Genomic DNA, 57671 nt, shown 5'->3' on the forward strand with positions numbered 1-57671 from the left:
AATCCGTGTTCTCGCACATTCCGCGTTAGTGACAAAGGACTCATCAGCTCCCACTTCGCACTACGTGCGTCGCGGACGGGTATGCATGGGAAACCACGGGCTTCGGTTGAGGTTTGTGGGGGCCATCGGCTTCGCCTCGGCGACGCACCTCTGCCGTCGTGCGGCTCCTCACTTCCAATGAAATGTCGATATGCTGCAATGCCCATTGCCATTGCCATTGCCATTGCCATTGCCATTGCCATTGCCATTGCCATTGCCGTAGCCGTAGCGTGGCCGTGGCAGTAGCAGTAGCGTCTGTGCGTGTGCCTTTGGATATGTAATGGCAACAGTGGTGCCGAGCGAAACGGGGGAGTTGAAGCGTAGAGGGAGGTTTTGTGAAGTACTCTTCGGCGCGCGGAGCGTCGCCGGAAGTATGACGCCCTTGTCACTGGCGTATGCAGGTGCACGAACACAGATTCCAGATGCACCACTACCTGTTGCAGACCACGGTGCCCACTTAGCATTAGCGGTTTGAGCTGCTTTCTCTTGCCTACTTCTCTTTGCAGCCGGCAAAGAGAAGTAGGTGCCGCCCCGCACAGGGGCAACGCTAATAGACTACTAACAATTCAAGGAAAGGCCAACGCCATAAGAACACTGACAAGACCGCCGAGCAGGCCAAAACCCTCGCCAAAAAACCGCCAAGCACGCAGCAAACCCCAAATTCCCGCCCATAGGGCGCAACTACTTTGACGTCGTCAACGCCCCCCATCAGCGGCCTTCAAACCAAAACAGAAACCACCTGCCGCGAACAGCGCCCAACCCCATCGCCGAAGGCAAAAACCACCCCCCGCCCCCTGGTGCACAGGGAGAAATAAACCGCTAATCTCGACCCCGCAAGCCTCCCCAAAGGCCGCGCGCAGCGCAAGAAACAACCCGCGCCGCGAATGAAATGGCCCTAAAAAAGCCAGCCGTGCAACGGCAAAAAAGCACCTCGGAGTACCTTTTGGAAAAGTCAGCATCCCCTGAAGACTGGATCACCCGCAGCCTGCGTGCCGTCTGGCACCCCTGCACCCAGATGAAGCACCACGAGCGACTGCCCCTAATCCCGGTCGCACGCGGTCAAGGCGCGTGGCTCTACGACCGCGCAAACAACCGTTATCTGGACGCGATCAGCTCCTGGTGGGTCAACCTGTTCGGCCATGCCAACCCGCGCATCAACGCGGCATTGAAAGATCAACTCGATACGCTCGAACACGCAATGCTCGCCGGCTGCACGCACGAGCCAGCCATCGAACTCGCGGAGCGCCTCGGCGCGCTCACCGGCAACACGCTCGGTCACGCGTTCTTCGCGTCCGATGGTGCATCGGCCGTTGAAATCGCGCTGAAGATGAGCTTCCACTCGTGGCGCAATCGCGGCTTCGTGGACAAACAGGAATTCGTCTGCATCGCCAACAGCTATCACGGCGAAACCATCGGCGCGCTCGGCGTCACCGACGTCGCGCTCTTCAAAGACGCCTACGATCCGCTCATCCGCAACGCGCATGTCGTCGCGTCGCCCGATGCGCGCCTCGCACAAGCAGGCGAAACCGCCGCCGACGTCGCGCGCCGCGCGCTCGATCAGGTTCGCTCGTTGTTCGAAGCACGCGCCACGAAAATCTCGGCGCTGATCGTCGAGCCGCTCGTGCAATGCGCAGCCGGCATGGCGATGCACGACGCGTCGTATATCGCCGGCCTGCGCGCGCTGTGCGATCAGTACAGCGTGCATCTGATCGCCGATGAAATCGCTGTCGGTTGCGGTCGCTCCGGTACGTTCTTCGCGTGCGAACAGGCCGGCATCTGGCCGGACTTCCTGTGTCTGTCGAAAGGGATCAGCGGCGGGTATCTGCCGCTCTCGATCGTGTTGTCGCGCGATGAGATCTTCGACGCCTTCTATCACGACGACATCGCCCGCGGCTTTCTGCACTCGCATTCGTACACGGGCAATCCGCTCGCATGCCGCGCGGCGCTCGCCACGCTCGATCTGTTCGCGAGCGACAACGTGCTCGCCGTCAACGCGCAGAAATCCGCCAGGCTAAAGGCCGCGCTCGCGCCGCTCGCCGAACATAAGCAAGTGCGCAATCTGCGACAGTGCGGCACGATCTTCGCGTTCGATGCAGTGATCGACGACGCTCAGCAAGCCAAAACATTCTCGCGCCGCTTCTTCGAAAACGCGTTGCAGCGCGAACTGCTGCTGCGCCCTATTTCGACCACGGTGTATCTGATGCCCCCCTACATCCTCGACGACGAAGAAATCGCGCTGCTCGCCTCGCGCACACGCGAAACCTTCGAAGCCACGCTCGCGGAGACCCGCTAATGCATCTGCTCGACACACTCACCGAAGGCCTCAAGGAAATCGACGCGCGTGGTCTGCGCCGCCGTCGTCGTACCGCTGACACGCCGTGCGCCGCGCACATGACGGTCGACGGCCGCGCGATCATCGGCTTCGCCAGCAACGACTATCTCGGCCTCGCCGCACATCCGAAACTGATCGCCGCCATCGCTGAAGGCGCTGAGCGCTATGGCGCCGGCAGCGGCGGTTCCCATTTGCTCGGCGGCCACTCGCGCGCGCACGCGCAACTCGAAGACGATCTGGCCGAATTCGTCGGCGGCTTCGTCGACAATGCGCGCGCGCTCTACTTCAGCACCGGCTACATGGCGAATCTCGCGACGCTCACCGCGCTCGCTGGCCGCGGCACGACGCTCTTCTCCGACGCGTTGAATCACGCGTCGCTGATCGACGGCGCGCGTTTGTCCCGCGCTGATGTGCAGATCTATCCGCACTGCGATATGGCAGCCTTGAGCGCGATGCTCGATGCCTCGGACGCCGAAGTCAAAGTGATCGTCTCCGATACGGTATTCAGCATGGACGGCGACATCGCGCCCCTGCCGCGTCTGCTTGAACTTGCAGAACAGCATGGCGCATGGCTGATCGTCGACGACGCGCACGGTTTCGGCGTGCTCGGTCCGCAAGGCCGTGGCGCGATTGCAGAAGCCGCGCTGCGCTCGCCGAATCTGATTTCGATCGGCACGCTCGGCAAGGCCGCGGGCGTGTCGGGTGCATTCGTCGTCGCTCACGGGACGGTGATCGAATGGCTCGTGCAGCGCGCACGTCCGTACATCTTCACGACTGCGTCGGTGCCTGCTGCGGCGCATGCGGTGTCGGCGAGCCTGCGCATCATCGCTGGCGAAGAAGGCGATGCGCGCCGTGCGCATCTCCGGAAACTGATCGAACGCACGCGCGCAATGTTGAAGGCCACGCCGTGGCTGCCGGTCGATTCGCACACTGCCGTGCAGCCGCTGATCATTGGCGCGAACGATGCCACGCTCGACATCGCGGCTACGCTCGATCGTGCCGGTCTCTGGGTGCCGGCAATCCGTCCGCCGACCGTGCCCGTGGGTACGTCGCGGCTGCGCATTTCGCTTTCCGCCGCGCACTCGCAAGCGGATCTGGACCGGCTCGAAGCAGGCTTGCAACAACTCGGGGCGAAGGCGGCATGAGTAGCTCGAGTCAAAGCGCGCTGTCGCTATTCGTCACCGGCACCGATACGGAAATCGGCAAGACCTTCGTCTCCGCAGCACTCCTGCGCGGTTTCGTCCGAGAAGGCCTGCAGGCCGCCGCGATGAAGCCGATCGCCGCGGGCGCGTTCGAAGTGAACGGCGTGCTGCATAACGAAGATGCGGATCAACTCGACGCCGCGTCGAGCGTCCTGCTGCCGCCGGAGATTCGCACGCCGTATCTGTTGAAAGAACCGGCCGCGCCACACATCGCAGCTGCACTGGAAAACGTCACGTTCGATATCGATCACATCGTCGAATGCCATGCGCAGGCTTTGAAACAAGCCGAGATCGTCGTGGTGGAAGGCGTCGGCGGTTTTCGCGTGCCGCTGACCGCGACGCAAGATACCGCCGACCTCGCCGTCGCGCTGAAGCTGCCGGTCGTGCTGGTGGTCGGCATGCGCCTCGGCTGCATCAGCCATGCGTTGCTCACCGCCGAAGCGATCGCCACGCGCGGCCTCATGCTCGCTGGCTGGGTGGCGAATCGTGTCGATCCGGACATGACGTTCCCCGACGAAAACATCGCTTCGATTCGCGAGCATCTTGCGCGTGAATACGACGCCCCCTTACTCGGCATCGTGCCGCATTTGAGCCCGGCTTCGCCCGAGCTCGCAGCGGATCAACTCGACATCAACCGACTCCTGCAGACGCTGCGCCACGCGCAGCGCTGAAAACCCATTACATCCATCCATGAGGATTGACGACATGACGCAACTGAACATCGCTCCGACGCCAGCCGACACGGCCGCCGCCAACAATAACGCAGCAGCAGGCGCCAAGCCGGTGGCCAAGTGGCGCGTCGCCGACATCGTCGCGCTGTACGAACTGCCGTTCAACGACCTGATGTTCCGCGCGCAACAAACCCATCGCGAACACTTCGACGCCAACACCGTGCAACTGTCGACGCTGCTGTCGATCAAGACCGGCGGTTGCGAAGAAGATTGCGCGTACTGCCCGCAGTCGGTGCATCACGACACGGGGCTGCAAGCCGACAAGCTGATGCCGGTCGATGAAGTATTGGCTGCCGCCAAGGTCGCAAAGGAAAACGGCGCGACGCGCTTCTGCATGGGCGCGGCGTGGCGCAATCCGAAGGACCGACACCTCGAGCCGATCAAGGACATGATCCGCGGCGTGAAGGCGATGGGCCTCGAAACCTGCGTGACGCTCGGCATGCTGGAGACGCATCAGGCGCAAGGTCTGCGCGAAGCGGGTCTCGACTACTACAACCACAACCTCGATACGTCGCCGGAGTTCTATGGCCAGATCATTTCGACGCGCACGTATCAGGACCGTCTCGATACGCTGGAACGCGTGCGCGATGCGGGCATCAACGTATGCTGCGGCGGGATTGTCGGTTTGGGTGAATCGCGCCGTGAGCGCGCCGGCCTGATCGCGCAACTGGCGAACATGGAGCCGTATCCGGAATCGGTGCCGATCAACAACCTGGTGCAGGTGGAAGGCACGCCGCTGACCGGCACCGAAGCGATCGATCCGTTCGAGTTCGTCCGTACGATTGCAGTTGCACGTATCACGATGCCGCGCGCGATGGTGCGTCTGTCGGCAGGCCGCGAGCAGATGGACGAAGCGTTGCAGGCGCTGTGTTTCCTCGCCGGCGCGAACTCGATTTTCTACGGCGACCAGTTGCTGACTACCAGCAACCCGCAAGCCGAAGCGGACCGCAAGCTGCTCGAACGCCTCGGTATTCGCGCAGAAGCAGCGCAGCAGATGCCGTTGGATCAGAGCGGCTGCGAGCATGGCTGCGATAAGCACGCTGCGCCGAACTAAAGAACTACGTGTACGAAGCGCGTGTGGTAAATCGCGCGCACACGAAAAAGGCCACCTCGTTTCCGAGGTGGCCTTTCTACTTCCAGGCAGAGATTTACTTCTTGTCCACGATGATCTGATCGAACGTCCCGCCATCGGAGAAATGCGTTTGCTGTGCTTTCTGCCAGCTACCGAACATTTCTTCGACGGTGAAGGTCTTGATCGGCTTGAACTCGCCCGCGTGCTTCGCGAGCACGTTCTTGTCACGCGGACGCAGATGATGCTGGGCAATGATTTCCTGCGCAGCCGGCGACCAAAGATAGTCGAGATACGCCTGCGCTTCCTTGCGCGTGCCGCGCTTGTCGACCACCTTGTCGACGACCGACACCGGCGGCGCAGCCAGCAGGCTCACAGACGGATACACCGCTTCGAAATTGCCCGCGCCCACACCCGTGTCGATCAACGACACTTCGTTTTCGAACGTCACCAGCACGTCGCCGATACCGCGCTGCGTGAAGGTCGTCGTCGCACCGCGGCCGCCCGTGTCGAGAATCGGCACGTTCTTGAAGATCGCCTTTTCGAAATCGATCGCCTGCGCATCGGTGCCGCCGTGTTGCTTGCGATAACCCCATGCGGCCAGATACGCGTAGCGGCCGTTACCCGAAGTCTTCGGGTTCGCAATCACCACTTGCACGCCGGGTTTGGCGAGGTCGTCCCAGTCCTTGATGTGCTTCGGATTGCCCTTGCGTACGAGGAACACCATAGTCGTCGTGTACGGAGCGCTATCGTCCGGCAGACGCGCGCGCCAGTTGGCGGGTACCAGTTGACCCTTTTCGGCGAGCAGGTCGATGTCGTTCGGCTGGTTCATCGTCACCACGTCAGCCTGCAGTCCTTGCAGCACCGACAGCGCCTGCGCGCTCGACGCGCCATGCGACTGGCGAATCGACACGCTCTCGCCGCTCTTCTCTTTGTATGCCGTGATGAAGCCGGCGTTGATGTCCTTGTACAACTCGCGCGTCACGTCGTACGACACGTTGAGCAGCGACGTGTCTGCGTGCGCCGTCGAGATGCCGCCGAGCGCGAGCGTCATTGCCGTCATGCCGGCTGCCAGCCAGCGCGATGCCCCCGTCTTGCCTGCCATCTTGTCCCCGCCTATCGATGATGAAAACCTGTGGCCGCACAAACGTGCAGCGTGAAGCGGGATTCTAACGGATCGCTTACTGGTTCACTCGCGCTCAACTGCGCATTCAAGTCCTCCTTCGCTTCCTCGCTCAATGACGCGTTCAGTTGCGCGCCCGGGGACTCGATCGCTTGCCGGGCAGCGGTTGCCCAAACGCCAGGCGAAGCACTCGAACCCACTCAAACAAACGCGTGCTGCGCGACCTCGAAGGTCTCCTCGCGAAAACGCAGCGGTGCCGCGCAATGCACCAGCGTATCGACGAAATACTTGGCGCGCGGCCACGGGCCGAATCCCGCCGCCGTGTTGATGTGTCCTGCGTCGCCGAGATTGACGAATGCGCTACCGAAACGCTGCGCGAGATCGCGCGAACCGGCGAGCGGCATCCACGGGTCGGTTTCACTGCCGATCAGAATCGACGGCACGCCGAGACGCCGCGCGTCGAACGGTCCGGCGAAGGCGAATTTCTCCGGGCTGGCAGGCGCGACGAACAGCACGCCGACCACATCGTTCGCATACGACGCCTGCTGCAACGCGTGCGCAGTCGCAAGGCAACCAAAGCTGTGGGCGGCCAGCACGAACGGCCCGCGTTCACGGGCGAGCAGATCGTGCAGCGACTTCGCCCAGACAGCGACGTCCGGGGCGTCCCAGTCGGCCTGTTCGACGCGCAGCGAGCGCGCGAATTGCCGTTCGAGCCATGTTTGCCAGTGCGCGCCCTCGCTGCCGTGCAGGCCGGGAACGGTGACGAGCCGCGGCGGCCATGTCGATTTGGTGCATGAAAGCATGTCTGTCCCTCGCTGCCGGAATCCGGGAAATGATTGTCCCGCCGGGCGTCGCAAGGGCGAACCAAGTTTTTGTGCTTTGTTTATGGGGCAAATGCGCGGCCATGTCGCAGAGTAAAACCGCACGCCCGTGCGCAAACGCGCGCGATTCGCGGCGAAAAAGTAGAATGAAGCCTATCCGTAAAAGGAGGAGGCCCATGCCGCAAGCGTCGTCTGAAGCACCGCGGGCGTTGCAGCCGTTCTACCGGGCCTCTCCCGTCATCCGACTCGACAACGCACGCGCCTTCCGGACCGTATGAAAATCCTCTTCTACATGCCGCATTCCGACGCCGCCGCGTGGCTGCACGACTTCGCCCATGCGCTGCCGGAAGCCGATTTGCGCGAATGGCAACCGGGCGACACCGAACCAGCCGATTTCGCGGTCGTGTGGCGCCCGCCGCGTGAGATGCTGGCCGGCCGCGACAATCTGCGCGCGATCTTCAATCTCGGCGCGGGTGTCGACGCGATCCTCGGGCTCGAACACGAGCAGCCCGGCACGTTGCCGCGCGGCGCCCAGTTGATCAGGCTCGAAGATACCGGCATGGCGCTGCAAATGGCCGAGTATGTGACGCATGCGGTGCTGCGTTACCTGCGCCGTTTCGACGAATACCAGACGCTGCAAAGCGAGCGCCGCTGGGAAGTGCTCGATCCGCATCCGCGTGAGACCTTCACCGTTGGCGTGCTCGGCCTCGGCGTCCTCGGTACGCATGTCGCGCAAGCAGTCGCAGCGTTCGGCATGCCGGTGCGCGGGTATAGCCGCAGTGCGCGGCAAATCGACGGCATCACGACCTTCGCCGGTGAATCACAGTTCGATGCGTTTCTCGACGGCGTGAAAGTGCTGGTCAATCTGCTGCCGCATACGCCGGATACGGGCGACGTGCTGAACACGCGCACCTTCTCGAAGCTCGCGAAGGGCGCCTATCTGATCAACGTCGCACGCGGCGGGCATCTGGTCGAACAGGATCTGCTCGAAGCGCTGGCAAGCGGCCAGGTCGCCGCCGCGACGCTGGACGTGTTCCGCGAAGAACCGCTGCCGCCCGATCATCTGTTCTGGCAGGAGCCGCGCATCACGATTACGCCGCATATTTCCGCGCTCACCTTGCGCGAAGAGAGCGTCGCGCAAGTCGCACGGAAAATGACGGCGCTGATGCGCGGCGAAACGGTGAGCGGCGTGGTCGATATTGAACGTGGATACTAAGCGTGGATACTGAGCAAAAATATCGAGCACGGATTTTGAACACCACCGAATTCATCTGAAGGAGCGCCGCCACGCGCGGGCTCATTGCATGGGACCGGAGTAATGCGCTAAAGCGCAAACTCCGGGGTCGACCGCTTTGCATGGGACCGGAGTAATGCGCTAAAGCGCAAACTCCGGTCGACCGCTTTGCATGGGACCGGAGTAATGCGCTAAAGCGCAAACTCCGGTCGACACAGGAGACTCATCATGGCCTTGCCCCAACGCGTCAAAATCGTCGAAGTCGGCCCGCGTGACGGACTGCAGAACGAGAAAGAATTCGTCCCCACCGGCATCAAGATCGAGTTGATCAACCGCTTGTCGGCGGCCGGCTTTCGCAACGTCGAAGCCGCGTCGTTCGTGTCGCCGAAATGGGTGCCGCAGATGGCTGACGGCGCCGACGTGATGGCCGGTATCGAGCGCCGCGTCGGCACGATCTACTCGGTGCTGACGCCGAATCTGCGCGGCTTCGAAGGTGCACTCGCTGCGCGGGCGGATGAAATCGTGATCTTCGGTGCGGCTAGCGAAGCGTTCTCGCAGAAGAACATCAATTGCAGCATCGCAGAAAGCATCGATCGGTTCGCGCCGGTCGCGCAGGCGGCGAAGGAACATGGCCTGCGGATTCGCGGCAGCGTGTCGTGTGCGCTGGGCTGTCCGTATCAAGGCGAAGTGCCGGTCGCGTCGGTAGTCGATGTGGTCGAACGTTTCGCGGCGCTCGGTTGCGACGAGATCGACATCGCGGACACGATCGGCGTCGGCACGCCGAAGCGCACGCGCGAAGTGTTCGAGGCGGTCACCAAGGTGTTTCCGCGCGAACGTCTGTCGGGGCACTTCCACGACACCTACGGTCAGGCGCTCGCGAACATCTACGCGGCGTTGCAGGAAGGCATCGAGATCTATCACGCGTCGGTAGCGGGGCTCGGCGGCTGCCCGTATGCGAAGGGTGCAACCGGCAACGTCGCGACCGAAGACGTGCTGTATCTGATGAACGGCCTCGGCATCGAGACCGGCGTCGACCTCGCGCAAGTTGTCGCGATCGGTGATTTCATTTCGACGTCGATCGGCCGGCCCAATGTCTCGCGCGCCGGCAAGGCGTTGCTTGCCAAAGCCCGCAGCGAGCAGGCCAACTGCGTTTGACGCGCGCCGCTCATTTGGCCATTCATTCCCGCACACATTTCGCCAAATCATTCAGGACCTGAAACGATGACGGATCACGCTTCCCTCGACTCCGACGATCTCGCCGCATTGCCTGACTCCGCACGCCGCGTCGCGCTGTTGTTGCGCGAACGCGGCCACGCTGGACGGATCGTAATGCTGCCGGAAACCGGCAAGACTTCCGCCGAAGCCGCGGCCGGCCTCGGCTGCTCCGTTGCGCAGATCGCCAAGTCGATCCTGTTTCGCCGCCGCGAAGACGACGCGCCGGTACTGGTGGTCGCGAGCGGCGCGAATCGCGTCGACGAAAAGAAGGTCGCGGCGCAAGTCGGCGAGATCGGCCGTGCGGATGCGAAGTTCGTCCGCGAGAAAACGGGTTATGCAATTGGCGGTGTTTGCCCGATCGGGCACGCCACCAAACCCGTCACGCTGATCGATGCCGATCTGCTGGAACTCGACAGCCTGTGGGCCGCCGCGGGTCATCCGCATGCCGTGTTCAATCTGACGGCGCAGGAACTGATTGCGTTGACGGGCGCACCGGCGATCGACGTGGCGCTGCGCGAGACAGCGTAAAGCCATGACAGCGGGCATCGATAACGAAGACGACGAGGCCGCCGTGCCGTCACCGTGCATCAGCGTGTGCAGGATGGACGCCTCGACCGGTTGGTGCGAAGGCTGCTTGCGCACGATCGACGAGATCGCCAGTTGGTCGTCGTTCGACGACGACGCGAAGCGCGCCGTCTGGGACGCAATCGAGGAACGCCACGCGGAGTTCATGGCAAAGCAGGCAAAGGCGCAGCGATGAACGCCGCGCCGCGCGTCGTAACGATCGGCGAGACGTTCAGCTCGACGCTCGAGCTATCGGCGGAATCGGTGAAGTCGTTCGCCACGCTCGTCAACGACTTCAACCCGTTGCATCACGACGACGCCTACGCCGCGCAAAGCCGCTTCGGCGGTTTGATCGCGTCCGGCACGCAACCCACCGCGTATTTCATGGCGCTACTGGCGACCTATTTCTCCACGTACGCGCAGCCGCTCGGCCTCGAGTTCGATATCAAGCTAAAGAAAGCCGTCCACGCGAACGATACGTTGACGATCAAGTGGCGCGTGCGCGACGCGTACTGGAAGCCGAGTCTGAACGGCGATCTGACGCATCTCGAAGGGAGCGTGGTGAATCAACGCGGCGACACCATGTTGATCGGCACGTCGACAATCCTGGTGATGCCGAAACCCGAAGCATCGGCGAATGCGAACGCGAGCACAAACCCGGACACAAGCGCACCATGACCAACCTACCGGCATCGATCCGGGTCTTCGAACGCGGCTGGCTATCGTCGAACAATGTGCTGCTGGTCGATGACGCATGTGTCGCACTCGTCGATACCGGCTACGCGACGCACGCGCCGCAAACCCTCGCGCTCGTACAGCAAGCGCTCGGCGCGCGACCGCTCGATCTGATCGTCAACACGCATCTGCATTCAGATCACTGCGGCGGCAACGCGCTGTTGCAGTCGACGTGGCCGTGCCGTACCGCGATTCCCGCGTCCGAAGCCGACGCGGTGCGCGATTGGGACGAAAGCCGTCTGACGTTTCGCGCCACCGGCCAGACCTGCGAACGCTTCACCTTCACCGAGACGATCGCGCCCGGTGCGCAACTGCGGCTCGGCGCGCTCGATTGGCAAGTGCTCGGCGCACCTGGCCACGATCCGCATTCGTTGATGCTGTATTGCCCGGACGAACGCATCCTGATCAGTGCGGACGCACTGTGGGAAAACGGCTTTGGCGTGATCTTTCCCGAACTGGAAGGTGAAAGCGGTTTCGCCGAAGAACAGGCGGTGCTCGAAGCCATTGCGAAGCTCGACGTGCGGCTCGTGATTCCCGGCCATGGTTCGCCCTTCACGAATGTCGAGCAAGCGCTGGAACGGGCGTTTTCACGCGTTGCGTGGCTACGGGCCGATCCGGCACGTAATGCGAAGAATGCGTTGAAGGTGCTGATCGTGTTCAAGCTGCTCGAAGTCCGCGCGATGAGCTTCGACACCTTGCTGCGGATGCTCGACGATGCCGCCGCGATGCGCGCTGCCGCCACCATGTTCAAGCCGCGTGGCGAATGGCCCACATTGGTGCACGCGATCGTCGAGGAGTTGGCGGCCAAAAACGGGCCATTGGCGATCGATGGCGAGCGCATCGTCGCGCGCCAGGCTTGACGCGCACAGGGCTGGCGCGCGGGCGGCCGGCAACAGGCGGCGAGCAAGACACCAAAACCGTCGCCCCAAAAAGAAAGCCGCTCGACCATCAAGGCGAGCGGCGGAAATTCTGTCGGACGTGATCAGCGTCGATATGAATGATACGCGTGCCGGTTTTTCGATCGCATCAGTGATTTCCCTACAGAAGCTTGACACTGCCTTTTAAACCCGCATACAGACGACATTACGAAGCTTCGTAGTCGCGCGCGTTGAACGTCATTGGTCCGTCTATATGAACAATGCGACGCGCCAATTGCTCCGGAATCCGTACTATTGCCGGCTGATCCATCGGCATCCCAGCCATTCCATCAGGTCGAAGACAGGCGTTTCTGCGGCACGATCCGCCAGCCGAGATTCACGCCGGCGGCCGCGAGCAGGATCAGCACCGCACCGAGCACCTGAATCCACGCGAGCGTCTGTCCGAACGCAACCCGGTCGACGATGATCGCCACCACCGGATAGATGAAGGACAACGCGCCGGTCATCGAAGTCGGCAGCTTCTGGATCGCGCCGTAGAGCAGCACGTACATGAGCCCCGTATTGACGATACCCAGCACGATCAATTCGAGCCACTGCACACCGTTGGTCGGCAGCGCATCGAAGCGCACGAACGGCGCCAGCATCACGACACCGAGCGACACCTGGATCAGCGCGATGAGGTGCGGCGGCGTGCCCTTCAGGCGCTTCGTGATAATCGACGAGACCGCATACATCGCCGCCGCGCCCACGGCATAGGCGACACCAACCAGATACTGGCCCGGCACCGCCAACACCGCCGGCTCGACCTTCACCACGAACACGAGGCCGATAAACGCGACCACCAGCCAGGCCACCGTCGACGCGCTGACGCGCTCGCGAAACACCAGCGCGCCAAGCGCGACCAGCATGAACGGCTGCGTGTTGTAGACGGCGGTCGCCATCGAGATCGAAGCCCGTGAATAGGCCGCGAACAGCAGCACCCAGTTGATGACGATCGCCGCGCCGCCGAGCAGCGCGAGGCCGAGCATCTTCCATGAAAAGAGCTTGCGCCTGAACAGGCCTAGCACGGCGCACACGAGCGCCAGCGTCGCGCCGCCGAAAATACAGCGAAAGAACACCACATTGAACGGACTCTGCTGCGACGACACCACCAGCCAGCCGATGGTGCCGGACATCAGCATGGCCATGGTCATTTCCGCCGCGCCGCGGCGAATCTCATTTGACGCCATGTTTCGATCCTCGAATTGATTCCTGCATGAGAAGCAGTGTAATTAATCCGATCGCCCGAATACAGGGCTAAACTTAAGTCATCCTGCGAAGAAACCTAATAATCGAAGGCCGTCATGACCAAACGCCTTGCTCCCGCCACACCCGCAACGCTCGATGAAACCGACCGCGCCCTGCTCGCCGCGCTGGCGGCGGACGCCCGCCAGCCGGTCAGCGAACTGGCGCGCCGGGTTGGCCTCTCGGCGCCAAGTACGGCCGAACGCGTCCGCAGGCTCGAAGCGCAAGGCGTGATCGAGCGCTTCACCGTGCAGATCGATCCGCGCGCGCTCGGCTTCACGCTGCAGGCAATCGTGCGCGTGAAGCCCTTGCCCGGGCAGTTGCATCTGGTGGAAGACGTGATCCGGCGGATTCCGGAGTTTGTCGAATGCGACAAGGTGACGGGCGACGACTGCTTCATCTGCCGCCTCTACCTGCATTCGATCGAGCAGCTCGACGAGATTCTCTCGAAGGTGACCGAGCGCGCGGAGACCAGCACCGCCATCGTCAAGTCGACGCCGGTCGCGCGCCGCTTGCCGCCGCTAGGCTGAGCGGAACGCACGGCCGTGCCGCGTCACCTCGCGCGTGAACGAACGGCGGCAGCGTTGCGAGCCGAACGAAGCCACTTACTGCTCGACCGCCTCGAAGAACGACAGCATTTCCGCTACCAGTTCGTCCGGCGCCTCTTCAGGAATGTAATGCCCGCACGGCAATGAGCGCCCGCTCACGTCCCGCGCGACGTGACGCCATTCCGCCAGCGCGTCGAAGCACTTCTCGATCACCCCCTGCTCGCCCCACAACACACGCAGCGGACAGCCGATCTTGTGACCGCGCTCGATGTCGGCACGGTCGTGTTCGAGGTCGATGCTCGCCGACGCCCGGTAGTCCTCACACATCGCATGCACGGCGCCGGGTTGCGCCAGCGCGCTGCGATAAGCGTCAAGCGCTTCGGGCGCGAACGGCGCGAGGCCCGCGTGACGGCTGCCCATTACCGCATCGACATACGCGGCCGGGTTCGCGCCGATCAGCGTCTCTGGCAGCGGCTCTGGCTGGATCAGGAAGAACCAGTGGAAGTAGTGTGTCGCGAAGGCGCGGTCGGTGGCTTCGTACATCGCGAGCGTCGGCGCGATGTCGAGCAGCATCAACCGCTCGACGGCGTCGGGATGATCGAGCGCCATCCGGTGCGCGACGCGGGCGCCGCGATCATGGGCGCACACGAGGAATCGTTCGAAGCCGAAGTTGCGCATCACGGCGACCTGATCAGCGGCCATCGCGCGTTTGGAATACGGTGTGTGGTCAGGGTCGCTGGGCGGTTTGCCCGAGGCGCCGTAGCCACGCAGGTCGGTGGCAATGACGGTGAAGTGCTCCGCCAGTTGCGCCGCGCACCGCTGCCAGATCAGATGCGACTGCGGGTGACCGTGCAACAACAGCAGGGGCGGCCCTGCCCCGCCCCTCACTCCGAAAATATCGACGTCGCCCACGGCGACACGAAAGGGCGTGAAATCCTCGAAGGCCATAGCGGGTCTCTTGTCGTTTGGGAGTCAAACCATTGTAGAAGCGCAATGTGTCGATGCGGGGTGGGATAGCCCACGCAAGCATAGAACCTGAACACTCCTTCCAACTGTTCCAAACGGACACGATCCGGCAGCTTCGCCTATAATCGAACGATCGTTCTTAAATTTCCGGGCGGTCATGGCAAACGCGTGGCAAATGCGTGGTGGGATTGCAGCGGCAGCACGGCTGCTGTTCAGTCTCGACGCACCACAGGCCATGGGCCGCTAAACTCACTACCGCCGGGCGCTCTACACCGCACCGGTCCGTTCATCAGGAGACTCGCACCATGGCATTGCCCGCCGTCCTGCAAAAACTCGCGCTGCCCGTCGTCGCTTCGCCGATGTTCATCGTCAGCTATCCCGAACTCGTGTTAGCTCAATGTAAGGCCGGTATCGTCGGTTCGTTCCCCGCGCTGAACGCTCGCCCGGCCGAACTGCTCGACGAATGGCTGACGCAGATTCAGGCACAGCTCGCCGAGCACAAGGCGGCTAATCCCGACGCGGTCATCGGGCCGATCGCCGTCAACCAGATCGTCCACCAGTCGAATACGCGGCTCGAGCACGACGTGCGTGTGTGCGTCGAACACAAGGTGCCGATTTTCATCACCAGCCTGCGCGCACCGGCGCGTGAGATCGTCGACGCGGTGCACAGCTACGGCGGTATCGTGCTGCACGACGTGATCAACCTGCGGCACGCGCAGAAGGCCCTGGAAGCGGGTGTCGACGGACTGATCCTGGTGGCGTCGGGCGCCGGCGGCCACGCGGGCACGACCTCGCCGTTCGCGCTGGTCGGCGAAGTGCGGCGCATGTTCGACGGCCCGATCGTGCTGTCCGGCTCGATCGCCAACGGCGGCTCGATTCTCGCCGCGCAGGCCATGGGCGCGGACCTCGCCTACATGGGCACGCGTTTCATCGCGACTAAGGAAGCTCACGCGGTCGACAGCTATAAGCAGGCGATCGTCAATTCCACGGCGTCGGACATCATCTACACGAACCTGTTCACCGGCGTGCACGGCAACTACATCCGCGAAAGTATCGTGAATGCGGGGCTGGACCCGGAGGCGCTACCGGAATCGGACAAGACCGCGATGAACTTCGGCAGCGACAAGGCGAAGGCGTGGAAGGACATCTGGGGCGCAGGCCAGGGCGTCGGTCTGATGGACGACGTGCCGAGCGTTGGTGAGCTGGTTCGGCGTTTGACGCAGGAATATGACGACGCGAAAGCGCGGTTGGGGATTGCGCGGTAAGTGGCTTGTTAAGGTGTTTTGCTGCGGCTCTCGGTTCTGGAGCCGCAGCATGTACGGTACTTACACCCAGGCGTTATGCAAGGTCCCTTGAGCGGGCCTCACATGTGGGTCGTGCGTACTGGCTCGCGCCCAAACTTCACATATTGCGGCGGTACTGCCCGCCCACTTCAAACAACGCGTGCGTGATTTGCCCGAGCGAGCAGACGCGCACGACGTCCATCAGCACCGCGAACACGTTGTCGTCGTCGATCACTGCGCGCTTCAAGCGTTCAAGCGCCGCGGGTGCGTCGTCACGGTGTTGCGCCTGAAAATCGCGCAGGCGTTTCAACTGGCTCTGTTTTTCCTCGTCGGTGGAGCGGGCGAGCGCGATCGGCTGCGGCGCTTCATGCGGATGCGCGCTCAAAAACGTGTTCACGCCGACGATCGGATACGAGCCGTCGTGCTTGCGATGCTCGTACAGCATCGACTCGTCCTGAATCCGTCCGCGCTGATAGCCCGTTTCCATCGCGCCCAGCACGCCGCCGCGCTCGGTCAGCCGATCGAATTCCGCCAGCACCGCTTCTTCCACCAGATCGGTCAACTCCTCGATCACAAAGCTGCCCTGATTCGGATTCTGATTCTTCGCCAGCCCCCATTCGCGGTTGATGATCAACTGGATCGCCACCGCGCGGCGCACCGAATCTTCGGTGGGCGTGGTGATCGCTTCGTCGAATGCATTGGTGTGCAGCGAATTGCAGTTGTCGTAGATCGCGATCAGCGCCTGCAGCGTGGTGCGGATATCGTTGAAGTCGATTTCCTGCGCGTGCAGGCTGCGGCCCGAGGTTTGCACGTGATACTTGAGCTTCTGGCTGCGTTCGTTCGCGCCGTAGCGTTCGCGCATTGCAATGGCCCAGATGCGTCGCGCGACACGGCCGAGCACCGTGTACTCCGGGTCCATGCCGTTCGAAAAGAAGAACGACAGATTCGGCGCGAAGTCGTCGATCGACATGCCGCGCGCGAGATACGCCTCGACATAGGTGAAGCCGTTCGCGAGCGTGTAGGCGAGTTGCGAGATCGGGTTCGCGCCCGCCTCGGCGATGTGATAGCCGGAGATCGACACCGAATAGAAATTGCGCACGCCGTGATCGACAAAGTACGCCTGAATATCGCCCATGACTTTCAGGCTGAACTCGGTCGAAAAGATGCACGTGTTCTGGCCTTGGTCTTCCTTCAGGATGTCGGCCTGTACGGTGCCGCGCACGTTTTCCAGCGCTGTGCGGCGAGCGGCGGCGAGTTCGCCCTCCGTGAGCGGACGACCTTGCTCCTGCACCATACGGGCGATCTGTTGATCAATCGCGACGTTGAAGAACATCGCGAGAATCGTCGGCGCCGGCCCGTTGATCGTCATCGACACCGACGTCTCTGGCGCGCACAGATCGAAGCCGTCGTAGAGCGTTTTCATGTCGTCGAGCGTCGCGACGGAGACGCCCGAGTTGCCCACCTTGCCGTAGATGTCGGGGCGCTCGTGTGGCTCTTCGCCGTAGAGCGTGACCGAATCGAAGGCTGTCGAAAGACGTTTGGCCGGCATGCCTTCGGAGAGCAATTTGAACCGGCGGTTGGTGCGGAACGGATCGCCTTCGCCGGCGAACATCCGTGTCGGGTCTTCGTTTTCGCGGCGGAACGGAAACACGCCGGCAGTGAACGGAAAGTAGCCCGGGAGATTGTCGAGCATCAGCCAGCGCAGGATTTCGCCGTGGTCGACGAATTTCGGCAGCGCGACTTTGCGGACCCTGGAGCCGGATAGTGTCGTGACGGTGAGCGCGGTGCGCATTTCGCGGTCGCGTACGCGGACGATGTGTTCGTCGCCGGAATAGGCGGCCACGGTTTGCGGCCAGGTTTTGAGGAGTTTGCGTTCGCGTTCGCCGAGGGCGGCGGTGCGTTGGGCGATGAGTGTGTCGAGTTGGGTTTGGGGCGTGTTCGCGGCGTTCGCAGAGGCATTTGAGTCTGAGCCTGCGGAAGGAGCGGTAGCGGCATTGAAGGCTGTGCCTGTGCCTGTGCCTGTGCCTGTGCCTGTGCCTGCACCTGCATCAGCTTCGGCGAGCATGCGGCGCGCTTCTGAAAGTTGCCAGCGCTCACGCGCCACCCGCGCTTGCGCGTCGGCACGCTCGCGATACGCGTGAACAGTCTGCGCGACATCCGCCAGATAGCGCACGCGTGCCGGCGGCACGATGGCGTTGCGGCCGCTCGAAAAGCGCAGGTTGTCGAGCACCGGCAGGCGGCCGCCGCCCGAGCGCAGACCGTGCGTGCGCAGCGCCTCGGCAACGTGCTGATACAGCGCGGTCACGCCGTCGTCGTTAAAGCGCGAGGCGATCGTGCCGAACACCGGCATCGCGTCGGGCGCCTTCGCGAAGTCGCCACGGTTGCGCTGCACCTGCTTCGCGACATCGCGCAACGCATCCGGCGCACCTTTACGGTCGAACTTGTTGATCGCGACGAAGCTGGCGAAGTCGAGCATGTCGATTTTTTCCAACTGACTCGCCGCACCGAACTCCGGCGTCATCACATACAGCGATTCGTCGACAAACGGCACGATCGCCGCATTGCCCTGCCCGATCCCGGACGTTTCGACGATGATCAGATCGAAGCCCGCGGCCTTGCACAGCTTGAGCACGTCTTCCAACGAACTCGTGATTTCGCTCGATGCGTCACGCGTCGCCATCGAACGCATATAGACGCGCGCGCCGCCGCCCCAATCACCGATCGCGTTCATGCGGATGCGGTCGCCGAGAAGCGCGCCGCCGGATTTTCGACGCGACGGATCAATGGCCAGCACGGCAATGGTGAGTGCGTCGCCATAGTCGAGTCGAAAACGGCGAATCAGTTCGTCGGTGAGCGAGGATTTGCCGGCGCCGCCGGTGCCGGTGATGCCCAGGACGGGGACCGCGACCGCCTCGGCGAGGACCGATAGTATTTCCTGCTCGGCTGATTTGACGCGGCCCGCTTCGTACGCGCTGACCAGTTGCGCAAGGCGGCGGAAGGTGAAGTCTGCAGGGTCTGGTTGTTCGGCGGTGCTGGCGATGCCGATGGTGCCGTCGATCTGGCTGCCTTGGAGCCCTCCACCCGCCTGCCGCCCCTTGCCGGAAACATCGCGCGCGTTGCCGTGATCGTCAGTCCGTGTCTCGACGTGCGACGCTGCGCGCGGCTCGAAACGCGGCAGCCCACTCGCCGACAAATCGGCCATCCACTCGCCAACCGGACTCTCCCGTACGGCGGCCGCAGCGCGCGCCACCTCAGCGCAGCGCGCAATCATGTCGTCGATCATGCCTTGCAGGCCGAGCCGCTGGCCGTCATGCGGCGAGTAGATCTTCTCGACGCCATAACGCCCGAGCTCGGTAATCTCGTCAGGCACGATCACACCCCCACCGCCGCCGAATACCTTGATGCGCTCGCCGCCGCGCGCGCGCAACAGGTCGACGAGATAGCGGAAGTATTCGTTATGGCCGCCCTGATAGCTGGACACGGCGACGCCGTCGGCGTCTTCGTGCAGCGCGGCGGTGGCCACTTCATTGACGGAGCGGTTGTGGCCGAGGTGGATCACCTCTACGCCGCTCGCCTGGAGGATGCGCCGCATGATGTTGATCGATGCGTCGTGTCCGTCGAACAAGGCAGCGGCGGTGACGAAACGCAGGCGTCGGCCCGCGGGCAGCTTGTGGCCACCGGCGCGCTGCGGCGTGGACAGATCGGTCATGTCTCCCCCAGATCGTTATGCGTATGGGTGCTGGCAACCAGTATAGCTAAACGGGGTGAGGCGCCTACCGCACCGCGAGCGCTTTGATCTGCTCGAGCGAAGGCCACAGCGATTCGTTCGCGAACCGCTCGGCCAGGAAGTCGACAAACGAACGCACCTTGGCCGACAGATGCCTGCGGCTCGCGTACACGACGTGGATCGGCAACTCGCGTGGGGGCACGTCGTCCACCAGCAGCGGCACCAGACGCCCCGTGGCCAGATCGTCGCCGATCACCTCGGTGCCGAGCATCGCGATACCCGCGCCTTGCAGCACGATCACGCGCTGCGCTTCCAGGTGGTTGACGATCAGGTTGCCGGTGAGGCGCACGCGCGGCGTGCCGTTGCCGGTCGCGGTCGCGACTTCCAGGGGAGCCACGCCCGCGTATTGCAGATAGTTGTGACGCGCCAGATCGGCGACGGTCTTTGGCGTGCCGTGCCGGCGCAGATAGGCCGGCGATGCGCACAGCACGAGATGGGCGGTCGCAATCTGACGCGCGATCAGCGAAGACGACTTCAGCCCGCTCGGTGAAGCCCGGATCGCGACGTCGAAGCCTTCGTCGATCAGTTCGACCACGCGGTCGGACAGGGTTATGTCCACGGTGACCTGCGGATACTGCGCGGCGTAGTCGGCCACCGCGGCCATCACATGGCTCAAGCCGAATGCCGACAGCGACGACACCCGCAAGCGCCCTTGTGGCACGACGCTCGCCGCACCCACCACCTGCTCGGCTTCTTCGAGTTCGCTAAGCACCTGGCTCAAGCGCTCGTAGTATTCGCGACCCGCCTCGGTCGGCGCGACCCGGCGCGTCGTGCGGTTCAGCAAACGCGCGCCGAGTTGCTGCTCAAGGTGCATCACGTGCTTGCTCGCCATTGCCGCCGACATCTCCATCCGCTCGGCCGCGCCGACAAAGCTGCCGACTTCGACCACATGGCGAAACACTTTCATGCTGACAAGGGTATCCATCTCAATCGCTCGCCTCAGGAATCAATCGGCGCCATTTTGCCGGGTTTATCAAAGACTGGGCGGCAAATCGGATGGACGCGGGCGCGAAAAACGGACGCCAGAAGCAGTAAAGCCCACCTTCCGGAGAAGGTGGGCTTTACTGGTATTGCCTGGTTCGGCAGGGTTGGCATCGCGCGGTACCTGCTCGCAGGCGCCGCATGCTTTGCCCCCAGAGGCTTAGAACTTCGCGCGCAGGCCGACGCCGTACGTGTTGCCGCTCGACTGGCTGGTAATCTTGTCGTACATATAAGCCGCGTAGATATCCGTGCGCTTGGACAGCGGATAGTCGTAGCCGACTGCAGCCGTCTGGCGGGTCTGGTCGAAGCCGCCGCCGTCGCGCGAATAGGCGTACGACGCCATCACCGTGCCCGGGCCGGCCGGCACGGACACGCCACCCTGCGCCGTATTCACGTGCCAGCTCGAAATGGTTTGCTGGTTATACGTGTACATGTACTGCCCAAAGAACTTCACGAACTTCATGTCGTACGAGACGCCGGCTTGCGCCACGCTCTGGCTCTTCAGGCCCGGAACTCCCGACGTATTGAAGCTGCCGAGGTCGACCGGCACATTGTTGAAGTTCACGTACTGGTACACCGCGGTCGCCGCGAACGGGCCGTGGAAGTACAGCACCTGGCCGCTCCACTTCTTCGCGCTGTTCTGACCCGCCGTGTTGCCGAGCGCGTACATCGCCGTCGCGGACAGGCCGTTGAAGTTCGGCGATGAGTACGACACCGCGTTGTTCCAGCCCGAATCGCCTGTCACGCCCTGATCCGTCGAGTACGTGGGGAACGTGCCCAGCCCGAGGTACACGTGGGTCACCATCGGCGAGAACACGTACGAGTCGATGAACGGGTTGAACAGAATCGTCGACACGAACAGCGGCGTGGTCAGACGGCCTGCCGTCACCGTGCCGTACGGCGATTCGATACCGACGTACGCGTTACGCGAGAACATCGTGTCGCCCTGGAAGCGGCCGAACTGGCCGTTCTGCGCACGGAAGAAGCCTTCTAACGTGAAGATCGCCTTGTAGCCGTTGCCCAGATCCTCAGCCCCCTTCAAGCCCCAGTACGACGTCGACATGCCGCCACCGGACACCTGGACCGCCGTCTTGCCGCCCGGGAATTTCTGCGCGCCGACCCATTCGTCGACCTGACCGTAGAGTTGCACGCTCGATTGCGCAAAAGCAGACGATGCACTGGCCAGCAGGGCGGCACACGCGGTTGCCTTGAGGGTGGTCTTCAGCGCACTGCTGATGCTTGTTTTCATGGATTCTCCTGTCTTTGTCAAAAAAGGTGTAGCTGTGCGAAAGGGGAAGCTCGCGCGAATGATTGTTGTTGTCCGTTCGTTCATCGAGCCAATCTGGGCGGGACCATCTTTGCGGACCATTTTTATGGACAAAAATATCGTGGGTTATTGCGGGTATAGCGATCTGATTAGTTTTGCCACTTATCGGCCTGATAAAGCGGTGGCCGTGTACGTCGTCACTGCATCGCCGCGGACTTTGCGGTTCCGCGCAAAGCGTTACTGACATTGCGCCCGACTGGGTGATAACGGTTCAAATGACATGCGGATGACGCGCCGCGGCGAAAACGATCAAATTTGACGACGGGAGACGGTTTGCTGCCGAATGTTTTCAAAAAAGTGTGGTGTCGAAACGTCACATTGACAGGGGCTTTTTTGGACGGCAGCGACGCGCAATACCACAGCAACCGGTTTGAAAGCCGGAGAAGCGGATTCGGCGAAGCATGGGAGGGAAAATCGGTGAGACGAGAGGTACGACGAGGAGCGGCGTTAGACCACATTGCGCGGGAGCAAGACTCCCATGCTGCCATTAGTTACGGTACGGCGAACCTTCCTGCTGACGCGGGTCGTCCCCTTGGCGCTGCACTGCACGCGGGGCGCCGCGCTCTTCGTTGTAGCGGGCGACATCGGCGCGAATCGAACCGGCGCGAACCGGCGCGTTGGGCGGCGGACGCGGCACCGCGCGCGATTCGGTGCTGACAGGCGTGATAGCGCCGGCGTACTGCATGCCGCCGCGGCTGTCGTTAGGATATCCGGCCGGCCCGGTGACACGATGCATGCCGGGGTTGTAGCCGCCAAAGCCGTTGGCGTAGTTGCCGGGGGCGAAGTTCGAACCGCCACGCGGCGAGTGCGCGTTGCTCTCGGCCATGTTGTTGCGAGCCGGTCTCGCATTGGCGGCGCCATAGTAATAGCCGCCGTTGCGCGCATCACCGCGCATTGCGTGACCCGTGGCGGCATGCGAATAACCGCCACCACCGCCGCCGTGCGGTACGCCAGGCACTTTTGCATAGGCGAACGAGCACAGCGCAGTGATAACCGCGCCCAACGCCCAGTGCTTCGTTCTCGACAACCCGTCCACCAAGTGACTCACATGCCCGAAGACCTGCCTGAAGCCCACCGTTCGAGCTGCGATGGACTTGTTCTGGGACCGGCACGAGCGCTGCGTATCTGTCGCGGCGCGGGGCATCCCGATGGCCTTTGAGCGTAATTTATGGGTGTCGGCAAAGGGTGTCGAGCCAAAAAGTGTTAGGCCTCGACCGCTGTTGTAACACCTTGTTACTGCGACGTTTTTCCGCGACAGTGTCCTTGCGCGAAAGCCTTGAAACAGCTTGCTCGAGCGGCCTTTGCAAGATCCGCTGAGGGTCCCTGAGTATGACGAATCCAAGCCGGTTTTTTGCCGGATTGTCAAAACGGCGGTGGACCAAACAGATACGGTCACCAATACTGGAACTGCCCGCCGGCCCGGGCGTGAGACCGCCGAGGCAACGATCTGATGCGCGACGCTCATTAATCGATTCGGTAAATGAATTTGCATATTCAATCGGTTTTCAACAACAATAGCCGTTTCCCATAGCCTGAGGCGGGCAGATTCGCGCGCCCTGCTTTCCGCATCACCGAATCGAGATTCCGCCATGGCTCGCCCGAAACTGCTTCCCGACAATTTCACCTTGTGCCTCGTGGGCACCGTGATCCTTGCCAGCCTCCTGCCGGTTCACGGGCAGGCCGCCGTCGGGTTCAACTGGGTGACGAACGTTGCGGTCGGCCTGCTGTTTTTCCTGCACGGCGCCAAGCTCTCACGCGAAGCGATCGTTGCGGGCGCGACGCACTGGCGTTTGCATCTGGTAGTGCTGCTCAGCACGTTCGCGCTGTTTCCGCTGCTCGGCCTCGCGCTTAAACCGCTCCTTTCGCCACTTGTCACGCCGGCGCTCTACGCGGGGGTCCTCTTCCTCTGCACGCTGCCGTCGACGGTTCAATCGTCGATCGCGTTCACGTCCATTGCCAAAGGCAACGTGCCGGCGGCCGTATGCAGCGCGTCGGCCTCGAGCCTGCTGGGCATCTTCATCACCCCCGCGCTCGTCAGCCTCGTCGTCACCAATCAGGCTGCGAGCGGCGGCGCCTCGCCGTGGCATACGGTGGGCAACATCGTTTTGCAACTGCTGGTGCCGTTCGTGGCCGGGCAGTTGCTGCGCCCGCTGATCGGCAAATGGATCGAGCGTAATCGCGGCGTACTGAAGTTCGTCGACCAGGGCTCGATCCTGCTGGTGGTGTACGGCGCGTTCAGCGAGGCCGTTGACGAAGGCCTGTGGCACCAGATCCCGCTGTCCGCACTTGGCGGCCTGCTGTTGATCAGCGTTGTGCTGCTCGCGCTCGCGCTGGGCGTGACGATCCTGGTTAGCAAGCGGCTCGGCTTCAACCGCGCCGACCAGATCACGATCATCTTCTGCGGTTCGAAGAAAAGCCTCGCCGCCGGCGTACCGATGGCCAAAGTGATTTTCGCCTCGCATGCGGTGGGCGCCGTGGTCTTGCCCCTGATGCTGTTCCACCAGATCCAGCTCATGGTGTGCGCCGCGCTCGCGCAGCGCTGGGGGGCTCGCGACACCAGCGGCGAAACCCGCGCGGCTCCGCGCGAGCGGCCCGCCGCCGCTGTCGCGCGACGTTGAATACGCGCGCAATGCAAACAGGACATTCATAAGCGCCCTCCCTGAGCGTCATTTGAAGAAAGCCGCCTCGTGCGGCTTTTTTGTTATTTCACGCTCAAACGCCGCCGCTGTCGCCTCAGCCGGATGGCATAGGCAAAGTCCTGGTCGTGGCACAACCGTCGCCAGCTGGCCCAAGGCCGCGACGCACCACCTCGGTGCAACGCGTCACTGAAACTTCACTTAACTCCAGGCTGAATGGGTCGATAAGACGAAGGTCGATCGCTACGCCTAACTGCCATGCAACCTCGTTCGCCCTCCCGATCCGCTACGCCGCGTATCGAGGAGTTGATCGCCCGGCGTGACTTGTCCGCCGTATTCCAGCCGATCATCGATTTCGACGACGGCGCGATCCTCGGCTACGAAGGTCTGATCCGTGGCCCCGCCGGCACACCGCTCGAAACGCCGTTCGCCCTGTTTTCGCAAGCGCTCGCCGAGGGCTGCGCGCTTGAACTCGAGCAGGCCGCCGCGCGCACCTGCATCAACGCGTTCGCGAAGCTCGATTTCGACGGCAAGCTGTTTCTCAATTTCAGCGCGGGAGCAATCCGTCAGTTGGCCGACGCGCACGACGACACGCTCGCGCTGCTGCGTCGTCGCGGTGTCGATCCGCAACGGATCGTGATCGAGTTGACCGAGCAAAGCACGATTCTGGATGTCGCCAGCTTCCTGCCGGTGATTTCGACGTTGCGCACGGCCGGCGCGCAGTTCGCGCTCGACGATTACGGCACCGCGAACGCCAGCATGAATCTTTGGGTGCGCCTGCAACCGGACGTCGTGAAGATCGACCGCTTCTTCATCCACGGCATCTCCAGCGACTCGCGGAAATTCGAAGCCGTGCGCGCGATGCAGCACTTCGCCAACGCAAGCGGCGCGCGGCTGGTGGCCGAAGGCATCGAAGACGAAGCAGATCTGATCGTGGTGCGCGACATGGGGATCGGCTGCGGGCAGGGGTTTTTCTTCGGCCGGCCGCATGCCCAGCCGGCCAGTAGCGTCACCGACGACGCCCGCGACGCACTGCGCGCCGGTCACATCGCCGTATTCCCGGAGACCACGCGCACAGCGAGCAGCGCGTCGCCGTCGGGCGGCATGGCATCGGCGAAGATGATGGTGCATGCGCCCGCGCTGCCGCGCCACGCGACCAACAACGACGTGCTCGAACTGTTCAACCGCCTGCCCGATCTGCATGCGGTAGCGGTGGTCGAACACGACGAGCCGGTTGCGCTCATCAACCGCCGCAGCTTTATGGACCGCTACGCGCTGCCTTACCACCGCGAGCTGTTCGGCAAGCGGCCATGCCTGCAGTTTGCGAACGCGTCGCCGGTGATCATCGAGCAATCGATGACCGTCGAACAGATGGCCAAACTTCTTGCAAGCGACGATCAGCGTTATCTCGCCGACGGCTTCGTCATCACCGACAACCACGGCAAATACGCCGGTCTCGGCACCGGCGAGAAGCTGGTGCGCGCGGTGACCGAGGTGCGCATCGAAGCCGCGCGCTATGCGAACCCACTGACCTTCTTACCGGGCAACATCCCGATCAGCTCGCACATCGCCCGCCTGTTGGGCAACGACGCGGGCTTCTACGCGTGCTACGTCGACCTGAACCACTTCAAGCCCTTCAACGATCAGTACGGCTACTGGCAAGGTGACGAGGTGTTGAAATTCGCTGCCGCCGTACTCGCCGACGTCTGCGACCCGACCCGCGATTTCCTGGGTCACGTCGGCGGCGACGACTTTCTGATCCTGTTCCAGAGCGAGGACTGGCAGGAGCGCGTACTGCGCGCGATTCACCTGTTCAACGAAGGCGCGCAGCGCTTCTACGCGCCCACCGACCGGCTGGCCGGCGGCATCCACGGTGAAGACCGGCGCGGCAATCCGACCTTCTTCAGCTTCGTGACGATGGCCATCGGCTGCGTGCGCGTCGAGTCGGACGGCGGGCCGTCGTTTTACAGCAGCGAGGAAATCGCGTCCGTCGCGGCGCTGGCGAAGCGGCGCGCGAAGCACGAGACGAGCGGCTTCGTGCTGATCGACGCGGATGAGAGCGTGGTGCTGTTACGCGGACAGGCCGACATGGCGGCGATGGCCGTCGACTGAGTGCGCTGGCGCGCCCACGCCAAAGCCAAGCCACGCCCACGCCCACGCCCACGCCCACGCCCACGCCCACGCCTTGTTTAGTTTATTTTACTAAACAACATAAATCAGGCCAGCAGCACTGTCTACGGGTATTTCCGGGTACGGATCACACGTTCACGAGGCTGTTTTAGCCACGTTTTACTATACAATCGGCCGAACCCAAACACCGTGCGGCCGCCCCACTTGCGGCCGCTTCATTCGATGGCCACAACCATCCGCGACGTCGCCCGCGCGGCCAGCGTGTCGATCGGCACCGTCTCACGCGCATTGAAGAATCAGCCCGGCCTTTCCGAGGCCACCCGCGAACGCGTGGTCGAAGCGGCGCGGCAGCTCGGCTATGACGCCGCCCAGTTGCGGCCGCGCATCCGCCGTCTCACCTTTCTGTTGCACCGTCAGCACAACAATTTCGCCGTCAGCCCGTTCTTTTCGCACGTGCTGCATGGCGTGGAAGACGCGTGCCGCGAACGCGGCATCGTGCCTTCCGTGCTGACCGCCGGTCCGACCGAAGACGTGATCCAGCAGATGCGTCTGCATGCGCCGGACGCGGTAGCGATCGCCGGTTTCGTGGAGCCCGAAACGCTGACCACACTGGTGGCGATGCAACGCCCGCTCGTGTTGATCGACCTGTGGGCGCCCGGCCTGCGCTCGGTGAACCTCGACAACGCCGCGGGCGCCACGCTCGCCATGCGGCATCTGTTCGAACAGCAGCGCAAGCGCGTCGCGTTCATCGGCGGCTCGCTCGCGCACTTCAGCATCGCCCAGCGCGCGCTCGGTTACAGGCGCGCGTTTTTCGAAGCGGGCTTGTTGTTCGACCCATCGCTGGAACTCACGATCGACGCAGGCCTCGATCCCGACACCGGCGCTGCACGCGCGATGCACCAGTTGCTCGACGCACCCGGCCCGCGGCCCGACGCCGTATTCGCCTACAACGACGCCGCAGCGCTCGCCGCGCTGCGTGCGTGCCTCGCGCGCGGCATCCGCGTGCCCGAGGATATTGCCATCATCGGCTTCGACGACATTCCCGCCGCCGCGCATGCCACGCCGCCCTTGTCGACCATTTCGGTCGACAAGGAAGCGCTCGGCCGGCGCGGCGTCGAGTTGCTGCTTGAAGATACACCCGCTGAACTCGAAGTCCGCTTGCCCGTCCATCTCATTGCCCGTGCCAGTACTTTGGTAAAAACGCCATGACGCAATCCGATCCGCTTCACCCCGCCAACGGCGCCGCCGCGGCGCCGCCCGTCGACAGCTTTCGCAGCCGCGATTTTCTGATCGCTCATGTGCAGGACACGCTGCACTTTTACGCGCCGAACGTGCTCGATCCGAGCGGCGGCTTCTTCCATTTCTTCCGCGACGACGGCTCCGTCTACGACAAGACCACGCGGCATCTGGTGAGCACGTGCCGCTACATCTACAACTACGCGATGGCCTATCGTCAGTTCGGCGACCCACAGCATCTCGAGTACGCGCGCCACGGTTTGCGCTTCCTGCGCGAAGCGCATTGGGACGCCGAACACGAAGGCTACGACTGGGAGCTCGAATGGCGCGACGGCAAGAAACACACGCTCGACGCAACGCGCCACTGCTACGGCCTCGCATTCGTGCTGCTCGCGTATTCGCATGCGGCGATGGCCGGCATCGAGGAAGCCAGGCCGATGATCGGCGCGACCTTCGAGTTGATGGAACACCGCTTCTGGGACGCCGCCGCCGGCCTCTATGCTGACGAGGCGACACCCGACTGGCGCGTCAGTTCGTACCGCGGCCAGAACGCGAACATGCACACCACCGAGGCGCTGCTGACAGCGCACGAGGCGACCGGGCACCTCGTCTATCTCGACCGCGCGGAACGGCTGGCGTCGAACATCACGCTGCGTCAGGCGAAGCTCTCGCAAGGCCTCGTGTGGGAGCACTTTCACGCGGACTGGTCGGTCGACTGGCATTACAACGAGGAAGACAGCTCGAACATCTTCCGTCCGTGGGGCTTCCAGCCTGGGCACCAAACCGAGTGGGCCAAGCTGCTGCTGATTCTCGAGCGCTATCGTCCGTTGCCGTGGCTACTGCCGCGCGCGATTGAGCTATTCGACGCCGCGATGACGCATGCCTGGGACGAAGACCACGGTGGCCTCTATTACGGCTTCGGCCCGGACGGCACCGTGTGCGACCACGACAAGTATTTCTGGGTCCAGGCAGAGACCTTCGCGACCGCGGCGCTGCTCGCCAAGCGCACCGGCAACGAGCGTTTCTGGGACTGGTACGACGAGATCTGGCGCTATAGCTGGGCGCATTTCGTCGATCACAAGTATGGCGCGTGGTACCGCATCCTCACGTGCGACAACCGTAAGTACAGCGACGAAAAGAGTCCCGCCGGCAAGACCGACTATCACACGATGGGCGCGTGCTACGAGGTGCTGGCGCACGCACTGCCTGACGGCGCGGCCGCTGCGTCCGAATCCGCGGAGTAAGCAAAATGAGCAACTTGAGCGCAAACACCGAATTCCCCTTCTTCGTCTCGGCCGGCGACATCCTCACCGATCTCGTGCGGACCGGCGCCTCGCAATGGCTCTCGCGTCCTGGCGGCGCCGGCTGGAACGTCGCGCGCTGCGTGGCGCGGCTCGGTTTGCCGACGGCGTGTGCCGGCTCACTGGGCGTCGATAACTTCTCCGACGAACTGTGGAACGCAAGCGTCGCCGCAGGGCTCGACATGCGCTTCATGCAGCGCGTGGAGCGCCCACCTCTGCTGGCGATCGTTCATCAAACGCATCCACCGGCATACTTTTTCATGGGTGAAAACGGCGCCGATCTGGCGTTCGATCCGACGCGCCTGCCGGCTGGCTGGATCGGGCAGGTGAAGTGGGCGCATTTTGGCTGCATCAGCCTGGTGCGTCAGCCGCTTGGCGACACGCTTGCCGCGCTGGCCGCCGAGTTGCGCTCGCGCGGCGTGAAGATCAGTTTCGATCCGAATTACCGCAATCTGATGGAGCATGGCTACGAGCCCACATTGCGGAAGATGGCCGCGCTGGCTGATCTGATCAAGGTGTCGGACGAAGATTTGCGCATGCTGTTCAAGACGGACGACGAGGCCGGCGCACTTGCGCAGTTGCGGGCGATGAATCCCGCCGCCACCGTGCTGGTCACGCGTGGACCGGAGACGTCCATGTTGATCGACGGCGCGATGGTTGTAGAGGCCCGGCCACCACGAGTGGAAGTTATCGATACGGTTGGAGCGGGGGATGCCTCGATTGGCGGTCTGCTGTTCAGCTTGATGACCGCACCGCAGCGAGCGTGGCCGGAGCACCTGGCCTTTTCTCTGGCCGCCGGCGCCGCGGCGTGCCGCCATGCTGGCGCGCATGCACCTTCTTTGGATGAGGTTGTGGCGCTGCTGTAGTTTTTTTGCCTTGTGCGGCGCGTATTGTTGTCGACATCGGTTGCCAACAATACGCGCCGCGTAGCCGAAAAACCGAACCCCGGTCATCGTGCTAGGATGAAAAAACCCAACCCTTTGGAAGAAGGAGCGTCGCCATGGATGACATCACCTACACCAAAGGTATCTACACGGCCACCGCCTCGATAAGAGAAGTGCAAAGCGACACGTGGCAGGGCATCGTTACGCTTTCCCGCGACGAGGGCGAAGCAAGCACGGACCAGGAGACCACGGTCTACGAAGTCGAAGCCACTTCGTCCACGCCCGAGGAAGCCCTCGAGGAAGCCAAGGCGCTCGCGCACCGCATCCTCGGGGAAATCGAACTCTAGGCAACCCGGCGCTGCGTCCATCGCACAGCGCCGCTTCTAAATCAACCGGCTGGAGGCGATCATGGCTGAACAGCTCTTCCTCTACGGCGTGTACTCGATTCACGTCCGCCCTCTCGAACTCAACGGCGCACGCTGGGACGCGGAATACGAAATCCGGCATCGCGAGAAAGCCGTCAAGCCGTGGACCACCGTCGGCGGCGACAACGGCTACGCGGATGAAGCCGAAGCTATCGCAGCAGCGCACCAGCAAGGCGTCGACGACATCGAACACGGCGCCGGCATTCCAAAACCGAGGGCGTTTCCGTAGACCTTCAGCGGGCGCATTGGTAGAGGCGTGTGCGTCAAGCGAGCGGAATCGCCGCATCTCCCGCACGCTCGCCCAAAGTACCGCAGGCGGGTGTTGGAAGCGCCGCCTCGGCGCCCGTGCAACACGCCGTCGATGTGCTACCTCGACGTCTGTGCAACCTGCCGTTGAGGCACGCTCTCCAACGTCCCTTCAGCGCGCCGACAATCCCCCTCCGCGCGCTAACCGGCGTGCTACGCTTTACGCGTTCTTCCTCTCCACGGGCACGCGATGGCGACCGAATCACCAGACCATCTTTCCAGCATCGGCGACGACGAAACGCGTGCGCAGAAACCTCGTACGCGCGGCAGCCGGGAATTGCGCCTGGATGATCGCGTCGTTATCGCGCACGGCATGCCGACGCCGCTCTGGCAGGATCTCTATCACCGCGCACTCATGGTCCGCTGGCCGACGTTTTTCGTCTCGCTCGGGGTCTTGTTCCTGCTGCTCAACACCGTGTTTGCCGCGCTCTACATGCTCGGCAACGCACCGATCGCCAATCAGTTTCCGGCAGGCTTCAGCGGCGCGTTTTTCTTCAGCGTCGAAACGCTCGCGACGGTCGGCTACGGCGACATGCACCCGCAAACGGTTTACGCCCACTGGATCGCAACACTGGAGATCTTTGTCGGCATGTCCAGCATCGCGTTGGCGACCGGGCTGATCTTCGCGCGCTTCTCACGTCCGCACGCCAAGATCATGTTCGCCCGCTACGCGGTCGTATGGCCGTACGAGGGCCGCATGACGCTGATGGTGCGTGCCGCCAACGCGCGTCAAAACGTGATCGCCGAAGCGCGGGCGAAACTCCGCCTCATGCGACTGGAAACCTCCACCGAAGGTTATACGCTGCGCAAGCTCTACGACTTGACGTTGGTGCGCGACCAGCATCCCGTGTTCAAACTGGGCTGGGTCATGATGCACGTCATCGACGAAAGCAGTCCGCTATTTGGCGAGACCGCCGAAACGCTCAAGGGCCATGATGCGTCGCTGTGGCTCACGCTCGAAGGGGTCGACGAATCGACCTCGCAGACCATGCAGGCGCGCCATATGTGGCGTTGTGAGCAGATCCGCTGGCAACACCGTTTCGCCGACATCATGCGTGACGAGGGCGGCGTGAGTCACATCGATTACTCGCATTTCGACGAGGTCGTGCCGCTCGATTCAGCACCTGTCTCCGCGCCTATGGCGAAGGCGCCCGCGCCGTAAAAACAGGACTGAAACGCACCAGGGCATACCCGAACCCGTCCATCGCGCAGCAGATCCATCTCAAAACTTCATTAAAACGCGCGCCCCGTCGCGCTGTTTCGTTGAACGCCTCGCCAAGTAGAAAAAATTCACTCCAATTGGCGCTAAAAAATAGAGTCTCTTTCGCCGCGTCGCCTTTTGTGGCCCCCACCCCACGGCACGCGGATGCAAAACATTGGAGACTCACCCATGACCCCTCGCCTGCCCATCGACGGCACGCCCGCTCTCGCCGACTACAAGCTGTCCGATAACCTCACCGCCACGCGCGGCCGGATCTTCTTGACCGGCACGCAGGCGCTGGTGCGCCTCGCGCTGATGCAACGCGTAGTCGACCGCGCGCAGGGCCTGAACACCGCCGGCTTCATCAGCGGCTATCGCGGCTCGCCGCTCGGCATGGTCGACCAGCAGTTGTGGAAAGCGAAGAAACTGCTCACGGCGAGTGATATTCGCTTTTTGCCCGCGATCAACGAAGAACTGGGCGGCACCGCGGTGCTCGGTACGCAGCGGGTGGAATCGGACCCGGAACGCACCGTCGAAGGCGTGTTCGCGATGTGGTACGGCAAAGGCCCCGGCGTGGATCGCGCGGGCGATGCGCTGAAGCACGGCAACGCGTACGGCTCGTCGCCGCACGGCGGCGTGCTGGTGGTGGCGGGCGACGACCACGGCTGCGTGTCGTCGTCGATGCCGCATCAGAGCGACTTCGCGTTGATGGCATGGCATATGCCGGTGGTGAATCCGTCGAACATTGCCGACATGCTCGAGTTCGGCCTGTACGGCTGGGCGCTGTCGCGTTTCTCGGGTGCGTGGGTCGGCTACAAGGCGATCTCGGAAACGGTCGAATCCGGTTCGACGGTGGACCTCGATGCGTTGCAAACCGAATGGACGGTTCCGCAGGATTTCGAAGCGCCCAGCGGCGGCTTGCATAACCGTTGGCCCGATCTGCCGAGTCTCACGATCGAAGCGCGGATGCACGCGAAGCTCGACGCGGTCCGTCATTTCGCGCGCACCAACAGCATCGACAAATGGATCGCGCCGAGTCCGCATGCGAACGTCGGCATCGTCACGTGCGGCAAGGCGCATCTGGACTTGATGGAAACGCTGCGCCGGCTCGATCTGACGGTCGCCGATCTGGAAGCGGCCGGCGTGCGCATTTACAAGGTCGGCTTGTCGTTCCCGCTGGAGATGACGCGCATCGACGCGTTCGTGTCCGGTTTGTCCGAAGTGCTGGTGATCGAGGAGAAAGGCCCGGTCATCGAGCAGCAGATCAAAGACTATCTGTACAACCGCACGCAAGGCACGCGGCCGATCGTGATCGGCAAGAACGCCGAAGACGGCACGCTGCTGCTGTCGTCGCTAGGTGAATTGCGGCCGTCGCGCATTCTGCCGGTGTTCGCGAACTGGCTCGCGAAGCACAAGCCGGCGCTCGATCGTCGCGAGCGCGTGGTCGATCTGGTGGCGCCGCAAATCCTTTCGAATGCGGCGGATAGCGTGAAACGTACGCCGTATTTCTGCTCGGGCTGCCCGCACAACACGTCGACCAAAGTGCCTGAAGGTTCGATCGCGCATGCGGGGATCGGCTGTCACTTCATGGCGTCGTGGATGGAACGCGACACTACCGGTTTGATTCAGATGGGCGGCGAAGGGGTCGATTGGGCCTCGCATTCGATGTTCACGAAAACGCGCCACGTATTCCAGAATCTCGGCGACGGCACCTACTTTCACTCCGGCATTCTCGCGATCCGCCAGGCGGTGGCCGCGAACACCACCATCACCTACAAGATCCTCTATAACGATGCCGTCGCGATGACGGGCGGCCAGCCGGTCGACGGCAGCATCTCGGTGCCGCAGATCGCGCGTCAGGTGGAAGCCGAAGGCGTGTCGCGTTTCGTCGTGGTCAGCGACGAGCCGGAGAAATACGACGGCCATCACGACATCTTCCCAAAAGGCACGACGTTCCACCATCGCAGCGAAATGGACACGGTGCAGCGCGCGTTGCGCGATATCGACGGCGTGACCGTGCTGATCTATGACCAGACCTGTGCGGCTGAAAAACGGCGTCGCAGGAAAAAAGGTGAGTTTCCCGATCCGGACAAGCGTCTCTTCATCAACGAGGAAGTTTGCGAAGGCTGCGGCGATTGCGGCGTGCAATCGAATTGCTTGTCGGTCGAGCCGCTTGAGACAGCGTTGGGGCGTAAGCGCCGCATCGATCAATCGTCGTGCAATAAGGACTATTCCTGCGTGAACGGATTCTGCCCGAGCTTCGTCACGGTGGAAGGTGGCAAGCTGAAGAAAGCCGCGGGCGCCGCGTTCGATCCGGCCGCGCTCGCCGCGCGCGTCGACGCCTTGCCGATTCCCGCGACGCATCTCGATGCCGCGCCTTACGACATTCTGGTGACCGGTGTTGGCGGCACGGGTGTCGTGACGGTCGGCGCATTGATCAGCATGGCCGCGCATCTGGAAGGCAAGAGCGCGTCGGTGCTCGACTTCATGGGCTTCGCGCAAAAGGGCGGCTCGGTGTTGTCGTTCGTGCGCTTCGCCGCGCGCGACGAGTGGCTCAATCAGGTGCGTATCGACACGCAACAGGCCGACGTGCTGCTCGCCTGCGATATGGTGGTGGGCGCGAGTGCCGATGCCTTGCAGACGGTGCGTCATGGCCGCACGCGCATCGTAGTCAACACGCATGCGATTCCGAACGCGACCTTTGTGCAGAACCCGGACGCGACGCTGCATGCCGACGCGTTGATCGACAAGATGCGCCACGCGGCAGGCGACGATCGCATGTCGACGTGCGACGCCCAGGCGCTCGCGACGCGTTTTCTCGGCGACACCATCGGCGCGAACATTCTGATGCTCGGTTACGCCTGGCAACTTGGCCTCGTGCCCGTGTCGTTCGCCGCGATGATGCGCGCGATCGAATTGAACAACGTCGCGGTGCAGATGAATCAACTGGCGTTTTCGATCGGGCGTGTTGCTGCGGAAGACCCCGCTGCGCTCGAATCGCTGTGGCAAGCCCGGCATCTGGCGAAGCAGACGGTGCGCGTCGATACGCTCGACGAACTGATCGCGCATCGCGAGGGTCGTCTCCAAACGTACGGTGGCGCGAGTTATGTGCAGCGGTATCGCACGTTGGTCGATGCGGCACGCCGTGCCGAAACCGCGGTCGATGCAAAGGGCGAGCGCATCACGCGTGCCGTGGCGACGACGTTCTATCGTCTGCTCGCGGTGAAGGACGAATACGAAGTGGCGCGCCTGCATACGGATGCGGCCTTCCGCGAAGCACTGGAAGCGCAATTCGAAGGTGTCGCGGGCAAGGACTTCGGCATCAAGTTCAACCTCGCGCCGCCGACGCTCACGCGTCCTCAACCGGGAGTGAATCCGACCAAGAAAACCTTCGGTCAATGGATGTGGCCGGTTTTGGGTGTGATGGCGAAATTCAGCGGCTTGCGTGGCACGATGTTCGATCCGTTCGGCCGCACGCTGGAACGCAAGATGGAGCGCGAACTCGCCGGCGATTACGAAACGACGTTGCAACGCGCGTTCGCAAAGCTCAACGCGAACAATCTGGAAGACGTCGCGAAGCTCGCCGATCTGCATGCGCGTGTACGCGGTTATGGTCACGTGAAGCTGGCGAATCTGGCGGGCGTGAAGCGCGGCGAGCGCGATCTCGCGGCGCGCTTGCAGATCGAAGCAGCGACCAGCGCATCGGTGAAGAAGTCGCTGGAAGAGATGAAGGGCGCCGGGCAGTTGCGCGGGATTCCGGTGGTCGTCGCGAAGTAATTCTTTCGCTCCGTAGATGAAGAATGCCGCTTCGGGTTGAACCTCGAAGCGGCATTTTTTTGCCTGGTGGATTTGCACCGCGTTGTGCCCAATAGCGCTGATTATCTTCCTGACGAATCAGCCACGCTTTGTGTCCAGTAGCGCCCTCACCTGCGCGACTTTCGCCGCATCGACGGGCGCAAGACCGTTGCCGCCAACGCGCACACCCGAACCGAAGTGAACCGCTTGAACTTGCGTCGCGCTCACGAAGCCGGCTACTGCATCGATGGTCAAACCCGCGCCCGCCAGCACCGTGCAATGTGAGCCGGCCGCTTGCCGTACCAGCTCACTCACGATCGACTCTGCCTGCAGCACGGAAGGTTTGCCGCCCGAGGTCAGCACATTCGTCACGGCGTCGAAACCGAGCAGCACGTCGAGCGCTTTCTGCAGATCACGCGTTTCGTCGAACGCACGATGGAAGGTGATAGCCAAGCCATCCGCCGCATCGATCGCACGTGCGAGGCCTTCGCGGTCGATCTCGCCATCCGCCGTCAGCATGCCGATCACCACGCCGTTCGCGCCCGCCGCCTTGACTGCACGCACGTCGCGCAGCATCACGGCGTAGTCGTCAGTGTCGTACACGAACGAGCGGCTATGCGGTCGCACGATCACGTTGACGGGTACGGCGCTCGCGGCAACCACCGCCTCGATCAACCCAAGGCTCGGCGTCAAACCGCCCTCGCCCATCGCGGTGACGAGTTCAAGACGGTTCGCACCGGCCTGCACGGCAAGCCGGGCGTCGGCAACGGTCGTGGCGATGACTTCAAGTAGGACTGACATAAGCGCGGCTGTGGGTCGTTAAAAACGACATGATCTCAGAACCGCCGCGCGTCCCGCCAATCTGGGCCATGAGGACCGCCGCTCACCCTCCGGAGCGAAGCATCCGAACCTCTATTCTTCGACCCAATCGATATCGCCGCACAGCACGCACGTCTGATCACCCACGCGCGTCGCCACCGACAGCGTCACACACGGCAGCGCCTCGTTGATCGACAGATACGGACGCGTCACATGCACGCGTTCAGGCGCGTTGATCGCCGCACGGAAATACGGACGACGCAGCCAGTTCGCCCCTTGCGCGTCGGCAAGCGGCAAAAAGCGCGTCTCATGCGCCGCGCGATCGGCACGCAACACGACGTTGCGGCCCGCCTGCTTGCCCTTCGCATCGAGCAGAAAACAGCGCGCGGCATGGTCGAGCGCGAGGAAATTCCAGCACACTTCCTCGAGCGGTTCGCCGGCTGCGAGCCGTTCCGCGGCACGCTCAAACGCCCGCAGATACGGCGTGAGACGGCTCGCATTGCGGCGCTCGCGCGCTTCGGCCTGATCGCGATAGCGGTCGGTGACTTCGCTGATGCAAGTCGTGGCGTGCGCCGCGTCGGCCGCCCCTGGATTCGGCCGGCCGAAGAAAAACCCCTGTACGAAGTCCGCATCGCAGGCGAGCGCCATCTGCGCTTCGTGTTCCGTTTCTACACCTTCGATCAGCACCAGCTTGCCCGCTTCGTGCAGCAGCGCCACCAGCCCCGGCAGGATCGTCGCCATATCCGCACGATGCGCGGCGTGCGACAGCATGATGCGGTCGAGCTTCACGATGTCGGGATTCAACTGCCAGATCCGTTCGACGTTGGAATGGCCCGCGCCGAAATCGTCGAGCGCAATCAGGAAACCACGCTCGCGGAATTGGCGCACGGCGTCGGCGAGACGTTCGAGATCTTCGGCGCGTTGTTCGAGCACCTCAAGCACGATCCGCCGGGGCGACAGATCGAGTCGCTTGAGGTTGGCCAGCAAGGCGGCGGCGAGATACGGGTCGGTGAGCGCGCCGGGATGGACGTTCAGGAACAGCCATTCGCGCTCGGCGCCAAGTACCTTGAAGTTCTCCAGATGCAGGGTCTGGGCGAGCCGGTCGACTTGCAGCACGTCGCCGAGACGCGCCGCCTCGCCGAATACGTCAAGCGGCGACACAGGCCGGTCGAGCGCATCGTGCGCGCGCAGCAGCCCCTCGTAGCCCACTGCCCGCATATGCGACAGGCTGAAAATGGGTTGAAACACGCTGGTCAACGTCAGCTCGCCGTGCTGCACCGAAAAACGTTCGAGCCCCGACGTCACCTCGACATCGAAGCCATGCGGCGCGCTGGCCGTCCTTTCCTGTTGCGCAATCGTCATGCAATCCTCTCACGCGAGAGCCGGGCCGGTCCGAACGCGGAAGCGAACAACCTCGGCACCGTTTCTCAAAATGTGCGTCATCGATATTCCTTAAGCAAGCTCCATGCGCACGCTGGCGCACATTCGAATGAAATTTGCATGAAAGATTGCACCGATGAATGAGCCGATGCGCCGCGCGGGGGCGCAGCGCGCACCGTTAAGGTGCATTACCTTACCTGGACGCTTGCCGATCGGGCTCGCGGGACCTTGTCGGGTTAACAATGGCGTGCTGCAGCGTCGGGCTAAACTTCGGCCTTGTGCCTCACGCACGCCTCGCGATCGATACGCGGCGGCATCGTCGACGATCGCAGAGGAAGCACCGCTATATCTCCAGAAATAGACCGATGGATATTGTCTTTACCGTACTGATTCTTTTGCTCGCCGTCGCAGCTTCCGGCATCGTGACGCGGATGCTGCGGGTCGCCTTGCCGCTGCCGCTGGTCCAGATCGCGATCGGCGCCTTGCTCGCATGGCCGAGGCTCGGGCTGCACGTCACTTTCGATCCGGAAATTTTCATGATGCTGTTCATTCCGCCGCTGCTGTTCGCGGATGGATGGCGAATCCCGAAGCGCGAATTGTTCATGGCGCGCCGCTCCATCCTGATGCTCGCGCTCGGCCTGGTTTTCATGACGGTGCTGGCGGTCGGCTACTTCATCCATGCGCTGGCGCCATCGATCTCGCTGCCGGTCGCGTTCGCGCTTGCCGCGGTGCTGTCGCCGACCGATGCGGTAGCGCTAAGCGGTATCGCCGGCAAGGGCAAGATTCCCGGGCGGTTGATGCATATCCTCGAAGGTGAGGCGTTGATGAACGACGCGTCGGGCCTTGTCGCGCTGAAGTTCGCGATTGCCGCGGCGCTGACGGGAGTGTTTTCGCTGCGCGACGCGTCGATCAGCTTCGTGATCATCGCGGTGGGCGGTCTCGCGACGGGCGCGGCGGTGAGCTGGCTGTTCAGCTTTGTGTCCGCGCATTTTCTGAGTCTTAACGAAGAAGGCGATCCGGCACCCGGTGTGGTGATGACGCTGCTGATTCCGTTCGCCGCGTATCTGATCGCCGAGCGCTTCGAGTTCTCGGGCATTCTTTCCGCGGTCTCGGCCGGCATGATGATGAACTACGCGAACATCGCGAACGCCGGGCCGGTGTCGTCGCGCGTGCGCGGGAACAGCACGTGGACGATGATCGAATTCGTCTTCAACGGCATGGTGTTCATTCTGTTGGGGCTGCAGTTTCCGCACATTCTCGGCCGCGCGCTGCTCGACGCGCACGAGACCAGCGATGTGGAGGTGTGGCGCTTGATCGGCTACATCGCCGCGGTGGCGGCGGCGCTCTACGCACTGCGCTTCGTGTGGGTGTGGTTGCTGCGCTGGTTCGCGAGCCGCGGCGCGGCGAAGCACGGTATGGCGAGTGCCGTGCCGGGGTTGCGCACGGTCACGGTGACGACGGTGGCCGGCGTGCGTGGCGCGGTGACGCTGGCGGGCGTGTTGTCGTTGCCCGAGGTCTTGCCGGGTGGTGCGCCGTTGCCGGGGCGGGACCTGGCGATTTTCATTGCCTCGGGCGTGATTCTGCTATCGCTGCTGGTGGCCGTCGTGGCGTTGCCGCTGTTGTTGAGCGGCTGGCGGCGGGGTAAGGATCCGCATGCGGCGGAGGAGGCGATGGCGCGCACGATGGCGGCGCAAGCCGCGATTCGCGCAGTTGACGAAGTGCACGAAAGAGACTGCGCGGATCTGGATGAGTCGGCATCGGCATACGCGGCGGATGTCACCGCGCGAGTCATGGACATTTATCGACGACGGCTCGCCACATTGGAAGAAGAACAGGAGCCGCGTGAACTGGCGCGCCGTGCCGATGCGCTGGAATTCCGGATGAAGTTGGCGGCGATGCGAGCCGAGCGGAAGGTGCTGCTTGCGCTGCGCAATAGTCAGGAAATCAATGACGAGACTTTGAACAAGCTCATGCGCGAGGTGGATCTATCGGAGACGGCGCTGACCGTGCGGAAGCGATAGAGGTAGCAGTCAGCGTTACGACGCGGCGATGGCCTTTCTATTGATCGCTTGATCTCTCAATCACAAGAGAAAAGGCCGTCGCCCAGGTCAATCAGGCCACCGGTCCCTGCGCCGGCTTCCTTCTCAGAAGCGCGTACAAAATGATCGCGCCGAAGGTCGCGGTACCGATCCCGCCGAGCCCGAACCCACCGAGCTTCAACGAAAAATCCCCAGCGCCAAGCACGAGCGTTACCGCCGCCACGATCAGATTCCGGTTGTCGGAGAAATCGACTTTATTCACGACCCAGATGCGCGCGCCAGTTACCGCGATCAGGCCGAACACAACAATCGACACGCCCCCCAGCACCGGCCCCGGAATGGTCTGAATCACCGCACCGAACTTCGGCGAAAAGCCCAAGACCAGCGCAATCACCGCGGCAATCACAAACACCAGCGTCGAATAGATTTTGGTCACGGCCATCACGCCGATGTTCTCGGCATACGTCGTCACCCCCGTGCCGCCGGCAAAGCCAGACAGAATCGTCGCGAGTCCGTCGCCGATAAATGCACGGCCGACATAACCGTCGAGGTTCTGACCGGTCATCGCGCTCACCGCCTTGATGTGCCCAAGATTCTCAGCAACAAGAATCACCGCAATCGGCGCAAGCAAGGTCATCGCCTGCATGTTGAAAACCGGCGCGGTGAACTGCGGCATACCGAACCATGCAGCGTTCGCCACAATCGCAAAGTCGATCGGCTTGCCCATGCCGAGACCATTCGTGACGATCGCGTAAATCACGTACGCCATCAGCAAACCGACCAGAATCAGCAAACGCTGCAGCATGCCGCGCGCAAACACCGCGACCGCGCCGACGCACAGCACCGTCACCAGCGCCATCCACGAGTCGAAGTTGCTCCCGCTCACGCCATGCACCGCGATCGGCGCGAGATTCAAGCCGATCACGCAGACAATCGCGCCCGTCACCACCGGCGGCATCAGCGTTTCAATCCATCGGGTGCCGACCGCCGACACGATCAGGCCAATGATCGCGTACACCACCCCGCACGCGATGATCCCGCCCAACGCCACCGGAATGTTCATGTTCGGACCGTGGCCGCCATACCCCGTCACCGCGATCACCAGACCGATGAATGAGAAACTCGAACCGAGATAGCTCGGTACGCGCCCACCCACAAGGACGAAGAACAACAACGTGCCGATCCCCGACATGAAGATGCACAGGTTCGGATCGAAGCCCATCAGCAACGGCGCAAGCACGGTGGACCCGAACATCGCGACAACGTGCTGAATACCCATTGCAAGCATCTGCGGCCACGCGAGACGCTCGTCGGTGCCGACAATGCGACCCTCGGCAGCGTTCGGCTGGGCGCGCCAGCGTGGGAAATAGGAATCGGCCATGGCGGGGGTTCTCCTCTGTCGGCGTTGTAGTGGACGGCGCTGCGAAACCGCGCCATCTGGGAATTACGCGCGAGTGTACGGAGAGGCACCAGGCCTGGCAAGGGCGGCAAAAAGCGCGCAATGAGCGCTACGCGCGCCGCGCGTCCAGCGAGAACACCGTCACCGCCGCTTGCAACTGCCTGGCCTGATCCGCCATCGACGCCGCCGCGGCCGCCGCCTGCTCGACCAGCGCCGCGTTTTGCTGGGTCACGTCGTCCATCTGCGCGACCGCGCGGTTCACTTCCTCGATGCCGGTGCTCTGCTCCTGCGACGCCGACGAAATCTCACCCATGATGTCGGTCACACGCTTCACCGCATGCGTGACTTCCGCCATCGTCTGACCGGCCCGCTCGGCCAGTTCGGCACCGCTGCCCACACGCGCCGTCGAGCTCTCGATCAGTTCCTTGATCTCCTTGGCGGACACCGCGCTGCGCTGCGCGAGTGAACGCACTTCGCCCGCCACCACCGCAAAGCCGCGGCCCTGCTCGCCAGCCCGCGCCGCTTCGACGGCGGCGTTCAGCGCGAGAATATTGGTCTGGAACGCGATCCCTTCGATCACCGCAATGATGTCGGTCATGCGCTTCGAGCCGGCCGCCAACTGGCGCATCGTTTCGACCACATCGCCGACCAGGCCGCTGCCGCGCGCCGCCACTTCCGACGCGCCATGCGCGACACCACCCGCCTGCTGCGCGTTCTCGGCATTCATCTTCACCGTCGACGTCAATTCCTCCATGCTCGACGCGGTTTCCTGCAATGCGGCAGCCTGCTCTTCCGTGCGTTGCGACAGATCAGTGTTGCCCTGCGCGATCTCGCCCGAGGCCATCAGGATCGATTCGCTCGACTCGCTGATGCCCGAGACAATGCCCGCCAGCCGCTCACGCATATTGCTCAGCGCAAACAACATGCTGTGGGTATCGCCCGCACGGGTGTCGACGCGCACGCTCAGGTCGCCGTCGGCGATGCGGTTGGCGATGTGCATCGCGTAATCGGGTTCGCCGCCGAGCTGACGCGCAAGGCGTCGTGCAATCACCGTCGCGAGCAAGGTGCCCACCGCGATCGCGCCCAACACCAGCGCGAGCATCACAATCCGCATGTGCTGATAGTTGGCTCCCGCCTCCTGCTGCGCTTCGTTGGCTTGCTGACGGCGATAGTCGATCAGCGCCGTGATGCGATCGCGCAGCGCCTCGCTCGACGCAATCGCGCGGCGCACGAGTTCGTTGTTGTCGACGCCGGCCGGAATCGGTTCGAGACCGATCTGCTGATGCACGATGCCCTCCCACACCGCCGACTTGCGCAGCACTTCGTCGAACATCTCCTGACCCTTGGCTGTAGCGATGGTCGCGCGATACTGATCGTAGGCGCCGTGCATCTCCTTGAGCGACGCGACGATGCTGTCCTTCAACTTTTGACGGCCGGCGTCGTCGGCGGCGTAGCCGAGATTCGCGGCGGCAAGATCGGAATCGATCTTGTGACGGTTCGCCTCTTCCATCCAGTAGAGGCCGTTCATGTGCTGGTCGCAGATGGCGTCGGCAATGGCATGCATCGACGACAACGTCTTTAGCGAAGTCCCGCCGATCACGACGCAGAACCCGATCACGACGGCAAACGCCAACAGCAGCTTCCTGAATACGGTCATGCGATCGAACCACTTCATCTCACCATCCTTCATAAGTCCTAAGGGGACGCTCGCGTCGCTGCGCCATGGCAAAACATTTCGCCATTTTTCAGATACGTGGCGACGCTCCCACCTCTTTTACGGCGTGCGTAACAGAGACTTGATGCGATAAATGGTGGGCATAACCGGGACAGGATGATGTAAGGAATGCCTGGCGCGCGGGTCCGGATCGCTACGTCGACGCGCTTTGCATGTCGGCGCAATGATTGGGATTTGTCTGATATATGGGGATGAGCCGAGCTTTTAGACTTTGTCTGTTGCGTTCACCCCCCATGAGCGCACGTGATGTTGATGTAACTCTCCGACTTTCCGCTCACGCTCCCCGGCGTGAGCGGCTTTTTTTTGTCCCTACGTTTCGTTGGTCGGCGCACTCGCCAGTGCGTCCGGTGCGTTCGATACGCGGTTGAATTTATGGATGCGTAACGAGCGCACCTTGAGCAAGCCGCAGCGTGTGATCGCGCACATCCTCCGGCCATGCCGCGACGATCCCGTCAAAGCGCGTCCGATCGTCGGCATAGAGCGCGCGTGTCGCATCTTCGTAATCAGGCAGATTGCCGGCGATCGCGGTCATGAAGCGATACACCGCTTCTTGCGCTGCGCGTTTGCGGTCCTTGTCCTCGCCCGCAAGCCGCGCCGCGTCGACCAGTTTGCGCAGCGCGACCGAAGCGCCACCCGATTGCCCATTGAGCCAATCCCAATGACGCGGCAGTAACGTCACCTCTCTCGCCACCACACCGAGCTTGGGCCGGCCGCGGCTGCGCGGGGTGTCGTCTTCCCCGGCGTCAGCGGTTGGTGCGGGTTGTTCGCCGGGCGCCCCGCTTGCCAGCCGCGCCAGAATCTCTTCAGGCGTACCGCGCAAATCAAACTCGACCGGGCGACTCGTGACGTCGTCGAAAACCAGCACGGGCGCCTGTTCACCGCGCGCCAGCACTTCGCGTATGGCGAGCGCCACCTCGGACAAGGAGCCCGAGGCGATGCGGCGGTGCCCCTCGAATGCGGTGCAGGTTACAGGGTGGGGGGTCATGACAAACTCCAGAAAGATGAATTTGTCGAATTATACCCGGGTATAAATTAAGCGCAACATATTACCCGGGTGAAATTATTCAGAGCAGCGCACGCGGTTGGTTCTGCGCCAATCAGCGCTGGCCCGCTGCTCGAACTCGGCGCGGCCCACTAACCGGCACGCCTGTGAAATTGTCCTGCCTCATTGCGCCGGCGACGCCACGGCACTCCGCCGATCCGCCCGCGCCGCCACCGGGTAGCAAAGCACGCGGTTGCGGCCGGCGTCCTTGGCCTCGTAGAGCGCCTCGTCCGCGGCGTTGACGAGTGCGCGGCTCGTCGCGAATACCTGGCGGCCGGTGCAGGCAATGCCGATGCTGATGGTCAGCACATGGTGCGAGCTCGCGACGTGGCGAAGTTCGAGCGCCTGAACCGCGGCGCGAATTTTCTCGGCGATGGCCGTCGCCCCGGTTTCGTCGGTATCCGGCAAGAGCACAGCGAATTCTTCGCCACCATAGCGCGCAGCGGTATCGCCCGGGCGTCGCACGTTCTGCCCGATGCAGCGCGCCACGGCGACGAGCGCATCGTCGCCGGCCGAGTGGCCGTATAGATCGTTGAAGCCTTTGAACGTGTCGACATCGATCAGCAGCATCGACAACGGCCATTCGTTACGTTGCGCGCGGCGCCACTCCTCTTCCGCATGTTCCTCGAACGTGCGGCGATTGTTCAGGCCGGTCAGCCCGTCGGTACGCGCGAGCACGCGCAACTCTTCTTCGGCCGCGCGGCGCTGCCGCAGTTGCTGCGAGAACAGGAGAGCGAGCGCAATGATCACTACGTCGAGCGCCGCGATCAGCGTACCGATGATCCACGCGCGACGCCGCCACTCCACATAGATATCGCGCGTGGAGAGCGCCACGTCGAGAATCAGCGGATACATATCGATATGGCGGAACGCGTACCAGCGCTCGACACCGTCGATCGCCGCCGTGCCGAAGAAGTCCCCGCTCGGCTGCAGAAGGAAGCGTGAGTAGTTCGCGGTGCCGGTCAGGCTCCGGCCGATAATTTTCGGATCGTAGGGGCGCCGCATCAGCATCGTGCCGTCGTTCAGCATCAGCGCCATCGACCCGCCCGCGCCGAGATTCATGCCGGCGAACAGGTGTCTGAAGTAAGTGAGCCGCATCGTGCCGACCACCACGCCGCCGAAGCTGCCGTCCGGCCGCGAGATGCGCCGGCTCAGCGCAATGCTCACGTCCTTACCGTGTACCTTGGGTATGAACGGATGGCTGACATACAGGCCGACATTGGGAGAGTCGCGCTGAACGCGGAAGTATTCACGCTCGGCGAGATTGAACGCGCGCGGAGGCGTGGATTGCGAATCGAAGACGATGTTGCCGGCCGTGTCGAGTACGAGAATCGAACCCAGGTCTTTTGCGCTGGCTGAGCCGTCGAACAGCACCATCTGGCGGATCGCCGGCGGCAAGTCCAGCACGCCGGGTTGTTTCAAGCCTTCAATGACGGCCCGCAGCGACAGATCGTAGATCTCGAGATTGCGCGACACGTCGCGTTCGACCAGCAGCGAAACGTTGAAGACCGAATCCTGCGCGCGCCGCAACGCGTCATCGCGCATCTGCGCCAATACCCACACTGCGATCGCGAGGATCGCGCTGGCCAGCACGATACTGATGGCAATCACGATGTTCGGTCGGCGCGTCACCATGAGCGTTTCATTCGAGCATGCGCTGACCTACACGCGTGGAGGAGTTGGCCGCGCCCGGAAGGCGCGTCCCGTGAAACGGTAGCCTACCAGACGCTGAGGCGCGTCGAACGAGGGAAAAGACAGGTTTTTGGCGGACTAAACGAAATTTTTCGACTATGGGACGTCGCGGGCCGCGGGGGCGGCGCGCGGACGTCACCCCAGCCGGGCGCTCAGCCCGCGTGCAGATCGAGCGCCGGCTCGGATGCGGCGCGGCTGAGCGCACGGAGATCGGCAACCTCGAGCACCGCTTTGGCGGCGCCATGGCGCGCGACCTCCAGCATCGCCAGGCCGATGTCTTCGGTGCTCAGAATGTGGTTGGGAAACAGCGCGCGCAGCGTCGACAGAAGCGGCCTCGCCACCGTATAGAACAACCGGTACGAGCGAGTTTTCGAAACAGCGCCGTTCAGCGGCTCGATCACGCCGGGGCGGAACAGGTAGACGGCCTTGAACGGCAGCCGTAGCAGCGCATTCTCCGTCCTGCCCTTGACCCGCGCCCACATGGTACGGTCGTGTTCAGTGCTGTCGGTGCCCGCACCTGACACGTAGACGAAAGTCATCTGCGGATTCAGACGGGCAAGCGTCTGCGCAGCGGCCAACGTCAGGTCGTAGGTCAGGCGCGCATACTCGGCCTCCTGCATGCCTGCCGACGAGACGCCCAGACAGAAAAAGCACGCATCGAAACCCTTCAGCGACTCTTCCACCGCCCGGTAGTCCATCAGGTCCGGCTGAATCAGCTCGTTCAGACGCGGATCGAGCTGGCCGGTGCGGGTGCGGCCAACCGTCTGGACTACCTCGACATCAGGCGCGCGCAGGCATTCGCGCAATACGCCCTGCCCGACCATGCCGGTCGCGCCGAATATCAGAACCTTCATGATGTGTGCTCCATGATCGCGCCCGGCCAGCGCGCATTGGTCAAACCTTCGAATATGTCCCACAAGCGGGCGGTGACCGCTTTGTCCTGAGCGTGGCGGGCGATCTGAGCGTCGCCCGTCCGCCGCATGCGCGCTCAGGCTTTCGCCGATGCGCCCGGAAAGGCCGGCAGCGGCGTTGGCGCGGAGAAATCGATGGCCGCGCTGACTGCTCGCCATGCTTCGGCGGCTGCAGCGCGCGCCTTGTCACCTTCGCCGGCGAAATGCAACGCATCACTGCCCAGCAAGAGATGCGCCGGCAACGAATCGTGATACGCGAGCTTCAACACCACTTGCGCAACCTTTGCGGGATCGCCGGTTTCCTGGCCGACGTACTGGGACAGCATATCCGTGACGGCGCCGACCGACGGCACATAGTCCGGCAGCAATTCCGGCGCCTCACCCATCGCCCCCGTACCCCACTCCGTTTTCATGCCGCCTGGTTCGAGCGCAGTGACGTGGACGCCGAACGGCGCGAGTTCCTGGCTGATCACCTCAGTGAATCCGCCGACCGCCCACTTCGCGGCCTGATATGCGCTCAAACCCGCGATCCCGACACGGCCACCCACCGACGAAATCTGGATCACGTGGCCGGATCGCTGCTTCCGCAGCACCGGAAGCGCCGCACGCGTGACGTTAACCACACCATAGAAGTTGGTGTCGATCTGCGCACGAAAATCGTCTTCGGTTGTTTGCTCGAACGGCGCCAGATGCCCGAAGCCCGCGTTGTTGACGACCACATCGAGCCGCCCGAAAGCATCGACTGCGGCCTGCACCGCCTCGCGCGCCGCGGCCGGATCCGTGACATCCAGCGCAACCGCGCGAACCTGCTCGCCGTAGCGCGTCAGCAGATCGGCCAACTGACGCGGATCGCGTGCCGTAGCAACCACCCGCTCACCGGCACGCAACGCCGTTTCGACAATGTCGCGCCCAAGCCCGCGGGCACTTCCCGTAACCAACCAGACCTTCGACATAATGCGCTCCTTACATTTAATTGAGCATGTACGCGCTCATTAATAAGACAAAAAATTTAGTTCTGGGCAATCGCGTGCCAGAACGCCTCAAAGCCGGCCTTGCGATAACGGTCGGTATTGGCCGGTTCGCGAGCGATGAAATCCATGGTGGTTTCGGCCAACGCCGCCATGATTGCCGACAGGAAAGCCGGCGGATGATCACGCAACGCGCCGCTCGCCACGCTTGCCTGAATCATTGCGTTGATGTCTGCGAAGGACTCCATGCCAGTTGCACGCGTGCAGTCGGTCAGACGCTCCGACACGGACAGTTGTGCCATTGCCCGGCGTTTTTGCGGTTGCGCCACGCCCCAGTCGACAAACCTGTTCCACACGTGCTGGACGCGCACGCGCACGCTGGCTTGCTTCGGATAGGTCGTCATCATCACTTCGCGCAGCTCCGCCTTGATGTCCAGGTAGAGCTGGTTCACCAGCTCGTCCTTATTGTCGAAGTACGTGAACAGCGTTCCTTCAGCCACGCCCGCGACTTTTGCGATGCGCGCGGTGGGCGCGGCCAAACCCTGCTCGGCGATCACCTCAGTTGCAGCGCCAAGGATGGCGTTGCGTTTGTCTTCGCTTTTCGGACGGGCCATACGGTTCGCTTCGACTACAAACAATTAATGAGTGATTGCTCAATCATATCCGCAGGTGATCACTTGTTCAAGCCATTTTCTATTGCCTGATGCTGGCCAGCAGGTCATTGGCTCGGACACACGCCGGAAAATGAAATGAATATGTAAGATTAAAGTTTTCATCATGCGCCTAAAGATATTCAAATCAACAGAAAATGATGCATTCTTCGCGCATCGTACGCAAGCTTAGTAGAGAAATACCCGAGATTTCTTAAGTCTGTAAGAATCCGATCCGATAACCAGTAAATGGGATACCGATTTATTGCCGGACGTTCGACGCACTCGTGGGATGCGTCTTAGGGAAGGCACTAGGGGTAAACCGCGCGGGGCTGCCACGATGGTCGGCAGTCAGATAGACGCTCCCATGCCCGGACCTGAGAGTCCATTGCGAACACTTCAACGTTTCGTTATTGGAGAAAAAAATCGTGACACTCAAGAACCTCACCATCAAGACCAAACTCATTGCCGGCTTCGGCATGCTGTCTCTCATTGTCGTCGCGGTTTCCGGCCTTTCCCTGAAGGCGCTGAGCGATTCGACCGAGGGGTTTTCCAACTTCGTCCACGGCATCAACGCACGCGCCGATATGGCGGTGCAGGTTCGAACCGCCGTGGACCGCCGAGCGATCGCGGCGCGCAACCTTGTGCTCGTGACCAAACCCCAGGATCTCGAAGTAGAGAAAGCCGACGTGACGCGCGCTCACGAAGACGTGCAAACCGACCTGAAAAAGCTCAACGACATGATCGCTAGCGCGACCGATACGTCGGAGAAAGCACGCAGTCTCGTCGCCGAGATCAATCGGGTCGAAGCAGCTTATGGTCCGGTTGCCCTCAACATCGTCAATCTCGCGCTCACCAACAAGCGGGACGAAGCGATCGTCGAGATGGACGAGCATTGCCGGCCGCTGCTCGCCGCGCTGATTCGCGCGACCAACGCGTACGCCGACTACACGCGCTCACGCCAGGAACAACTGGTCAACGAGTACACGGCGCATTACGAAAACCAGCGCAATCTGCTGATCGCGATCTGCCTTATCGCGCTGGGGCTCGCCGTCGGCGCATGCGTGGTGATCACGCGTGCAGTGACGGGGCCGCTGCGTTTTGCGATCGACGTCGCGCGCACGGTGTCGGAAGGCGATCTGCGCACGCGCATCACGGTCGAGGGCAGCGACGAAACCAGCAAACTGCTGACCGCCCTGCGCGAGATGAATGAACGGCTAACGGTGACCGTCGGACGGGTGCGCGACAGCAGCACCAGCATCGCCGGCGCGGCACGTCAGATCGCGGCGGGCAATATGGACCTGAGCCAGCGTACCGAGCAGCAGGCTGCTTCGTTGCAGGAAACCGCTTCCAGCATGGAAGAACTCACCTCCACGGTTAAGCAGAACGCGGACAACGCGCAGCAAGGCAGCATGCTGGCTGCGAATGCATCGTCGGTGGCACAAAAGGGTAGCGAGGTCGTCGGGCAGGTGGTGAACACGATGCACGACATCAGCGACAGCTCGACGAAGATCGCGGACATCACCGGCATCATCGAAGGCATTGCGTTCCAGACGAACATCCTCGCGCTGAACGCGGCGGTCGAAGCCGCGCGTGCGGGCGAACAGGGGCGGGGTTTCGCGGTGGTCGCGAGCGAGGTCAGAAGCCTGGCTCAACGTTCGTCGAGTGCTGCCAAGGAGATCAAGGACCTGATCGCCACTTCCGTGGACAAGATTCGCGACGGGTCCGCGCTTGCCGGCGAGGCGGGCAAGACGATGACTGAAGTGACTCAGGCAGTCGCACGAGTCACGGACATCATGTCGGAGATCGCGGCGGCCTCGACCGAACAAAGCCGTGGGATCGAGCAGGTCAATCTTGCGATTACGCAGATGGACAACGTCACGCAGCAGAATGCGGCTTTGGTGGAAGAGGCTGCAGCGGCTTCGCGGTCGATGGAAGACCAGGGGGAACAGTTGACTGACGCCGTGGCGTTTTTTCAGGTGAAGGATGCGGCGGCTGCGGTAGCCGCGGCTCCTGCTCCTGCTCGGCGGGAGGCGCCGCGGCGCGAGGTGGCGGCTGCTGTTGCGGTTGCTCCGAAACGCGTTGCACGGGCTACGGCCGTTGCGCCGGTTAATGCACTTGCTACTGCGGCTGTAGATGACGGGTGGGATAAGTTCTGATCGGATCGTTCTGATTCAGGAAAGCGCCACGCTCCCGCATGACAAGCACGCGGGAGCGCAGTTAATCACGACGCTGCGCGTCGTCTTAGGTCAGCCCGTCAGGCAGTCTTTTCCGAAGCGGCAGGAAACGGCAGCGAGTGAATCCGCCTGCCGGTGGCCGCGAAGATCGCGTTCGCGACCGCCGGCCCGACCGGTGCGACACCCGGCTCGCCGACACCCGTCGGCGCTTCGCCCGACTGAACGATATGCACCTCGACCTTGGGCATCTCCGCGAACCGCAGCACCTGGTAGCCGTCGAAGTTGTTCTGCTCGACCTTGCCGTCCTTCAGCGTGATCGCGCTGTGCAACGCCGCGCCGAGACCGAAGCCGATGCCGCCTTCCATCTGTGCGGCGATGACGTCGGGATTGATCGGCGTGCCGCAATCCACTGCACAGACGACGCGCTCCACTTTCACGTTACCGTCCTTGTCGACGGAGACTTCCGCGACTTGCGCGACGTACGTCTTGAACGCCTCGGCTACCGCGATGCCGCGCCCGCGGCCTTTGGGCAACGGTTTCGCCGGATCCCAGCCCGCTTTCTGGGCGGCGAGTTCGAGCACGCCACGCATGCGCGGTTCATGTGCGAGCAGATCGCGGCGGAAGACGAACGGGTCCTTTCTCGCGGCGTGCGCGGCTTCGTCGATGAACGCCTCGACCGCGAATGCCGTATGCGAGCTGCCGACCACCCGCCACCACAACACGGGCACGCCGGTCTGCGTGGTCGTCAGTTCGACCGAGATGTTCGGAATCGCGTAGGCCACGTTAGCGGCCCCCTCGACGGACGTCCCGTCGATCCCGTTCTTGACCATCACGCTGGCGAACGGCGTGCCGGCAAGAATCGACTGACCGACGATGCGATGCCGCCAGCCGACGAGCTTGCCGTCCGCGCTCAGGCCCGCGTCGAGCTTGTGGAAGTACATCGGCCGGTAGAGGCCGCCGTGGATGTCGTCCTCGCGGGTCCACTGCAGCTTGACCGCCGTGCCGTTCGCGCCCAGCGCCTTCGCGATCGACACGGCCTCGACGATATAGTCCGACTGGGTGTTCGCACGTCTGCCGAAGCTTCCACCCGCATACAGCGTGTGGATCTTGACCTGCTGCGGATCGAGCCCCGCCGTATGTGCGGCGTTGGCCTGGTCGATGGTCTGAAACTGGTCGCCGGCCCAGATTTCGCAACTGTCAGCGGTGAGTTTGACAACCGCGTCGAGCGGTTCCATCGGCGCGTGAGCGAGATACGGGAACGCGTAGCTGGCGGAGATTTTCCTCACCGCACCTGCGAGCGCCTTCGTCGCATCACCGTCTTTTCGGGCGGACATGCCGGGCTGTTCGGCGAGCTGCCGGTATTCAGCCATGATCGCGTCCGAGCTGCGCTTTTCGCCCTTTGAATCGTCCCATTCGACCTTCAACGCATCGCGGCCCTGCTTCGCCGCCCAGAACCCCTTCGCGACCACCGCGACGCCGCCCGGCACCTGCACGACCGAGACGACGCCGGGCACCGCTTTCGCGGCCGACGCATCGAACGACTTGACCGTCGCGCCGAAGAGCGGCGGACGCTGCAGCAGTGCGACCAGCATGCCTGGGAACGTCACGTCGAGCGTGAACTGCGCGGTGCCGTTGGTTTTCGGCGGCACGTCGACGCGCGGCAGTTGGTGGCCAATCAAACGAAAATCCTTCGGCGACTTGAGCGTGACCGTATCCGGCACCGGCAAGCGGGCCGCGGCCGACGCAAGCGATCCGTAGGTCGCGGTCCGGTTCGTGGCTGCGTGATGAACGCTGCCGTCGCGCGTCGTCAGCTCTTGTGCAGGCACCTGCCACTGCGCAGCGGCGGCGGAAACAAGCATCGCGCGCGCTTTCGCGCCGGCTTCGCGCAATTGCATCCACGAGTTGGCCATCGCCGAACTGCCGCCCGTGCCCTGGATCGTGCCGAACGCGAGATTCGCATAGCGCTTCGCATCGGCGGGCGCGCTTTCGACACGCACGTCCTGCCAGTTCGCATCCAGCTCTTCCGCGACGATCGTCGCGATGCCGGTGTACGCGCCCTGGCCCATCTCGACATGCTTCGCGATGACCGTGACGCTGTTGTCGGGCGCGACGCGCAGGAATGCATTGGGTGCGAACGTCGCCTCGGGCATCGTGGCGGCGAGCGCGCGGCGGCCCGTGCCCGCCCATTCGAAGCCGATGGTGAGACCGACTGCCGCGAAGGCGCCGGCTGCTTTCAGGAAGGTTCGGCGCGACGGGCGTACCGCATCCGTGAGATCGAGATCGGTCGTCATGGTCAGGCCTTCAGGGTGGCAGCGGCTTCGTGGATGGCCGCGCGAATGCGGGTATAGGTCGCACAGCGGCAGATGTTGCCGTTCATCGCGGCGTCGATGTCGGCGTCAGTGGGCGTGGCGTTATGTTCGAGCAAGGCTGTCGCGGACATGATCTGTCCGGACTGACAGTACCCGCACTGCGGCACCTGAAGCTTGACCCATGCGGCCTGAATGGCTTTTGCGGGCCGGCTTTCAATGCCTTCGATAGTCGTGATGCGCTTGCCCGCGATAGCCGCAAGCGGCAGCACGCACGAGCGGGTGGCCTCGCCTTCCAGATGAACCGTGCAGGCGCCGCATTGCGCCATGCCGCAGCCGAACTTCGTGCCGTGCAGGCCCGCGTCCTCGCGGATCGTCCAGAGGAGCGGCGTGGTGGGATCGGCATCGAACGTAACGTTCTTGCCGTTGAGGACAAACGATGTAGACATGGAACCTCTCCGTGGGGAAAGCCCGGACTTGGCGCCGGGTGTACGCGGCAGTGTGTACCGACTGCCTGCTGTTGCGCTTACACAATCCTGCAAATTTATTGAACAATGCTGCAAATCCAGCAGGCCAGCCGCGCTTGCCCGGCAGCGGTTGGGTATGCTCGATTCCGTCCACGGATTTTCATGCGCATGAAACAGCATTCCTCCCGGCCCGATCCTTCGGCGGCACGCGAAACCGCGCGCCGCGAACTCGCCGCGCTCATCAGCCGCTTCGCGCCGACGGACGGCACCCATCAGACGGCGATCCCGTCGCTCACGTTCTATCGCTACTCGCAGCCCGTGGATCTCGGTTGCGGCGTGACGAACTCCGCATTCGTGTTCGCGGCGCAGGGCGCCAAGCGGGTCATGGTCGCGGGGCAGGCGTACGTCTACGATCATCTGCATTGCCTCGTGACGTCCGTCGATCTGCCAGTGATGTCGCGGGTGACGCGGGCGTCGCCCGACGCGCCTTATCTGTGTGTGAAGTTCTCGCTCGATCCGCAGCGGATCGTCGAACTGGCGACGCAACTGCGTCTGCCTGAACCGGATGCCGCGTCGGCAGGCGAAGGCATCGCTGTGGCCACGCTGTCGGCACCGGTTTTCGATGCTGCGCTGCGACTCGTACGATTGCTCGATACTCCGGGTGACATTCCGGTACTCGCACCGCTCATCGAAAAGGAATTGCTCTACCGGCTGATGACGAGCGAGCAAGGGAAACGGCTGCGGCAGGTCGCGGTAAACGGGAGTCAGACGTACCGGATCGCGCGGGCAATCGAGTGGATCCAGAATCACTACACCGAGCTTTTGCGGATGGAGACGCTGGCACAGGCGGTGAACATGAGCGTGTCGTCGCTCCATCATCACTTCAAGAACGTCACGACACTGACTCCGCTGCAGTATCAGAAGCAACTGCGGCTACATGAGGCGCGCAGATTGCTGCTGCGGCATAGCGGAGATGTCGGGTCGATTGCGGTCCGGGTCGGGTATGAGAGCCCTTCGCAGTTCAGTCGCGAATATAGCCGGCACTTCGGCGCGCCGCCGCTTCGCGACATCGCGCAGTTGAGGCGTTTGGATGGGGTGGAGTTTCGGGAGTAGGGGCAAGTCGCATGCGCGACATCTCCCTTTGAAGGCGATGGAGGCGATTGGACTTCGTTAGAAACAGAAAACCCCGCGAACCTTTCGGCTGCGGGGCTTTTGGACAATCTCGGACCACTTCGGATGTGATCTTTGGTGGGAGGAGGGCTACTGAACTGTTGTAAAAACGCAAATCAGATAGGCTGACTTTTCCTTGACGCCTTTTTCGCGTGCCCCGTTTCCTGCCCCTAGAACACTTACGCTGCAAATCTCGTCATTCTATTCGACCACGGAAACACGAACAGGCGGTGATTTTTGAATTCACTGTGACCGCCCGCTACGGCCATCCAGCGCGCTCATGGTCGACCTTCATCATACTTCTCTAAAGAAGAACCTGCGATGGTCGTTAACCAGCCTTGTACTTCGTGAAAGTGGCGGATAAATGCTTGAGGACGTATGGGAATGGTTCAGGTGCACCAGCTCGGACCTATTCGACCTATTCAAAGAGTGGCTTCTAAAATGCTGGCTTTTCATCGGCACTCCAACAGTCGGCGTGCTGCTGACCGCGATACCCGCAGCACTCGCCGCGTACTTCACATTGCAAGCCTCCTTGCGAGCGAACGAGACGAGCGAACGTTCTTTGCAGGTGTCACAGGCCTCGCAGAAGTTGGCTGAGGCCGCTGAAATTCGTCAGCAGCGCGAAAACAGCGCAGCAATATTCGCTCGGCTTGATAAAGAGAAGTGCTGGCAAGAAACCCGCACTGATGCCAATTGCCGGTTCTTTTTCACTTTATCGAACGCTGGTAAGAATACAGCAGCGCACGTCGTAACTATCGCTCGAATCGCAAGGGAATTTGCTGTGGCCAATGATATCGAAGACCTTCTTGGCGGAGATTTGCCAAGTGGTCAAGTCGCCACGTATTCCTCCAGAGAATTTCCGCTAAGCTGGTCCCCAGAACAAGGCGGAGAGGTCGTGCTTGCGGTGGCGTTCGAAGATTCAACCTCCCATACCTGTGGTGTTAAGAGCTGGGCATTTCGTCCCGAGCCTGCGGGCGTCCAGAACGGTAGTATTGATTTCGTGGGTGCGACTGACGAGCACGGGGTCGCCAGGAATGCAGAGGCTGAGGCGACGAGGCGACTTCAAAGCGAGTTAGGCAATGGCGCCTGTTCTAACCTCAGTTGAAGTCTCGGATTTGTGTCCGATTCGGAAACAAATAAGAGATATGCCCCAATCGAAGTCGGACGACACCTATCAGGCAACCCCGCTCGTCATGATTGCCATCATCGGCGGGCCGCAAAGCAGCGGTAGACAGCGTGGCCTGCTGCATCCGTCGCTCGCCAAATCATTCAACAGGCACATCTAGCTTACGAACAACGGGAATTCACGATGGCGGTGTACTTCGCCGGCCGCGCGAATACCACGGTGGGCACCATGCAGAAAAGCGACCTTTTCGGCGACCCGGCCGAGCCTGACCGGTCCGTGCCTTTGGACGAAGTCTGGCGTCAAGCCCAGGAAGTGCTGGAAAAGCTCGAACAGGCTGAAGCACAAGGCTGAGCCGCCTCCATCAAATGCCGACGACGTGCTCGTAGAACCAGTCGTTGAAAGCGTCGAATCCCTGCACGGTCAGCCCGAGCCGATGGGCATTTTCGCAGGCTCTCACCAGCATCCAGCAAGCAGCCTCGTCAAGGTCCGCGTCGAAGTTTGGCGCGTCCTTGTCGTCGAAATGGCGCAATGCGTTACTGACGCGATTCTGAGTGTCTACGTAAGCCCCCTTCTTGAGAGCGACTCCGTGCAGCAGGTCGTGCACCGGCGCCGTCTCCATGAACGTCCAGTCCAGTACCGCATCTTTGCCCGAATGTCGCAACGCCTGCCCCAGGACCCGTTCCGCCGCGCTGGCCAAGGTGATGACCGAGGCAAAGCTCTTTCCGTCGAGGAAAAGAGTGATTGCCAGCTCCAGCTGCTCGAGCGCCAGGTCTATCCGGTTGCAGGATTGTGCAGGCATGGCAATGCTCCGAGGCGGATTGCTCACATTGCGCCAATGTAGCCCCAACCGCCTGTCTCCGGCGTAGGGAATCAAAGTTTTCATCGAGGCTTACGCCAGCGCACGGTCACTCCCAGACACAAAGAAGTCGTAGGTCCAGGCGCACCGCTGGAATCGGATTGTTGTCGCTGGACCCCGGAAACACAAACACGCGGGAGCACGAATGTCATAGCTCACGTGTCGCCAAACCTCACGTCGGCTATTCGGGCGGCTGTGTCGACTTCAAACGCATCGCATAGCGCGTTATTTAAGAATAGTCACAACCACGAGTGCGACAACCATCGGGATAATTAGAGCATAGACGGGGATGGTGAGCCGGACTGCGAGCCTGTCGATGTTCTCTTGCGACTTGGCAAACTCAAGTAGTCATTTCATGCCTTGCCCCCAGGAAGATTGAAGACGGAACGCTCAGAAGAGCGAGATGCTCAGTGCATTCGAAATTGACATCCCCGTCAGTTCGCCGACCCGTACTGCGATATCTAGCACGGGCGAGACCTCATGCGCCTTTGTCTAGTTGAAAACGGCCAATCCGGCGCTATTACCCAATGAGACTACAGAGGGAGTGTCCCGTATGACGCCGTTCACGCGCGACCGGCGTCATGGCAGTCGTCGGACATCCACTCGCCATAGATTTTCGGCATAATGCCCCCACCGCGATTGGGGGACATGTGGCAATAAAACTCTCAGCAACCATGGCCAACTTCGATGTCGAGCTTTTTCAGGAGTTCATCAGTGACCCGGACTTGGGCCAGGCCATTGAGGCGCTCAAGCGCGCGAACGACATCTTCGATATCATCGACCCGTTGGAGACCCAGCATTCGCAAATTCTCCAGTGGTTGCTCAACCCCCGCGAGGGACACGGGCAAGGCGATGCGATATTTAAGGATTTCCTGACCGCAGCATGGGCAAACTGCGAGGT

General features: G+C 62.6%; 48 protein-coding genes (1 of these 48 running past the window's edge). 28 read left to right on the forward strand and 20 right to left on the reverse strand.

The genetic code is table 11. From position 1 onward, the window contains the following. Positions 1-982 precede the first annotated feature (982 nt). From bioA to bioB, 4 genes are read left to right on the forward strand one after another with little or no spacing between them, the layout of a single operon-like run. A complete protein-coding gene (bioA, locus tag M0D67_RS36160) occupies positions 983-2332 on the forward strand; it encodes an adenosylmethionine--8-amino-7-oxononanoate transaminase (RefSeq protein WP_266241910.1) in 1350 nt (449 codons plus the stop codon). Beyond that, positions 2332-3516, forward strand: a complete 1185-nt coding sequence (gene bioF, locus M0D67_RS36165) for an 8-amino-7-oxononanoate synthase (RefSeq protein WP_266241912.1) — start codon at positions 2332-2334, stop codon at positions 3514-3516. Before bioA ends, bioF begins: the two co-directional genes overlap by 1 nt. After that, positions 3513-4244 (forward strand): dethiobiotin synthase, encoded by a 732-nt coding sequence (gene bioD, locus M0D67_RS36170; protein WP_266241914.1) that lies wholly within the window; start codon positions 3513-3515, stop codon positions 4242-4244. The genes bioF and bioD overlap by 4 nt, the downstream gene beginning before the upstream one ends. A 34-nt stretch (positions 4245-4278) precedes the next feature. After that, the gene (gene bioB / locus M0D67_RS36175; protein ID WP_171925115.1) at positions 4279-5358 is read left to right on the forward strand and encodes a biotin synthase BioB; all 1080 of its coding nucleotides are present in this window, start codon (positions 4279-4281) and stop codon (positions 5356-5358) included. Positions 5359-5452: 94 nt separating this feature from the next. Here bioB and M0D67_RS36180 read toward each other — a convergent pair whose 3' ends face one another. Together M0D67_RS36180 and M0D67_RS36185 are read right to left on the reverse strand one after the other, a co-directional pair. Continuing rightward, entirely contained in the window at positions 5453-6478 is a 1026-nt protein-coding gene (locus M0D67_RS36180; RefSeq protein ID WP_171925114.1) for a sulfate ABC transporter substrate-binding protein, read from the reverse strand. Positions 6479-6696: 218 nt separating this feature from the next. Next, entirely contained in the window at positions 6697-7299 is a 603-nt protein-coding gene (locus M0D67_RS36185) for an alpha/beta hydrolase (protein ID WP_266241916.1), read from the reverse strand. A gap of 292 nt (positions 7300-7591) precedes the next feature. On the opposite strand from M0D67_RS36185, the gene M0D67_RS36190 reads away from it, so the two are divergent. The 6 genes from M0D67_RS36190 to M0D67_RS36215 all read left to right on the forward strand — a co-directional run bounded on the left by M0D67_RS36190 (position 7592) and on the right by M0D67_RS36215 (position 11925). Further along, positions 7592-8533, forward strand: coding sequence for a glyoxylate/hydroxypyruvate reductase A (locus M0D67_RS36190; RefSeq protein ID WP_171925112.1), 942 nt, complete (start codon positions 7592-7594; stop codon positions 8531-8533). Positions 8534-8779: 246 nt separating this feature from the next. Then, positions 8780-9706, forward strand: coding sequence for a hydroxymethylglutaryl-CoA lyase (locus M0D67_RS36195; RefSeq protein ID WP_266241917.1), 927 nt, complete (start codon positions 8780-8782; stop codon positions 9704-9706). 66 nt (positions 9707-9772) lie between these two features. Then, a complete protein-coding gene (locus M0D67_RS36200) occupies positions 9773-10294 on the forward strand; it encodes a YbaK/EbsC family protein (RefSeq protein WP_171925110.1) in 522 nt (173 codons plus the stop codon). A 4-nt stretch (positions 10295-10298) separates the two neighbouring features. Continuing rightward, positions 10299-10526 (forward strand): DUF1289 domain-containing protein, encoded by a 228-nt coding sequence (locus M0D67_RS36205; protein WP_154558823.1) that lies wholly within the window; start codon positions 10299-10301, stop codon positions 10524-10526. Beyond that, positions 10523-11008 (forward strand): MaoC family dehydratase, encoded by a 486-nt coding sequence (locus tag M0D67_RS36210; protein ID WP_266241918.1) that lies wholly within the window; start codon positions 10523-10525, stop codon positions 11006-11008. The genes M0D67_RS36205 and M0D67_RS36210 overlap by 4 nt, the downstream gene beginning before the upstream one ends. Then, positions 11005-11925 (forward strand): MBL fold metallo-hydrolase, encoded by a 921-nt coding sequence (locus M0D67_RS36215; RefSeq protein WP_171925108.1) that lies wholly within the window; start codon positions 11005-11007, stop codon positions 11923-11925. The genes M0D67_RS36210 and M0D67_RS36215 overlap by 4 nt, the downstream gene beginning before the upstream one ends. A gap of 347 nt (positions 11926-12272) precedes the next feature. On the opposite strand, the gene M0D67_RS36220 is transcribed toward M0D67_RS36215, so the two are convergent. Then, positions 12273-13172 carry a DMT family transporter gene (locus tag M0D67_RS36220; protein WP_097391023.1) on the reverse strand — a complete coding sequence of 300 codons (900 nt, stop codon included), beginning with the start codon at positions 13170-13172 and terminating at the stop codon, positions 12273-12275. A gap of 114 nt (positions 13173-13286) precedes the next feature. On the opposite strand from M0D67_RS36220, the gene M0D67_RS36225 reads away from it, so the two are divergent. Next, positions 13287-13757 carry an Lrp/AsnC family transcriptional regulator gene (locus M0D67_RS36225; RefSeq protein ID WP_093644768.1) on the forward strand — a complete coding sequence of 157 codons (471 nt, stop codon included), beginning with the start codon at positions 13287-13289 and terminating at the stop codon, positions 13755-13757. Positions 13758-13832: 75 nt separating this feature from the next. Here the strand turns inward: M0D67_RS36225 and M0D67_RS36230 are convergent, their stop codons facing one another. Further along, complete coding sequence (locus M0D67_RS36230) at positions 13833-14723, reverse strand: alpha/beta fold hydrolase (RefSeq protein WP_266241919.1); 891 nt, start codon at positions 14721-14723, stop codon at positions 13833-13835. A gap of 323 nt (positions 14724-15046) precedes the next feature. Between M0D67_RS36230 and M0D67_RS36235 the strand changes: the two genes are divergently transcribed. Beyond that, positions 15047-16006, forward strand: a complete 960-nt coding sequence (locus M0D67_RS36235) for a nitronate monooxygenase family protein (protein WP_154558828.1) — start codon at positions 15047-15049, stop codon at positions 16004-16006. 136 nt (positions 16007-16142) lie between these two features. On the opposite strand, the gene M0D67_RS36240 is transcribed toward M0D67_RS36235, so the two are convergent. From M0D67_RS36240 to M0D67_RS36255, 4 genes are all read right to left on the reverse strand, one after another. After that, positions 16143-19733: a methylmalonyl-CoA mutase family protein gene (locus M0D67_RS36240; protein WP_266241920.1), complete on the reverse strand. Its 3591-nt coding sequence runs from the start codon at positions 19731-19733 to the stop codon at positions 16143-16145. A gap of 64 nt (positions 19734-19797) precedes the next feature. Further along, the gene (locus M0D67_RS36245; RefSeq protein WP_171925105.1) at positions 19798-20736 is read right to left on the reverse strand and encodes a LysR family transcriptional regulator; all 939 of its coding nucleotides are present in this window, start codon (positions 20734-20736) and stop codon (positions 19798-19800) included. A gap of 216 nt (positions 20737-20952) precedes the next feature. Then, a complete protein-coding gene (locus M0D67_RS36250; protein ID WP_171925104.1) occupies positions 20953-22041 on the reverse strand; it encodes a porin in 1089 nt (362 codons plus the stop codon). Between the two features lie 565 nt (positions 22042-22606). Beyond that, the gene (locus M0D67_RS36255; RefSeq protein ID WP_266241965.1) at positions 22607-23155 is read right to left on the reverse strand and encodes a hypothetical protein; all 549 of its coding nucleotides are present in this window, start codon (positions 23153-23155) and stop codon (positions 22607-22609) included. Positions 23156-23708: 553 nt separating this feature from the next. Here M0D67_RS36255 and M0D67_RS36260 point away from each other — a divergent pair. The 9 genes from M0D67_RS36260 (at position 23709) to M0D67_RS36300 (ending at position 36015) form a co-directional block, all read left to right on the forward strand. Then, positions 23709-24737: a bile acid:sodium symporter family protein gene (locus M0D67_RS36260; RefSeq protein ID WP_171925103.1), complete on the forward strand. Its 1029-nt coding sequence runs from the start codon at positions 23709-23711 to the stop codon at positions 24735-24737. A 276-nt stretch (positions 24738-25013) separates the two neighbouring features. Continuing rightward, entirely contained in the window at positions 25014-26867 is a 1854-nt protein-coding gene (locus M0D67_RS36265; RefSeq protein ID WP_266241923.1) for a phosphodiesterase, read from the forward strand. A 240-nt stretch (positions 26868-27107) separates the two neighbouring features. After that, a complete protein-coding gene (locus M0D67_RS36270; protein ID WP_154558835.1) occupies positions 27108-28094 on the forward strand; it encodes a LacI family DNA-binding transcriptional regulator in 987 nt (328 codons plus the stop codon). After that, entirely contained in the window at positions 28091-29365 is a 1275-nt protein-coding gene (locus tag M0D67_RS36275; protein ID WP_266241925.1) for an AGE family epimerase/isomerase, read from the forward strand. Before M0D67_RS36270 ends, M0D67_RS36275 begins: the two co-directional genes overlap by 4 nt. 5 nt (positions 29366-29370) lie before the next feature. Continuing rightward, positions 29371-30288, forward strand: coding sequence for a carbohydrate kinase (locus M0D67_RS36280; protein WP_266241927.1), 918 nt, complete (start codon positions 29371-29373; stop codon positions 30286-30288). Between the two features lie 134 nt (positions 30289-30422). Next, entirely contained in the window at positions 30423-30653 is a 231-nt protein-coding gene (locus M0D67_RS36285) for a hypothetical protein (protein ID WP_154558838.1), read from the forward strand. A gap of 61 nt (positions 30654-30714) precedes the next feature. Continuing rightward, positions 30715-30960, forward strand: a complete 246-nt coding sequence (locus M0D67_RS36290) for a hypothetical protein (protein WP_074285658.1) — start codon at positions 30715-30717, stop codon at positions 30958-30960. Between the two features lie 267 nt (positions 30961-31227). Further along, positions 31228-32199, forward strand: a complete 972-nt coding sequence (locus M0D67_RS36295) for an ion channel (protein ID WP_154558839.1) — start codon at positions 31228-31230, stop codon at positions 32197-32199. A gap of 228 nt (positions 32200-32427) precedes the next feature. Next, positions 32428-36015: an indolepyruvate ferredoxin oxidoreductase family protein gene (locus M0D67_RS36300; protein WP_266241933.1), complete on the forward strand. Its 3588-nt coding sequence runs from the start codon at positions 32428-32430 to the stop codon at positions 36013-36015. A 117-nt stretch (positions 36016-36132) separates the two neighbouring features. On the opposite strand, the gene M0D67_RS36305 is transcribed toward M0D67_RS36300, so the two are convergent. Together M0D67_RS36305 and M0D67_RS36310 are read right to left on the reverse strand one after the other, a co-directional pair. Next, complete coding sequence (locus M0D67_RS36305) at positions 36133-36834, reverse strand: copper homeostasis protein CutC (RefSeq protein WP_266241934.1); 702 nt, start codon at positions 36832-36834, stop codon at positions 36133-36135. Positions 36835-36945: 111 nt separating this feature from the next. Beyond that, positions 36946-38214, reverse strand: a complete 1269-nt coding sequence (locus tag M0D67_RS36310; protein WP_154558842.1) for an EAL domain-containing protein — start codon at positions 38212-38214, stop codon at positions 36946-36948. 383 nt (positions 38215-38597) lie between these two features. Between M0D67_RS36310 and M0D67_RS36315 the strand changes: the two genes are divergently transcribed. Further along, a complete protein-coding gene (locus tag M0D67_RS36315; RefSeq protein ID WP_266241935.1) occupies positions 38598-40253 on the forward strand; it encodes a Na+/H+ antiporter in 1656 nt (551 codons plus the stop codon). A gap of 91 nt (positions 40254-40344) precedes the next feature. On the opposite strand, the gene M0D67_RS36320 is transcribed toward M0D67_RS36315, so the two are convergent. The 7 genes from M0D67_RS36320 to M0D67_RS36350 form a co-directional block, all read right to left on the reverse strand. After that, positions 40345-41652: a solute carrier family 23 protein gene (locus M0D67_RS36320; protein WP_266241936.1), complete on the reverse strand. Its 1308-nt coding sequence runs from the start codon at positions 41650-41652 to the stop codon at positions 40345-40347. A gap of 127 nt (positions 41653-41779) precedes the next feature. Continuing rightward, positions 41780-43345, reverse strand: coding sequence for a methyl-accepting chemotaxis protein (locus M0D67_RS36325; RefSeq protein WP_266241937.1), 1566 nt, complete (start codon positions 43343-43345; stop codon positions 41780-41782). Between the two features lie 430 nt (positions 43346-43775). Then, positions 43776-44390, reverse strand: coding sequence for a DUF2239 family protein (locus M0D67_RS36330; RefSeq protein WP_266241938.1), 615 nt, complete (start codon positions 44388-44390; stop codon positions 43776-43778). Between the two features lie 180 nt (positions 44391-44570). Beyond that, complete coding sequence (locus M0D67_RS36335; RefSeq protein ID WP_266241941.1) at positions 44571-46082, reverse strand: sensor domain-containing diguanylate cyclase; 1512 nt, start codon at positions 46080-46082, stop codon at positions 44571-44573. Between the two features lie 209 nt (positions 46083-46291). Further along, the gene (locus tag M0D67_RS36340) at positions 46292-46993 is read right to left on the reverse strand and encodes an NAD(P)H-binding protein (RefSeq protein WP_266241943.1); all 702 of its coding nucleotides are present in this window, start codon (positions 46991-46993) and stop codon (positions 46292-46294) included. 134 nt (positions 46994-47127) lie between these two features. Further along, positions 47128-48003 (reverse strand): SDR family NAD(P)-dependent oxidoreductase, encoded by an 876-nt coding sequence (locus tag M0D67_RS36345; protein WP_266241945.1) that lies wholly within the window; start codon positions 48001-48003, stop codon positions 47128-47130. Positions 48004-48059: 56 nt separating this feature from the next. Further along, on the reverse strand, positions 48060-48632 hold the full coding sequence (locus M0D67_RS36350) for a TetR/AcrR family transcriptional regulator (RefSeq protein ID WP_266241947.1): 573 nt from the start codon (positions 48630-48632) through the stop codon (positions 48060-48062). Positions 48633-49096: 464 nt separating this feature from the next. On the opposite strand from M0D67_RS36350, the gene M0D67_RS36355 reads away from it, so the two are divergent. Further along, entirely contained in the window at positions 49097-50827 is a 1731-nt protein-coding gene (locus tag M0D67_RS36355) for a methyl-accepting chemotaxis protein (RefSeq protein ID WP_266241949.1), read from the forward strand. Between the two features lie 98 nt (positions 50828-50925). On the opposite strand, the gene M0D67_RS36360 is transcribed toward M0D67_RS36355, so the two are convergent. Continuing rightward, a complete protein-coding gene (locus M0D67_RS36360; protein ID WP_266241951.1) occupies positions 50926-53136 on the reverse strand; it encodes a xanthine dehydrogenase family protein molybdopterin-binding subunit in 2211 nt (736 codons plus the stop codon). A gap of 2 nt (positions 53137-53138) precedes the next feature. Continuing rightward, positions 53139-53600, reverse strand: coding sequence for a (2Fe-2S)-binding protein (locus M0D67_RS36365; RefSeq protein ID WP_266241953.1), 462 nt, complete (start codon positions 53598-53600; stop codon positions 53139-53141). A gap of 186 nt (positions 53601-53786) precedes the next feature. On the opposite strand from M0D67_RS36365, the gene M0D67_RS36370 reads away from it, so the two are divergent. From M0D67_RS36370 to M0D67_RS36385, 4 genes are all read left to right on the forward strand, one after another. Next, positions 53787-54731: an AraC family transcriptional regulator gene (locus M0D67_RS36370; RefSeq protein ID WP_266241955.1), complete on the forward strand. Its 945-nt coding sequence runs from the start codon at positions 53787-53789 to the stop codon at positions 54729-54731. A gap of 421 nt (positions 54732-55152) precedes the next feature. Continuing rightward, a complete protein-coding gene (locus tag M0D67_RS36375; RefSeq protein WP_266241956.1) occupies positions 55153-55893 on the forward strand; it encodes a hypothetical protein in 741 nt (246 codons plus the stop codon). A gap of 40 nt (positions 55894-55933) precedes the next feature. Further along, entirely contained in the window at positions 55934-56074 is a 141-nt protein-coding gene (locus tag M0D67_RS36380; protein ID WP_266241958.1) for a hypothetical protein, read from the forward strand. A gap of 23 nt (positions 56075-56097) precedes the next feature. Further along, positions 56098-56265, forward strand: coding sequence for a hypothetical protein (locus M0D67_RS36385; RefSeq protein WP_266241960.1), 168 nt, complete (start codon positions 56098-56100; stop codon positions 56263-56265). Positions 56266-56275: 10 nt separating this feature from the next. Here M0D67_RS36385 and M0D67_RS36390 read toward each other — a convergent pair whose 3' ends face one another. Then, complete coding sequence (locus M0D67_RS36390) at positions 56276-56713, reverse strand: hypothetical protein (RefSeq protein WP_266241961.1); 438 nt, start codon at positions 56711-56713, stop codon at positions 56276-56278. A gap of 731 nt (positions 56714-57444) precedes the next feature. On the opposite strand from M0D67_RS36390, the gene M0D67_RS36395 reads away from it, so the two are divergent. Beyond that, a protein-coding gene (locus tag M0D67_RS36395; RefSeq protein ID WP_266241962.1) for a PD-(D/E)XK nuclease family protein crosses the window boundary here: on the forward strand, positions 57445-57671 show its start. The gene runs 1075 nt beyond the window's last position; only the first 227 of its 1302 coding nucleotides appear in the window; the start codon lies at positions 57445-57447; its stop codon lies off the right edge, out of view.

The sequence above is a fragment of the Paraburkholderia sp. SECH4 genome (assembly GCF_030511745.1).
GTDB classification, from domain to species: Bacteria; Pseudomonadota; Gammaproteobacteria; order Burkholderiales; family Burkholderiaceae; genus Paraburkholderia; species Paraburkholderia madseniana.

What these genes read in the sequence shown, in the direction of transcription:
- M0D67_RS36360 (WP_266241951.1), bottom strand. Translation starts at nt 53,136, where the DNA reads ATGACGACCGATCTCGATCTCACGGATGCGGTACGCCCGTCGCGCCGA.
- M0D67_RS36230 (WP_266241919.1), bottom strand. Translation starts at nt 14,723, where the DNA reads ATGGCCTTCGAGGATTTCACGCCCTTTCGTGTCGCCGTGGGCGACGTC.
- M0D67_RS36220 (WP_097391023.1), bottom strand. Translation starts at nt 13,172, where the DNA reads ATGGCGTCAAATGAGATTCGCCGCGGCGCGGCGGAAATGACCATGGCC.
- M0D67_RS36240 (WP_266241920.1), bottom strand. Translation starts at nt 19,733, where the DNA reads ATGACCGATCTGTCCACGCCGCAGCGCGCCGGTGGCCACAAGCTGCCC.
- M0D67_RS36375 (WP_266241956.1), top strand. Translation starts at nt 55,153, where the DNA reads ATGCTTGAGGACGTATGGGAATGGTTCAGGTGCACCAGCTCGGACCTA.
- M0D67_RS36190 (WP_171925112.1), top strand. Translation starts at nt 7,592, where the DNA reads ATGAAAATCCTCTTCTACATGCCGCATTCCGACGCCGCCGCGTGGCTG.
- M0D67_RS36285 (WP_154558838.1), top strand. Translation starts at nt 30,423, where the DNA reads ATGGATGACATCACCTACACCAAAGGTATCTACACGGCCACCGCCTCG.
- M0D67_RS36330 (WP_266241938.1), bottom strand. Translation starts at nt 44,390, where the DNA reads ATGACCCCCCACCCTGTAACCTGCACCGCATTCGAGGGGCACCGCCGC.
- M0D67_RS36290 (WP_074285658.1), top strand. Translation starts at nt 30,715, where the DNA reads ATGGCTGAACAGCTCTTCCTCTACGGCGTGTACTCGATTCACGTCCGC.
- M0D67_RS36195 (WP_266241917.1), top strand. Translation starts at nt 8,780, where the DNA reads ATGGCCTTGCCCCAACGCGTCAAAATCGTCGAAGTCGGCCCGCGTGAC.
- M0D67_RS36225 (WP_093644768.1), top strand. Translation starts at nt 13,287, where the DNA reads ATGACCAAACGCCTTGCTCCCGCCACACCCGCAACGCTCGATGAAACC.
- M0D67_RS36365 (WP_266241953.1), bottom strand. Translation starts at nt 53,600, where the DNA reads ATGTCTACATCGTTTGTCCTCAACGGCAAGAACGTTACGTTCGATGCC.
- bioB (WP_171925115.1), top strand. Translation starts at nt 4,279, where the DNA reads ATGACGCAACTGAACATCGCTCCGACGCCAGCCGACACGGCCGCCGCC.
- M0D67_RS36250 (WP_171925104.1), bottom strand. Translation starts at nt 22,041, where the DNA reads ATGAAAACAAGCATCAGCAGTGCGCTGAAGACCACCCTCAAGGCAACC.
- M0D67_RS36340 (WP_266241943.1), bottom strand. Translation starts at nt 46,993, where the DNA reads ATGAAGGTTCTGATATTCGGCGCGACCGGCATGGTCGGGCAGGGCGTA.
- M0D67_RS36185 (WP_266241916.1), bottom strand. Translation starts at nt 7,299, where the DNA reads ATGCTTTCATGCACCAAATCGACATGGCCGCCGCGGCTCGTCACCGTT.
- M0D67_RS36305 (WP_266241934.1), bottom strand. Translation starts at nt 36,834, where the DNA reads ATGTCAGTCCTACTTGAAGTCATCGCCACGACCGTTGCCGACGCCCGG.
- bioF (WP_266241912.1), top strand. Translation starts at nt 2,332, where the DNA reads ATGCATCTGCTCGACACACTCACCGAAGGCCTCAAGGAAATCGACGCG.
- M0D67_RS36315 (WP_266241935.1), top strand. Translation starts at nt 38,598, where the DNA reads ATGGATATTGTCTTTACCGTACTGATTCTTTTGCTCGCCGTCGCAGCT.
- M0D67_RS36300 (WP_266241933.1), top strand. Translation starts at nt 32,428, where the DNA reads ATGACCCCTCGCCTGCCCATCGACGGCACGCCCGCTCTCGCCGACTAC.
- M0D67_RS36385 (WP_266241960.1), top strand. Translation starts at nt 56,098, where the DNA reads ATGGCGGTGTACTTCGCCGGCCGCGCGAATACCACGGTGGGCACCATG.
- M0D67_RS36205 (WP_154558823.1), top strand. Translation starts at nt 10,299, where the DNA reads ATGACAGCGGGCATCGATAACGAAGACGACGAGGCCGCCGTGCCGTCA.
- M0D67_RS36260 (WP_171925103.1), top strand. Translation starts at nt 23,709, where the DNA reads ATGGCTCGCCCGAAACTGCTTCCCGACAATTTCACCTTGTGCCTCGTG.
- M0D67_RS36200 (WP_171925110.1), top strand. Translation starts at nt 9,773, where the DNA reads ATGACGGATCACGCTTCCCTCGACTCCGACGATCTCGCCGCATTGCCT.
- M0D67_RS36215 (WP_171925108.1), top strand. Translation starts at nt 11,005, where the DNA reads ATGACCAACCTACCGGCATCGATCCGGGTCTTCGAACGCGGCTGGCTA.
- M0D67_RS36380 (WP_266241958.1), top strand. Translation starts at nt 55,934, where the DNA reads ATGCCCCAATCGAAGTCGGACGACACCTATCAGGCAACCCCGCTCGTC.
- M0D67_RS36295 (WP_154558839.1), top strand. Translation starts at nt 31,228, where the DNA reads ATGGCGACCGAATCACCAGACCATCTTTCCAGCATCGGCGACGACGAA.
- M0D67_RS36245 (WP_171925105.1), bottom strand. Translation starts at nt 20,736, where the DNA reads ATGGATACCCTTGTCAGCATGAAAGTGTTTCGCCATGTGGTCGAAGTC.
- bioD (WP_266241914.1), top strand. Translation starts at nt 3,513, where the DNA reads ATGAGTAGCTCGAGTCAAAGCGCGCTGTCGCTATTCGTCACCGGCACC.
- M0D67_RS36235 (WP_154558828.1), top strand. Translation starts at nt 15,047, where the DNA reads ATGGCATTGCCCGCCGTCCTGCAAAAACTCGCGCTGCCCGTCGTCGCT.
- M0D67_RS36210 (WP_266241918.1), top strand. Translation starts at nt 10,523, where the DNA reads ATGAACGCCGCGCCGCGCGTCGTAACGATCGGCGAGACGTTCAGCTCG.
- M0D67_RS36390 (WP_266241961.1), bottom strand. Translation starts at nt 56,713, where the DNA reads ATGCCTGCACAATCCTGCAACCGGATAGACCTGGCGCTCGAGCAGCTG.
- M0D67_RS36320 (WP_266241936.1), bottom strand. Translation starts at nt 41,652, where the DNA reads ATGGCCGATTCCTATTTCCCACGCTGGCGCGCCCAGCCGAACGCTGCC.
- M0D67_RS36275 (WP_266241925.1), top strand. Translation starts at nt 28,091, where the DNA reads ATGACGCAATCCGATCCGCTTCACCCCGCCAACGGCGCCGCCGCGGCG.
- M0D67_RS36310 (WP_154558842.1), bottom strand. Translation starts at nt 38,214, where the DNA reads ATGACGATTGCGCAACAGGAAAGGACGGCCAGCGCGCCGCATGGCTTC.
- M0D67_RS36265 (WP_266241923.1), top strand. Translation starts at nt 25,014, where the DNA reads ATGCAACCTCGTTCGCCCTCCCGATCCGCTACGCCGCGTATCGAGGAG.
- M0D67_RS36280 (WP_266241927.1), top strand. Translation starts at nt 29,371, where the DNA reads ATGAGCAACTTGAGCGCAAACACCGAATTCCCCTTCTTCGTCTCGGCC.
- M0D67_RS36335 (WP_266241941.1), bottom strand. Translation starts at nt 46,082, where the DNA reads ATGGTGACGCGCCGACCGAACATCGTGATTGCCATCAGTATCGTGCTG.
- M0D67_RS36345 (WP_266241945.1), bottom strand. Translation starts at nt 48,003, where the DNA reads ATGTCGAAGGTCTGGTTGGTTACGGGAAGTGCCCGCGGGCTTGGGCGC.
- M0D67_RS36180 (WP_171925114.1), bottom strand. Translation starts at nt 6,478, where the DNA reads ATGGCAGGCAAGACGGGGGCATCGCGCTGGCTGGCAGCCGGCATGACG.
- M0D67_RS36370 (WP_266241955.1), top strand. Translation starts at nt 53,787, where the DNA reads ATGAAACAGCATTCCTCCCGGCCCGATCCTTCGGCGGCACGCGAAACC.
- M0D67_RS36270 (WP_154558835.1), top strand. Translation starts at nt 27,108, where the DNA reads ATGGCCACAACCATCCGCGACGTCGCCCGCGCGGCCAGCGTGTCGATC.
- M0D67_RS36325 (WP_266241937.1), bottom strand. Translation starts at nt 43,345, where the DNA reads ATGAAGTGGTTCGATCGCATGACCGTATTCAGGAAGCTGCTGTTGGCG.
- M0D67_RS36350 (WP_266241947.1), bottom strand. Translation starts at nt 48,632, where the DNA reads ATGGCCCGTCCGAAAAGCGAAGACAAACGCAACGCCATCCTTGGCGCT.